Source organism: Ferrimonas senticii DSM 18821 (assembly GCF_000422665.1).
Lineage (GTDB): Bacteria > Pseudomonadota > Gammaproteobacteria > Enterobacterales > Shewanellaceae > Ferrimonas > Ferrimonas senticii.
The window spans coordinates 459,052-516,722 of sequence record NZ_AUGM01000001.1 but is presented as its reverse complement, the minus strand read 5'-3'; the positions used below and the strand labels follow the sequence as shown (position 1 = coordinate 516,722).

Sequence of the window (57,671 nt, the reverse complement as noted above, 5' to 3'; positions counted from 1 at the left end):
AATCGGGCATTGTTGTTGGCGGCGTTAGCATCCGGTACCACGGTGTTGTCTAACCTGCTTAACTCCGATGACGTCAATCATATGCTTAAGGCGCTGACGCAATTGGGCGTCAATTGGCGTTGGCTAAATCAAGACGATGGTGAGATTGAGATTGAAGGTAAGGGTGGGGTGCTGGCCGGTCAGGTACAGCCGCTAGAGCTGTATCTGGGCAATGCCGGTACCGCGATGCGGCCACTGGCGGCGGCGTTGGCGGTTGGTCAGGGCAGCTATCGCTTAACTGGCGAACCGCGCATGGCCGAGCGACCGATTGGTCATTTGGTTGAAGCGCTGCAAGCGTTAGGGGCGAAGATCAATTACCTGCAAACTGAAGGCTATCCGCCGCTGGAGATCCATGCGGGTAATCTCAATGGCGGCGACGTTGAGATCGACGGCTCGATCTCATCGCAGTTCTTAACGGCGCTGCTGATGATGGCGCCGTTGGTGGGTAACGCCGTGACGATTTCAGTCAAAGGTGAATTGGTTTCTAAGCCCTATATCGATATCACCATCGCTTTAATGGCGCGCTTTGGCGTGCCGGTGGTTAATCACAACTACCAACGCTTAGAAGTAGCGCCGGGGCAGAGTTACCGTTCGCCAGGCTCTTTGCTGGTGGAAGGGGATGCCTCTTCGGCATCCTACTTCTTAGCTGCGGCGGCGATCAGCGGTGGCCCGGTAACAGTGTATGGTGTCGGTTCAGAGAGCTTGCAAGGCGACAAGTACTTTGCCGATGTGCTGGCGAAGATGGGCTGTCAGATAGAGTGGTTTGGCGATCATATTCGTGCCACTGGCAGTAGCCTTAACGGCGTTGATCTGGATCTAAACCATATTCCTGATGCGGCGATGACCATTGCGACCACGGCGCTGTTTGCCAAAGGCACTACCACCATTCGCAACATCTACAACTGGCGGGTAAAAGAGACCGATCGCTTGCATGCGATGGCTACTGAACTGCGTAAAGTTGGGGCGGTGGTGGAAGAGGGCGAGGATTTTATCTCGATAACCCCTGCGGGGTTGAATCATGCTGAGATCGATACCTATAACGATCACCGGATGGCGATGTGCTTTTCGATGTTGGCGGTCGGGGGCCAACGGGTGACCATTAATGATCCCGATTGTACCGCCAAAACCTTCCCGGATTACTTTGCTCAATTAGAGGCATTGTCGAGTTGATTAGCACTTAGCTGACCAGTACTGAAAGACGCGGGCATTGTCCGCGTTTTTGTGTATAATGCGCCACGATTTTTTCAAGGCAGTGCCTTTTCGGCGCTGTCCAACACCATGATATTGGAGGATAACTATGCCTCAGCAGGCACCGGTTATTACCATCGATGGCCCTAGTGGCGCAGGCAAAGGCACCATCTGTCAGATTTTGGCAGATCGGTTGGGTTGGCATCTGCTTGACTCTGGTGCCACCTTCCGCGTTTTGGCGGTAGCGGCTTTGCACCACAACGTTGATCTGGACAACGAAGAGGCGCTGGCCGCCTTGGCGGGTCATTTGGATGTGCAATTCAATCCCACCGATGATGGTGTTCGAGTGATCCTTGAAGGGGAAGACGTTACCCCAGAGATCCGCAGTCAACAGACCGCGGATGCAGCGTCTAAAGTGGCGGTTTACCCACGGGTTCGAGAAGCATTGCTGCGTCGCCAGCGGGCCTTTCGCCAAGCGCCCGGCCTAGTTGCCGACGGCCGCGATATGGGCACCGTGGTATTCACTGATGCAGAAGCAAAAATTTTCTTAACTGCCAGTGCTCAAGAACGCGCCAATCGCCGCTACGCTCAGTTGAAGGCCAAAGGCTATGATGTTAGCATTGACCGCCTTTTGCTGGAGATCCAAGAGCGCGACGAGCGTGACGCTAACCGAACGGTGGCGCCACTGAAGCCCGCCGAGGACGCTCTAGAAATTGACACTACGTCACTCAGCATCGACCAAGTGGTTGAAAACGTTCTGAATTACGTAGCTACCAAAGTGAATTTGGGCTAATCCGAATTCAAATTTAACCGTCTGCTGCAAGGAAGGAGCGGGCAAAGGACACAACCCCACGTTCAGGATGACCGTGGATGACCTAAACATAAGTTGTTATTTACATGACTGAATCATTTGCTCAACTGTTTGAAGAATCCCTTCAGCAGCTAGAAACCCGCCCAGGCGCTATCGTTCAAGGTACCGTAATTGCAATCGAGAACGGCATCGTTCTGGTTGACGCTGGCCTGAAGTCTGAGTCTGCAATCCCAGCTGAACAGTTCAAGAACGCTAAAGGCGAACTGGAAATCGAAGTTGGCGCAATCGTTGACGTAGCTCTGGACGCGATCGAAGATGGCTTCGGTGAGACTCAACTGTCTCGCGAGAAAGCTAAGCGTCACGAAGCTTGGGTACGTCTGGAGAAGGCTTACGAAGAGCAAGAGACCGTTATCGGCGTTATCAACGGCAAAGTTAAAGGTGGCTTTACCGTTGAGCTGGAAGGCATCCGTGCGTTCCTGCCAGGCTCTCTGGTTGACGTTCGTCCAGTACGCGATACCGCGCACCTGGAAGGCAAAGACCTGGAGTTCAAAGTAATCAAGCTGGACCAGAAGCGTAACAACGTTGTTGTTTCTCGTCGCGCAGTTATCGAGTCCGAGAACTCCGTAGAGCGTGAGCAGCTGCTGGAAAACCTGGCTGAAGGTCAAGAAGTTAAGGGTATCGTTAAGAACCTGACCGACTACGGCGCGTTCGTAGATCTGGGCGGTGTTGACGGCCTGCTGCACATCACCGACATGGCTTGGAAGCGCGTTAAGCACCCATCCGAGATCGTGAACGTAGGTGACGAGATCAACGTTAAGGTTCTGAAGTTCGACCGTGAGCGTACTCGCGTATCTCTGGGTCTGAAGCAACTGGGCGAAGATCCATGGGTATCCATCGCTAAGCGTTACCCAGAAGGCGCTCGCCTGACCGGTCGCGTTACCAACCTGACTGACTACGGCTGCTTCGTTGAAATCGAAGAAGGCGTTGAAGGTCTGGTACACGTTTCTGAAATGGATTGGACCAACAAGAACATCCACCCATCTAAGGTTGTTAACCTGGGTGACAATGTTGAAGTTATGGTTCTGGACATCGACGAAGAGCGTCGTCGCATCTCCCTGGGTCTGAAGCAGTGTAAAGCTAACCCATGGGAAGAGTTCTCTAAGAACTTCAACAAGGGCGACAAAGTTTCCGGTAAGATCAAGTCCATCACTGACTTCGGTATCTTCATCGGTCTGGACGGCGGCATCGACGGTCTGGTTCACCTGTCCGACATCTCTTGGGATGGTGGCGAAGAAGCAGTTCGTGACTTCAAGAAAGGCGACGAAATCAACGCAGTAGTACTGTCTGTTGATCCAGAGCGCGAGCGCATCTCTCTGGGCGTTAAGCAGATCGAAGAAGATCCGTTCAACAAGTACCTGTCTGACAACAAGAAAGGTGCTATCGTTACTGGTACCATCACTGCAGTTGACGCCAAAGGCGCAACCGTAGAGCTGGGCGAGAACGCTGAAGGTTACATCCGTGTAGCTGACATCTCTCGTGACCGTATCGAAGACGCGAGCACCGTTCTGTCCGTAGGTGAGCAGGTTGAAGCGAAGATTATGGGCGTTGACCGTAAGAACCGCACCATCTCCCTGTCTATCCGCGCGAAAGACGAAGCTGAAGAGAAAGAAGCTATCTCCGCTCTGAACCAGCAAGAAGAAGCTGCTGTTCCGAACGCAATGGCTGAAGCTTTCAAGGCTGCACGCAACAACTAATCGCCTGCAAATAGAGGGGCTTAATGTCCCTCTTAGGCGACTGTATATTGGCTAATCAGGAGAGCGAGGATGACAAAATCCGAACTTATTGAACGACTTGCCAGCAAGCAGTCGCACCTTTCCAGTAAAGAAGTGGAAGGTGCCATCAAAGAGATGATCGAAAAGATGGCAAGCTCGTTGGAACACGGAGATCGAATCGAAATTCGTGGCTTCGGCAGCTTCTCATTGCATTATCGTGCACCTCGAGTAGGGCGCAATCCGAAGACCGGACAGTCAGTGGAACTCACTGGCAAATACGTTCCGCACTTCAAACCTGGTAAGGAATTGCGCGAGCGTGTAAACAACGCTTGAAGTCGACAGTTTAAAAAGCCCCGCATTGCGGGGCTTTTTTGTATCTGACTTTTGCTAAAGGTCATTTTGTGCTAGCCCAGGCGCTCAAATGGCAGTGGCGTAAGCGCTTAATATGTCAGATAATCGAAGCACAATAGCTGAATACAAGGCCGTGTTTTGAAAGCTTTTTTGATTACCGCATTGGTGGCGGTGCTGTTCATCATCACGATGGCATTTGGGGCTCGCAACGATCAGTTGGTCGAGGTTAACTATTTTATCGCCCAAAGCGAATTTGCGCTGTCGTGGATTGTCGGCGCGGTGTTTTTGTCCGGCTTTATCATCAGTTGGCTATTGGCGCTGTTGGTGATCATCAAGCAAAAGTTCACCATTCGCACCCTAAAAAGCCGCCTTGCTAAACAGATGGCCGATACCACCAAGGCATAAGCGATTATGTTTTGTCGAAACCCTGCGTAATCGTAGGGTTTTTGTGTGTTAGTGTCGGGGAACTGTTATCACTGTGGATATGGCGTTGTAAAAATCGTGCCTCAACTCGCAGCTGAGGATATCAATTACCTCGACTTATGCTCTATGATGTTGCCGTCTCAACGGTTTTCCTACTGCTAAATCAGAACTGCTATGGCGCTCAGTTTATCCAGACATCTCATCCTTACGGTTATCGCCTTGTTGGCGGCTAGCCGTGGTTTGACGTCCGCCGCGCTAGGATGCCGACGTTAATGCTAGAGCTACTGTTTCTGCTATTACCAATCGCCGCAGCTTATGGCTGGTATATGGGTAAACGCAGTGCCCGCATCAATCTCCAGCGCAGCAGTGATAACCAGTCGAAAAACTATTTTGAAGGGCTGAATTTTCTGCTCTCAGATCAACCAGACAAAGCGGTTGATCGGTTTATTGAGCTGTTGCAGGTCGACAGTGACACCTTTGATACCCACCTGTCTCTTGGCAATCTGTTTCGCAAACGTGGTGAAGTGGATCGCTCCATTCGAGTCCATCAAAATCTGATAGCGCGGCCATCACTGTCGTTGGCGCAAAAAGATCTGGCGATGATGGCGTTGGCCAAAGACTACATGGCCGCCGGGTTGTTTGACCGTGCTGAAGAGATCCTACTGCAACTGGTCAAAGAGCCGGATCACACCGAAGAGGCCGAGCAACAGTTACTGTCGCTCTATCAAGCAACCAAAGAGTGGTCACAAGCGATCAAATTGGTTAAATCGCTAAAGCGCGCCAAGCGTAAGCAATTGGCGCCGCAAATGGCTCACTTTTATTGCCAGTTAGCGGATGAAAGCCAAACTGAACAGCAAAAGCGTGACTATTGGTTGCTAGCACTTAAGCAAGATCCCAGCTGTGGTCGCGCTTATTTAGAGCAGTTCCGCTTAGCCTGCCAACAACAACAGTATGAACATGCCCTTGGCCTGTTGCAGCAACTGGCAACCCAAGCGCCATTGTGGTTCATCGAGAGCCTACCGCAAGCCCAAGAACCCTTTGTGGCGCTCAACCGTGGCGATGAGTACCCCCAGTTACTGCAGCAGTTGATGGCTTCGCAGCAATCGGCAACCTTGACCCTCGCCTTGGCCAGCACCTTACCGCGGCAAGAAGCGGAAACGATGATCTTGTCGCAGTTGAAACGGCAACCGACCATGAGGGGCTTTCACCGACTAATGCAGTTGCACGCCGATGGTATGGTTGATGAGCAAAGCCGTGACAGCTTGATGCTGCTGGGGGATCTGGTTGAGAAACAGATCCGGATGCGACCGAAATACCGCTGCGTACAGTGCGGCTTCCCCGGTCACAGCCTGCATTGGCATTGCCCCTCCTGTAAGTCGTGGGGACAAATTCAACGAATTCAGGGACTAGATGGCGATTAACGCCGGCTACATCTGGACCCAAAGCACACCTAACAATCATAACAACGAAAGGAGAACAGTAATGACAACCGAGCCTAAAGTATTGGTCGCGTTAGATTTTGATGATCAAGCTAAGGTGATGGCACTGGTAGAGCGGTTAGATCCGGCCAAGTGTCGCCTGAAAGTAGGCAAGGAGTTGTTTACTCTGTTCGGCCCACAACTGGTTCGCGAATTGACCGCCAAAGGCTTTGAGATCTTCTTGGATCTGAAGTTTCACGATATCCCTAACACTGTGGCCAAAGCGGTTACCGCCGCGGCCGAACTAGGGGTTTGGATGGTCAACGTGCACTGCAGTGGCGGTAGCCACATGATGACCGCTGCGGCTGACGCGTTGAAGCCGTACGGTGATAAAGCGCCGCTGCTGATTGGCGTAACTATGCTGACCAGCATGACGGAGCAAGAACTGCCTGAGCTCGGCTTGCAGCGCAGTGCCCGTGAGCACGTGCTATCGCTGGCGAAACTGGCCAAAGCCAGTGGCTTGGACGGGGTCGTGTGCTCGGCGCAAGAGTCGGCGATGCTCAAAGCCGAACTGGGGGCGCAGTTCAAATTGGTAACCCCAGGCATTCGACCGGCTGGCAGCGATGCTGGCGATCAGCAGCGGATCATGACGCCGGAACAGGCGGTTGCTGCCGGCTCGGATTACTTGGTTATTGGTCGTCCAATTACCCAAAGTGAGGATCCGATTGCGGTGCTTGATGCCATTAACGCCAGCATCTGATCACATCGTTACGTGATTTGCGCCGGAGGGGGATCCCTCCGGCGCTGTTTTTTGTGACTTATGTCATTAATCCTTGCTTTCAGCGCCGCGAAACCTAAAATCAAACGAGCGTTTGAATGTCGTTAACAAGGGATCGAAATGAGCTACCAAGCCCCACTGCAAGATATGCAGTTTGTTCTGATGGACGTATTTAAAGCCGATCAGCAATGGCAACAGATGCCAGCGCTGGCCGATTTGATTGATGCCGACACGGCGATGGCGATCCTTGATGAGGGGGCCAAACTCAGCAGTGAACTGTTGGCTCCAATTAATCGTCAAGGCGACGAGCAGGGCGTCCAATTCAATGATGGTGTAGTGACCACCCCTGATGGCTTTAAAGAGGCCTACAACGTTTATGCCGAATCAGGCTGGGCTGGCTTTGGTGGCGATCCTGAATATGGCGGCATGGGCATGCCAAAATCCCTTGGGGTGCTGTTTGAAGAGATGTGCTACGGCGCTAACAATTCGTTTTCATTGTATGGGGCGCTAAGTGCCGGTGCTGCATTGTGCATTCACAGTCACGGCAGTGAGCAACAAAAAGCGCTGTATCTGCCGAAACTCTACAGCGGCGAGTGGGCCGGTGCGATGGACATGACTGAGCCGCAATCGGGTTCCGATCTGGCTGGGGTGCGCACCAAAGCGGTTGATAATGGCGATGGCACCTTTGCCATCAGCGGTACCAAAATTTTTATTACCGGTGGCGATCAAGACTTAACCGAGAACGTGGTGCACCTGGTGTTGGCGAGATTGCCCGATGCGCCCGCGGGTTCTCGCGGTTTGTCACTGTTTATCGTGCCGAAAATGCAGGTCAATGACGATGGCAGCATTGGTGCTCGTAACGGCGTCAATGTCGGTGCGGTTGAGCACAAAATGGGCATTAAGGCTTCGGCCACCTGCGTAATGCATTTTGACAATGCCACCGGCTACCTGCTGGGCAAGGCCAATCGTGGCTTAGTGGCGATGTTCACTATGATGAATTACGAACGTCTGTCGATAAGCTTGCAGGGCATTGGTTGCGCTGAGATGGGTTATCAGATGGCCGCCAACTACGCCAAAGACCGCAATCAAGGCAAGGGCGACAGCCAAACCACAGGCGCGGCGCAAGATCCAATCGTGGTGCACGGTGACGTTCGCCGTATGCTGCTAACCATTGCCGCGATGACCGAGCCTAGCCGTGCTTTAGCGGTGATGACCGGGATGGAACTGGATAAAACCAAATTCGCCGAGGAGGGTCGCAAACAAGCCGAGCAGATGGTTAACCTGTTGGTACCACTGTGTAAGGCGTTTTTCACCGACATCGGCCTCGATAGTACCGTTCATGCCCAGCAAGTGTTTGGTGGTCATGGTTATGTTCGTGAAACCGGGGTAGAGCAGTTAGTTCGTGATGTCCGTATCGCTCAGATCTACGAGGGCACCAATGGTATCCAAGCGCTGGATCTGCTGCATCGTAAGGTGCTGCCACACGACGGTGCAGCGTTGAGAGCATTACACGCCGAAGTAAAACAGACCATCAGTGAATTGGCAGAATGCGACAAGGCTTGGGGTGAAACCGTCGACAGCGCCTTTAACCAGTTGTTGGACGCGGCACTTACTCTTAAAGGCAACAGCCACTTAGCTGATGCGGTATCAGCGGCGGCGGTGGATTACCTGCATGCGATGGGTTACGCCACCTACGGCTATCTGTGGCTGAAGATGGTTAATGCCTTGCCGGCGTCCAATCAGAGCGACGATTTTAAGCGTCGCAAGCGGGCCTTAGCGGCGTTCTACTTTGGCCGGTTGATGCCACGTTTTGATAGTCACTTGGCTAGCGCTATGGCGCCGGTTGATTTGACCATGGAACTGGCCAACGATCTGTTCTGATAGCCTGCTGCGAACTTGTGTTGTTACTGAAAGCTCAGCCCTCGCGGCTGAGCTTTGCAACATCTATCGGATGAATATTCGATGGCAACTGCGAATAACGGTCGGCGACTTGTTTCCAGTGCTGCTGTGGCAGATAGAACAGAAAGTAATTTTCTTTAAGAGTGTCGGTAACCATCCCCATCCCGTGGCGGGTTAGCTCAGCATGGATGTCGGCGATAAAATCTTGCCGAATGGCTTGGCGGCCAGACAGCATCTTGATGTCGCCCCGGGTCAAGTACACCCCTTTTTGTTGATCGCCGAAGCGGTCAATCATCCACACTGCAAACTCTTTGGCACTTTTCATCGACATAACGCCTCTCCCATCCAGCCTGAGAAAACTCCTTTGTCACCTGTTAGGTATAGACAACGGCCGTAGGGTTAGGCGAGCAAAAAGTGGGGATAAGTGGCCGATGGCGCACGAGAATTTATTGAGCTAACACCACTTCGCCAGCGGTTGTGGCGTGACTTTCGTCTAGCTCGAAACAGTCATTCAACACGCACTGGAACAGCGCTTGTTCAAACTCATGCACCTGCTGTTTAGCATTGCCATTGGTGGCATTAATGCCGGTCACAAACTGCACCACGATTTGCTGATTATCGCCTTCACCAACGAAACCGGCTAAGTTCGAGACCTGCTTGAATGTGCCGGTTTTGGCGGTCACTTGCCCTTCTAGGCCCCGCAGGCTGGCACGGTAACGTAAAGTGCCGCTTTTGCCGGCGATAGGCAACATCGCCATTAAGGGGGCGAGCTGCGGCTGCTGCCAGCGCTGTAACAGTTGCGCTAGCATCATTGGACTGATGAGGTTGTAGCGGGACAGTCCCGAACCGTCATAGATGTCGGCGGCGCTTAGCTCTAGTCCAAGCTGCTCTTTTACGATCGCCTTTACCGCCATGATGCCGCCTTCGAAGCTGCCAATACCGGCGCGCTGCTGGCCTAAGGTTCTTAGCAAACTGTCGCTGATCTGGTTGTCTGATTTGGCCAGCACGTGATTAAGCAACTCGGGCAGTGGTGCCGATTGATGGCGGGCGACCTCATGAGTCGGTAACTTTCGCACCTTTGATTGCTGCTTGACGGTAATGCCTACCTCAGCGAGTTGCTGCTTTAGTACCTCGGTAACGTAGCCCTTCGGGGCATCCAACGCCAATGCCAGCGACAATGGCCGGTCGGTGCAGCCACGCAGTTGATATTGCTTACCATCGATGTCCATCTCCAGCGGGCATAACGGCCCCATCGCCCCAAGCGTTACTTCGGAGCGAATATCCAGCGGCAGATGACTGGGTTTGTTGAGCACCACTTTATTGCCGGCCAAGGTCAGTCGGATGTGGGCGCAGTTACCATCAAGCATCACTTGGCTGATAGGTGCCGAGAAGCAGATCCCCAGATCATCCCAGGGCCAGCCAGGGGCGCGGTTATAGCCACGAAATAGCGAATCATCGAAGCGAATGTTGCCGTTGATGGTGTGCAGCCCTTGGTTTTTTAGCTCGCGCACTAACCGAAACAGATCGGGCCGCTTGAGGGTTGGATCGCCACTCATGCGGATCACCAAATCGCCATTGGCGACCCCGTCAGTGATCTCGCCGGTTTCAATGGTGGTGGTAAAACGAAACGATTCACCCAACTGAAGCCACGCCGCGGTTGCCGTCACCAGTTTTAAGGTGGAGGCGGGCAGTAGCAACTGATCGCCATTATGACTGGCGGTAACGGTGCCATCGGGTTGCATCAGCACAAAGCCCATTTGGCTACCGGCAGGCAATAGGGCTGCGAAATCGCGGTAATTCGCCAGCGTCGCGGCGCTAAAGGACAACGATAGGGCGGCGACTAAGCTGCGACTAAAAGCGAGTTTGAAACGGTTCATCCATAACCCATACTTGTTGAACAATGTCGAGAATCACTATTAGAGAGCCGCGCCATGAACCATGACTTACGTTCTGCCCTAATCGCAACCGCCGCTATTATGACATCAATCTTCTTTTTGGCATCCTTAGCGCTGGTTTATTCTTAGCCGGCTCTGCCGCGGTAACTGTCCGAATTATCGCTTTATTTGCCTAAGCGGCGGGTTTTGATGCGAGCCTAGTGGCGTTGCCGTCATTTGGTGCTTGCTCTGCCGATTTTGGTCTGTTTTACTAGCCAGCCATACTCAATCCCGATGACCGTGGCGGCGCATCAGCATTTTGTTGAAAATAGCCAGCCAGACGCAGTCATAGCGCGGAAAACAGAAGGTTTTCATTGGCCAAGCCTAGGTTGCTTGGCCGCTAAAATACTATGCAAGTGGCTAGTCAATCCTTTGAACTTTGGTTAGCGCGCCTTAAGGGCGTGGCCGTTCGTCATGAACAGATCGAAGTTATCACCACCACCGAGGCGTACCGCCAACGTCTGATCGCGCTGATCCGCGGCGCCCAGACGCGCATCTACATCGCCGCACTTTATCTGCAAGATGATGACGCCGGCCGCTCCATCTTGACTGAGTTGTATCAGGCGAAACAACGCAATAGCCAGTTGGACATTCAAGTGTTGGTGGACTTCCACCGAGCTCAGCGTGGCTTGATAGGCAAAGGGCCACAGGTTGGCAACGACCAGTTTTATCGCAACTGGGCCAGCCAATACCCGCTCAGCCCAATCGGCATCTATGGGGTACCGGTCAAAAGCCGAGAGTTCTCCGGGGTGTTACACCTCAAAGGGTTCGTGATTGACGACACCGTGGTTTATAGCGGTGCGAGCATCAACGATGTCTACTTGGGTTGGCATCAACGTTACCGTTACGACCGTTATCATCTGCTGCACGATGCAACTTTGGCCGATGCAATGGTGCGCTTTATGGCGCAAGATCTGATTGGTCATGAGGCGGTGGTGTCGTTGCTGGAAACGCCGGTGCCAACGGCGAAGTCGTTGCGGCGCAGCATTCGTGATTTCAAGCAGTGTCTAAGCCGTGCTGAATACCAGCTAGCGCCGCACAGCGGTGACGGTGATATTAGCGTTTACCCGTTGGTTGGGCTTGGGCGCTACAACAACCGTCTTAATCAAACCATCGTGCGACTGCTTAGCAGCGCCCAGCAGCGGGTGTTTATCTGCACGCCATATTTCAATTTACCGGCGCCACTGACCAGTGCCATCGGTAAGTTGCTTAAACGTGGGGTGGAGATCACCATCGTGGTCGGCGATAAGACCGCCAACGATTTTTACAGTCCGCCGGATCAGCCGTTCTCTGCGGTGTCGGCGTTGCCGTACCTGTATGAACAAAACCTTAAGCGGTTTGCTCGTCGCCACCAGAAGCATATTGATGGCGGCCGTTTGCATCTGCAGTTGTGGCGTTGTGGCGACCACAGCTATCACCTCAAAGGTATACAGGTTGATGACAGCTGCTACCTGTTAACCGGTAACAACTTAAATCCACGGGCGTGGGCGTTGGATCTGGAAAATGGGCTGTTGCTGCAAGATCGTTCCGGACAGTTGGCGGAGCGCTTTAGTGAAGAGCGGCAATGCATTTTGCGCGATACCAGTCGGGTAACTCACTTTGATGCGATCCAAGACAGTAAAGAGTACCCTGAAAAGGTCGCTAAGCTATTAAAGCGTCTGCGCCGCGTAAAAGCCGATCTGTTGTTAAAACGGATGTTGTAAGCCTCGTCATATCCAAAAGGCAGCACTCGCTGCCTTTTTTGCTTTTTGAGAGTCGTCATGCACGCTTCGCAATTACAGCAGCTCACAGAGCTGCTAACTTGTCACCGCAGTTTGTGGTGGCACTCCTGCTATCAAAATCTCAACCCGGATTGGCTGCAGACGCACCAACAATTGGGTGGCTGGCTGTTGGCACTGACCGATGAGCAAGTGAAAACCTTTGAAGACGACCATGATCAACTGATCAATGCTGCCAGCGCGTGGTTGCCAGAACTATCTGCATTGCAATCGCTGTGGCAACAGCCTGTGACCGAGGCGCCATTGCCAAAGGCCATTAATCCGCGCCAATTTGCCCATGTGCCTGGGCGAAAACTGGAACAGATCAGCCAGTTTGTGGCGGCGTTACCGGCGAGCAACGGCAGGTTGCTTGAATGGTGTTCCGGCAAAGGGCACTTAGGGCGGATGTTTGCGCTGCAACATGATGCCACCATTACATCAGTGGAGTACGATCAGCAACTTTGCGATGACGGTGCACAACTGGCACAGCGCAGCGGTGTTAATCAGCAAATGCTGTGTGTCGACGCGCTTTCCGAGGCCGCCAGCGGCACCGTCATTGGTCAACAACGGGCGGTGGCCTTGCACGCTTGTGGCGATCTGCATCTGCGCTTGTTGGCACTGACCCGTGCGGCGGGCACCGAACAGGTGGCGATCAGCCCTTGTTGTTATCACTTAACCCAAATGCCGCGCTATCGGCCATTGTCGGGCGCAGGGCAAGCGCTGGATTTTGAAAAGTCGCACCTACGCTTAGCAGTAGCGCAAACCAGCACCGCGCCACTGCGGGTGCAGCGCTTACGCGCCCAAGAGCTTAGCTATCGCTATGGTTTACAAGCGTTACTGGCGGATCTGCTGCAAGCCCAGCCGTTGCCGTCATTCTCTAAAAAAGTGTTGAGTGGCGAATTCAGTGACTTTTGCCACTGGGCCGCTGGCGAGTTGGCGCTGTCGCTGCCCGCTAACGCCGATTTTGCCGGTTACCTTGCCCAAGGCAAGCAGCAGTGGCATCGCTATCGGCGCTTGGAACTGGCTCGACAACTGTTTCGGCCGGCGATCGAGATGGCACTGGTGCTGGATCGAGCCTGCTATATGGAAGAGGGCGGCTACAGCGTTAGCCTTAGTCGTTTCTGCCATGCTCGGCTAACTCCTCGGAATATCCTACTTTTTGCAGTGAGACACTGATCACATCTTTCCCTTATTGGCGTAAGGTTATTTGGCGTAGCGGATAACGCGAAATAACCATTGGTCAGCGCATTAAGCGCTTTCGCAGTCGATAGGGGACCTGGCGTGGTTACACTGGAAAAGCTTCGATTTACTCGCAAAGACGGCGACAGTGAACGGTTGATCCTTGATAGCATCGATCACCAATTTGCGGCCGGTGCACAGGTGGCGCTGACCGGTGACTCTGGCGCTGGTAAAACCACCTTGTTGAGGCTGATCGGTGCCTTGGAGCCGCTGCAACAGGGTGAAATTCAGGTTGCCGGCAAGCCGCTGTCACAACTCAATCCTGCCGAGCGCGCCCGCCAACGCCGCAGCCAAGGGATGGTGTTCCAGGACTGTCGGCTACTTTCAACCCTATCCGCCCGTGACAATATCTTGCTCTCCTACCAACTGGCGGGCGGCCAAGGGCAACCGCCGTTGCTGCCACAACTGCTGGAACAGCTTAATATCGGTCACGTGATCGATCGTTTGCCGCAAAGCCTATCCGGTGGCGAGCAGCAACGGGTTGCCATCGCCCGCGCACTTATCCACCGGCCGGCGTTAGTACTGGCCGACGAACCAACTGGTAACCTTGATAGCGATGCGGCGGATAATGTTTGCCAACTGCTGCAGCAGCTGTGCCACCAACAAAATGCCACCTTGATAATGGTTACCCACAGCTTGCGCTTGGCTAAGCGCTTTGAAAGCCAATGGCAGTTACGCAATGGCAGCCTCAATGCGGTGGCCGGTGCATGACTATCTCACAATGGCTAATGCTTTCGTTGGGCGAGTGGCGCCGCCACTGGCAGTTGTATCTGTGGCTGCTGCTGGGGTTGGTGTTGGCGGCAGCGCTGTTTAATGGTGTCGAGAATCTAAATCGGGCGGCCAACAGCAGTTTTCAAACGGCGGAACAAACCAGCAAGCAAGCGCCAGGCTTTCGGATCTATTCGCTGTCGCCTGGCCACCAAATCAGCCGTGACTTTTGGCTTCAGCTGCGCCGCCATGGGATCGCTGCCGAGCCGGTATTGATCGGTCAAATTCAACTGGATGATAACCAGTGGTTACCACTACGGGGGCAGTCACTGCCAAATATTACTGGCGGCGATCACTGGCAGACCCTTGCAAGTCAAAGCACCATCAATCGATTGGCCGTTGACGAGCGTGGCCAAGTTCGCAGTCGTAGTGGTCAGACGTTACCACCGTTGACCGCTATCGATGGTGTTGGGGGGTGGCTAATGATGGACATCGCTCCCGCGGCGGCGCTGCTCGGCAGTGGTGAGATGGTGACATTACTTGAGATCGCGACACTGTCGGCGTCACAGCAGCAGTGGTTACAGCGTAATTTACCGGCCGATCTGCAGCTGCGGCAGCAACAAGCCGAAGAGTCACGGCCGCTGTTGGCAGCGTTTAGTCTTAATCTACGTGCCCTGGGGCTGCTGAGCTTTTTGGTCGGTGGTTTATTGGTGCTGCACGCCGTTTCCAGTTTGCTGGATCATCGCCAGCCGCGATTGGCGATTTTAAGCGAACTTGGCGTCACCCGAGCGCAACTGCTGTGCTGGTCGTTCAGCGAACTGGTGCTGTTAAGTCTGCTGTGCGGCATTTTGGGGGCGGTGCTGGGACTCCATTTGGCGAACTGGCTGGCACCCGGGGTCGAGCTGACGTTAACCATGCTGTATCAATCCGATAGCGTGTTAACCCTTAATTGGGATTGGTCGCAGGCAGGGCGGTCAATTTTAATGATCGGTCTGACGTTGGCATTGCTGGTGGTATTGCAACTAACCCCGGCCAAGCGCCAGCGTCAATGTGGCCAACTGTTGCTGCTGCCGCTGGCGATGATGGTGCTGTGGCTAACCAGTCGAGCGCAAACCCAAGGGCAATCGCTGCTGTTATCGGCATTGACGGTGCTGCTGGCGATCATCGTTCTGCCCAATTTACTGGCGTGGTTACTGCAGCTGCTCAGTCGCATGTTGCCGCTTATTGGCCAACGCGAACGGGTATTAAGCCGCTGGACCATTGCCGATCTGATGGCCCATCGGCAGGGCCTAAACACCGCGCTGATTGCCATCACCTTGGCATTGGCGACGGCGGTGGCTACCCGAATTTTGACCGGATCGTTCGCGGTGGCGCTGGATGGCCATCTGCAACAGCGGTTGTTTGCTGTGGCCTATATCCACGGCAGCGGCGCGCAATTACTCAATTGGCAGCGGCAACTGGCCAACATCGATAGCATTACCGACATCAAAAGCTTAAGTCAGCGCAGCGGCCAATATCTAGGTCAGCCGCTGCAGATAAAAGTGATTGAATCCCGCCAGCAGCCCAGTGATACCTTTCACTTTAAAGCGGTCGAGCCAAAGTGGTGGCAGGCGGCGGCTAACGGCCAGTGTTTGATCAACGAGCCGATGGCGTTACAGCAAGGGCTTAGCCTTGGGCAGTCGATCCGCTTTAACAGTGGCAACAGTGAAATCGGTTGCCGCATAGCGGGGATCTACTACGACTACGGTAATCCGCGCTGGGAAATTTCCCTTGAGCGTGGGTTTGGTGTGGCGCAAATGGGCGAGATGCCGCTACTGGGGCTGGGCATCCAAACCACGAGCATGCAATTTAACCCACAAATTGAACAGCATCTGTTGGCGCTGGGGATCCCTCACGGCGCGATCAACTGGCAGCAACAGGTGTTGGACACCGCGCGCTCGCTATTTAGCCGCACCTTTGCCATCACCGACGCGCTGGCCTGGCTGACCCTTGGGGTTGCGATGTTAGCGTGGATCGCCAGCTTGATGGCGCAGTGGCGCCGCTGGGGCGACAGCAACCAACTGCTGGCCACCTTGGGCATCGAACCGCGCACATTAAAGCTGTTGCGACTGGCGCAGTTGGGATTATTGCTGATTATTACTTTGGCCTTTGCGGCGGCGCTGGGGATGCTACTTGGTTGGCAGCTGCTGGCGCGTATTAATCCTTTATCCTTTGGTTGGAGCATGCCGATTGAGTTCTCAGCTGGCCAGTGGTGGCTGTGGATCGTGGTGGTGCTGGTTAGCACCTTAGCGCTGGCGATGTTGCCACAGAGGCAACAGCAACTGCCGGCAAGAGGAGAGTGGCAATGAACCAGCGGATAACCGATGCTGCAGTGTTGGCCATAATTGTGGCGCTAATGGGCTGCCAACCTGCGGAAGATCTCTCGCAAACGGCCAGTATTGGTAAAACCGTTGAGCCGGGGCAAGTGCTGAACTTCCCCAAAGACCACGGTGCTCACCCGGAATACGGCTTGGAGTGGTGGTATCTGACTGCCAATCTGTGGGATCAGAATGCCGATCATCATGGCTTGCAATACACCTTGTTTCGTTTTCGTGGGCCACAGCAGCAACAGGGCAGCTGGTGGGATGGCCAGTGGTATATGGCGCATCTAATGTGGGAGCATAACGGCCAGCATCAAGCGTGGGAGCGCTTTGGTCGCAAAGGCCAAGCGGGGATCAACGCTGTGCCCTTTGCTGCGTGGTTGGATAACTGGCAGTTGGCGAGCGTTGGTAGCGAGTATCTGCCGCTCAATTTAACCGCCAGTCAAGACCAACTGGCCATTGATATCCAATTTGCTGATTCGCCCAAAGTGCTGCACGGCCAAGCCGGATTTAGCGACAAAAGCGGCGATGGCTCGCTGGCATCGTACTACTACAGTTATCCGCGTTTGCAGGCATCAGGGACATTGCGGGCTGATGGCGTTGAGTACCAGCTTAGCGGCAGCGGCTGGCTCGATAGGGAATGGTCATCGGCGCTGCTGGATCAACGCTTTAATGGTTGGGATTGGCTGTCGATTAACCTTGATGACGGCAGCAATGTGATGGTGTTTTGTCTGCGTGGCAGTGGCGATCAGGCCAACAACTGTGAAGGCAGTTTTATTGATGGTACCGGTAGCAGTGAAGCACTGCATCAGTTTGCGCTAACGCCAACAGAATTTGTCGAACTTGACGATGGCCGCTACCCGATTCAATGGCAGCTCAAGATCCCTGACAAAGCAATTGATATCACAGTTAAAAGTCGCAACAGCGATCAGCGCAATCAGTTAACCACCAACTACTGGGAGGGGCCAACAGTGGTCAGTGGTAGCCACGATGGTTATGGCTTTATAGAGATGACAGGGCGGGGCGCAGAAAAAGGATAACCACTGACCGCAGTGGGTGGTAAAGTTAGCTCGCATTTGTTCACTGAACTCTACAACCATGTTTGAAAAGATAAAATTAGCCCCTGCCGATCCAATCCTTGGTCTTAATGAAGCGTTTAAAGCGGAAACTCGCGATAACAAAATCAACTTAGGCGTTGGTGTCTACAAAGACGATTTGGGGGCAACCCCAATCCTTAAGTGCGTTAAAAAAGCCGAAGCGCTGATGCTTGAGCAGCAACAGACCAAAGGCTACCTTGGCATCGATGGCCACGGCGCTTATCGTGAAGCGGTACAAACCTTGCTGTTTGGTAGTGACCATCCGGTACTGGCGCAAGGCCGTAGCCGCTGTATCCAAGCGCCGGGCGGTACTGGTGCGCTGCGGATCGCCGGCGAGTTTATCAAAGACAACTTGGGCGATAAAAAAGTTTGGATCTCCAACCCAAGCTGGGCCAACCACCATCAGATTTTTGCTGCTGCCGGCCTGACCACCGCTGAGTACCGTTACTACGACGCCGCAAACCGCAGCATCGATTTTGCTGGCATGCTGGCGGATCTCGATAAGCTGTCTAGTGATGATGTGGTGGTGCTGCACGGTTGCTGTCACAACCCAACCGGCATCGATCCGACCTTAGAGCAGTGGCAACAACTGGCTGCCAGTGCCAAGGCGCGCGGTTGGCTGCCACTGTTCGATTTCGCTTACCAAGGTTTCGCCACCGATGTTGATGCCGACGCCGCTGGTCTGCGCCACTTTGCTGCCGAAGTGCCAGAACTGCTGATCGCCAACTCGTTCTCGAAGAACTTTGGTTTGTACAACGAGCGCATCGGCGCCATGACCATCGTTGCCGCCAGCAGTGACGCCGCCGAATGCGCTCTGTCGCAAGCCAAACGGGCCGCTCGCGCTAATTACTCCAACCCACCAGCGCACGGCGCTGAGGTGGTTGCCACTATTTTGGCGGATGCCGAGCTTAAAGCGCTGTGGTTGCAAGAACTGGCACAGATGCGTGATCGCATCAAACTGATGCGCACCGCTTTGGTTGATGGCCTGGCCAGCGCCGGTATCGATTTCGATTTTGGTTTTATCCAGCAGCAAAACGGCATGTTCAGCTTCTCTGGCCTAAACCCAGAACAAGTGGCCAAATTGCGTGAACAGCATGGCATCTACATTGTTGGCTCTGGCCGCATTAACGTGGCTGGGATCACCAGTGACAACTTGCCGCACCTGATCGCTGCCATTAAGGCGGTTTGGTAAGGTCGTTTCATCCAGCAAAGGAGCCAAATTGGCTCCTTTTTTGTTGGCGCAAGTTAGCCACAGCAACCACACTGTCAGTGAGGTCGTGACAGGGAAAGCAACCATGACATTACTGATGGATCAACACAAATTGCAGCAGATGGCCGAAGATGCCGGTGAAGAGATGTTGCCAATGCTGGTCGCCATTTTCGTTGAGGAACTGGCGCAAAGCGAAAGCGAACTGCGCCAGTGCCATGACGGTCAGGTGGCGGCGATTGCTCACAAAGTCAAAGGTTCGGCATCGACCTTTGGGGCGGAATCGTTACGGTTGGTTTGCAAAGAGTTGGAATACGTTGCCAAGGGGGATTTGAGCGGCGATGTCAGCCAATTGAAATCCCGCTGTTTAACGACGATGGCGGCGACCCTCGCTGAGTACCAACAATTTACTGCTGAACAAATGCACTAATTTAGTGAAAAACTTTGATTTAATTCAAAGTTCAAACTACTTGCGACTAATAGTGATTGCCGCGCCAGTACGGCTTTGGTTTAATGCCGCCATCGCAACAGCGAGTAATACATTTGGCGCGTTGGCAGAGTGGCTATGCAGCGGATTGCAAATCCGTGGACCTCGGTTCGACTCCGGGACGCGCCTCCATATTTTGACAGAAAGGCTCAAACTTCGGTTTGGGCCTTTTTGTTATTTGATGCGCGTCAAGAAACTGTGCAAAAGTCAATGAATCGACACCGTGCGCCAGATAAATGACGAGGTGTTTGAAGAAAATCCCCATACAATAACAGTTGCAACATTTGGTGGTGTTCCGCTGGTGACTGAATCGTCAGCACCTGAGGTAGCGCTAGAAACAGAACACGTTGGATGCCAAAAACTATGGAACTGTTACGTTTGGAAAAGTTGGCTCAGACCGCAAAGCACTTTGATCTTGAGCTTAACATTAATCAGCTGTGGGCTTTTATCATGGTGTGTCGCAACGAGGGGATCTCCTCTAGCGAATTGATGCAACAAACCGGCTTGACCAAAGCCACTGCCAGTCGCGCTCTGCGTTTGCTGGCTGATAAAGTTGATCCGCATCGCGACGGTTACCACATGATTGAACTGCGCCATGATCCCAAAGATTATCGCGTTCGTCGCGCTTACCTGACCACTAAGGGTCTAGAGGTGCGCAGTGCTCTTGAACAAGCTATGCAATAACAACGATAACGATACAAAAGCAAAAAGAACCAATAAATAAGGGGAGCCAAATGGCTCCCCTTATGTTGTTGTGCTTAGGGTTGATTACATGCCCGCGCGCAGCTTGTCCCAGTAATCTGAGTAGATCTGGACTGCATCGCCGATATCGGATTGGAACTCACCGGCCTCAATCACTTCCGCTGGTGGGAAGATGATTGGGTTTTGTGAGAACGCCGGATCCATCAGTTCGCGGGCGGTTTTGTTCGGAGTAGGGTAACCGGTCATTTCACTAACCTTGGCCGCTACTTCTGGGCGCAGCAGGAAGTCGATCATCTTGTGTGCCGCTTCCACGTTTTCCGCACCGGCAGGGATGGAGATGTTATCCATCCAGAAGATCGCGCCCTCTTTCGGGTAGATCATGGTGATCGCTGGATCTTCTTTTTGCGCTTCAAAGGTCGAACCGTTCCAGATCATCCCCAACGAGGTGTCACCAGCAACGTAAGGCGCGCCAGGGTTGTCGGAGTTGAAGGTCAAGGCGTTTGGCATCAGCTTGCGCAGCAGTTGGTAAGCTTCTTCAATCTGCTTTGGATCGGTGCTGTTGGTCGAGTAACCCAGAATGCGTAGCGCCATATGGAACACTTCACGCTGGTCGTTCATCAGCATCAATTGGCCTTGCCACTTTGGATCCCACAGATCTTGCCAGCCGGTGATGGTGCTTGGATCGATCTCATCGGTGTGGATACCAATACCGGTGGCGCCCCAGATGTATGGGATAGAGTAAGTGTTGTTAGGATCGTACTCTTTGTTCAGCATCGCCGTCTCCAAGTGTTTGAAGTTGCTTAGCTTAGATTTGTCGATTGGTTGCAGCAGACCCACATCGGCCATTTTCTTAACGTAGTAGGTGGAAGGCACAACCAAGTCGTAACCTTTACCTTGTAACTGATCCAGCTTGGCGTACATCATCTCGTTAGAGTCGTAGGTGGTGTAAATCACCTTGATGCCAGTTTCCTGTTCAAATTCTTGCAGCAGGCCGTCTGGAATGTATTCAGACCAGTTATAGAAATACAGCACGTCATCTTTGGCGGCAGCGCCAGTGGCGGAGATCGCCAAAACAGCAGATAACAGTGTCTTTTTCACTAGGTTCATTATTTTTACCCTTTATGTGGATCGTACAGTGCTTAACGGGTTTCAACGCCACTCAAACCAACCATTGCTATCCTATTACTGGTTTAAACCGCTTCACTCGGCGTTGTTCAATTTGCTGTTAGAGCCGAGCTAGCAGCGGCATTGAACGTCTTGATTGAAGCGGTTTCTCCGGCGTACTAGAAAAACACTTGGATGATTTAAGCGGCTTTAGGCGCTGTGTTTTTGTTTTAAAAGAAATTGCGAAATCGCAACCAATACCAGCGACAACAACAACATCATTGCCGCCAATGCGTTAACAGACGGGTTAACACCGATTTTAACCATCGAGAATACCTTAAGTGGCAGGATCTCGAAGCTTGGTCCGGTCACAAACGAGCTGATGATCACATCATCCAGTGACAGGGTGAAACTTAATAACCAACCGGCGGCCACCGCAGGAAAGGCCATCGGCACAATCACTTTGCGGAAAATTCGCCATTGGCTGGCGCCCAAGTCTCGTGCCGCTTCAATCAAGAACGGATCAAAGCCGGATAAGCGACTGTAGACGCTTACTACCACAAACGGCAGACAGAAAGTGATGTGGGCAATCAGCAACGACCAGAAGCCAAGGCTCACACCGGCGGCGATAAACAGCGCCAGCAACGATACCGCCATCACGATATCTGGCGATGCCATTACCACAAACAGCATGCCGTTGATGGCGTTTTTGCCACGAAAGCGGTAACGATGCAGCGCAACCGCCGCTAGGGTGCCAATAAGGGTAGCCAAGGTAGCGGCGACCACCGCAATCAGCAGCGAGTTAAAGGCCGCGTCCATCATGCTGCTGTTGTTAAACAGCGACTCGTACCACTTTACGGTGAACTCGCCCCAGCGGATGCCACTTTTGGTGCTATTAAATGAGTTAGCCACCAAGACGATGATGGGCAGATACAGATAGACAAACAACAGCGACAAAAAGCCCCATTTACCGATGCGTCCAATCATGATTTGGCTCCTTCGGTGGCCTTCATTGCACGGTAGTAGGCCAGCAGTAGTAGCGCCATTAGGCCGATCAAGCTAACGCTTAGGGCGGCACCGAATGGCCAGTTGCGAGCAACCAGGATCTGATCGCGGATAATGTTACCGATCAGCAAATTGCCGGCGCCACCGAGCAAGTCGGCGATGTAGAACATGCCAAGCGCCGGCAGGAACACCAATACACAGCCAGAGATCACCCCAGGCAGAGTCAATGGCCAAACCACGCGGCGGAAGGTGTACAACTTGGTGCTACCCAGATCACGGGCGGCTTCCAGATAGCTTTTTGGCAGTTTCTCGATGACCCCAAACAGCGGCAGGATCATAAATGGCAGCAGGATATACACCAGCGCCAAAATCACTGCGGCCTCGGTGTACATCAAGCGGATAGGCGCATCGATAATGCCAAGCTCCATCAGGCCCTTATTCAAGATCCCACGGTTGCCTAAAATCACCTTCATCGCGTAGGTGCGGATCAACGAGTTGGTCCAAAACGGCACGATGATCAAAAACAGCAGCAAGCCTTGAACGGGTTTCGAGCAGGTGTTGATCAGCCAAGCAGCAGGGTAGCCGACCAGCAGACAGATTAGAGTAGTGACCACCGCCAAGTAGAGCGAATGCAACAGTACCTTCGCGTACAGCGGATCAGCCAATTTGGCGTAGCTATCTAAAGAGAACTCCGGACGGATCAGCTCTTTGACGTCACTGGTTAAAAACGATGCCGCCAGCACCATTAAGTTCGGGAATAGCACGAACAACACCAACCAAGTGGTCAGCAGCCCGAGGCTTAACCACTTAAACTTATCGCGCACCTTCATAAGGCAGCACCACCTCCCAACTAGGAACCCAAGTGATGGCGACCTGTTGACCCAAGCTGTGGTCAAAATCAGGATCGTCTTCGTCAAAAAATTCGGAAATCTGCAGTTGTTTGCCCGACTCCAGGGCGATCAGAGAATCCAAGGTCATGCCTTTGTAGTTGCGTTCCAGCACCTTGCCGCGCAGACCGGCCTCGGCGTCGCCGTTTTCCACTTCCACTAGGCGCATATCTTCTGGGCGCAGCAACACATGACAGTTATCACCGCTGCTGAGCGTCAGTTGCGAGTGCACGGTAAAGCGTTGTCCTTCGATGTTGACGCGGTAGCGATCGGCTTCGATGTGCTCGATAACCTCAGCATCGAAGATGTTAGATTCGCCGATAAAGCGGGCCACAAATAGGTTGGCTGGGCTTTCGTAAATCTCTCGTGGCGAGCCTTGTTGCTGAATTACGCCGCTGTCCATCACCACGATGCGATCAGACATCGACAGCGCTTCCTCTTGGTCGTGAGTTACGAACACGAAGGTGATGCCAAGTTGGCGTTGCAGACGTTTCAGTTCGATCTGCATCTGTTTGCGCAGCTTATAATCGAGCGCGCTTAAGCTTTCGTCGAGCAGCAGTAGCTTGGGTTTGTTAACCACCGCTCGGGCGATCGCCACCCGCTGTTGCTGGCCACCGGATAACTCGGATGGCTTGCGCTGGGCGTAACCGGCCAGCTGCACGATGTTCAGTACTTCGTTAACGCGCTCGGTCAACTCGGCTTCGGCTACGTTTTGGGTGCGCAGGCCGAAGGCGATGTTCTCAAACACCGACATGTGCGGGAATAGGGCGTAGCTTTGAAATACGGTATTGACGTGCCGCTGCTCAGCCGGAGTGTTGGTGATCTCTTTGCCAGCCAGCAGAATTGAACCGCCATCTAGGGTTTCCAGTCCGGCTAAGATCCGCAGCACAGTGGTCTTGCCACAGCCCGAAGGACCCAACAAGGTGACAAATTCGCCATCGTAGATGGTTAGGTCGAAGTTATTCAGGATGGTTTTGTCCCGATAGGACTTCTGGGCTGCCTTCAGATGCAGCAAGGGGGATGGGGCTTGTTTGCTCATCAACGGTATCATGCGGCCTGGGCCGCCTCGGCTAAGGGGTAAAACGGGAGCACGGATATTACGCCCAATGGCTTCTGTGCTAAAGCTATTTTTGGCCAGTGGGGCGGTTTTGTTGCTCCGGTTATGATAACGGCTAACGCTTGTTGCCGTCGTGATATCAATAGGTTGTTGGCTTTACAAATTTAGCTTGATTTGCCTTGTTTTTGTACCGTTGTGTAAGCAAATGTCGCCGCTTGGGGTTGCTGATCTCTTGGCCGTTTTGTCGATCGGCTAACCCCGTTATACTTAGCCATCGCTTTAATCTGTGCTTTGTCTTTGATGTTTAACCAGCAATTACTCTTTTCTACTATCAAGCGTGCCTTTGTGATGGCGCGCAGTCACATCCAACCGTTGTTCGGCGCCAGTCTGTTGGTGCTGTTGTTTTTGATGACGGTAACGGTATTAAGCTTTGATCTGATGACCAGTTATCTGGAACTGGATACCAGTAGCGAGGCGGCCGTTGAACAAGCGTTGGTGCAGATCATGCAACCGCTGCAACTGGCGCTGCTGATCATCGCTGCGCCGTTTGAGGCGGGACTGGTGTATCTGGCGTGGCGTAAGGTGCGTGGCCTGGATGCGCCAGTGAAACAGGTGTTTAGCCCGTGGGCGATGGCAACGCCGCTGATTGCGATTGCGCTGATCTCATCGGTACTGGCGCAGTTAGGGTTAACGCTGTTCATTGTGCCGGGTTTGTATCTGCTGGCGGTACTTAGCTTAGCCAATCTGTACTATCTGTTTCGCCGCGGCTCGCCAATTAAGGCGATGTGGGAATGTGCCAAGGTGTGTCATCGCCAAGTGGTAACCATTGGTCTGTACCACTTGATTATGGCGGCAATTCTGGCAATCTCCGCAATCCCGCTGGGGTTGGGGCTGATCTTTACCGTACCGATGTTCTTCTACGGTAAGGCGTTGCTGTATATCGAACTGTTTCCACAGGAGCAGCAATCCGATGATTCAACGCCGCCACAGCAACCAACCAACAGTAGCTCTTCCAGTCATTTCGAGGCCTAATATTTAATGAAGTCAGGACGCATTAAACGGATTACTTTCGGGTTATCCGCAGTCGCTGTCGGCGTAATGATCATTGCCAGTCAAAATCCGGCACCGCAGCCAACGGCAGAGCAGTTGCCGGTGCAAAAAAATGCGCCAGAGAAACAAGCGCAAGCGGTGGCCAAAGTAAGCCAGCCGACAACGGCCACTGAGCCTAGTGCCGCGCGGTTACCGGACTTTGCCGCAATCACTGACGTGGCCGAGAAAAAGACGGCGTTCTTTAATTATCTGCGCCCTAAAGTGGAACAGCAAAACGCGCTGATCGCTGATGATCGCGCTTTTGTTGAGGCGCTGGCGCAAAAGATCGCAGCCGCATCACCGCTGTCAGAAGCGGACAGCGAGCGCGTCACCGCCTTGGCGGCACGCTATCGGCTCGATTTGCGCCAGTTGGACAGCTCGGCGCTGGCGATGCTGCTGGCTCGGGTCGATACCTTGCCAATCGAAATGGTACTGGTTCAAGCCGCCAACGAATCGGCGTGGGGAACCAGCCGATTTGCCAAGATGGGCAACAACCTGTTTGGTCAGTGGTGTTTTAGTAAAGGCTGTGGCTTAGTGCCTAACTCGCGCACTGCTGGGCTGCAACACGAAGTAGCCAAGTTCGACAGCATCGATGCATCGGTACGCTCTTACTTGCTGAATATCAACACCAATGCCGCCTATCAGCAGTTGCGTGATGTGCGCGCGCAGTTGCGAGCCGCGCAGCAACCGGTAACCGCAGATAAGTTGATCCCAACCCTGTTGGCTTACTCCGAACGCAAAGAAGCGTACGTTGAAGAGTTGCTGGCGATGCTGCGTCATAACCAGCGCTGGTTAAAATCGTAACCGCCCGATAGATAGCAAAACGCCCGCAATCACTGCGGGCGTTTTTTTGGTTAAGCGTCAGCGTTATGGCTGGAACACTTGCACGACGTCGATGGCGTTGGCTTCGCGTTTACGATCCAAGTTGATGTTGCCTGAGTTTTCGATATCAAGGAAATCGAACGCTGGCAGATCGGCATCGGCTACTTGGCCTTCAAACTTAGCGTTGGGATCACGCTTCAGGTTTACAAAGTCAAACTGCTCGCGGTCAACCATTTGCGATGGTGCGGTGTTTTGCATCGCGGTAAAGATGGTTTCAATTCGACCCGGGAACTGTTTATCCCACTGGATCAGCATCTCTTTAACCTGTTTACGCTTCAGGTTTTCTTGGCTGCCACAGAGGTTACACGGAATGATCGGGAACTGGCGCAGATCGGCGTATTCAGCAATGTCTTTTTCACGGCTGTAGGCCATTGGGCGGATCACCATGTTGGCGCCATCATCGGACAGCAGCTTCGGCGGCATCGCTTTCATCTTACCGCCAAAGAACATGTTCAAGAACATGGTCTCGATGATGTCATCGCGGTGGTGACCCAGCGCGATCTTGGTCGCGCCAATTTTCTGGGCAAAGCCATACAGGGTGCCACGACGCAGACGTGAACACAGCGAGCAAGTGGTTTTGCCCTCTGGGATCTTGTCTTTAACGATGGAGTAGGTGTCTTTTTCCAGAATGTGGTAAGTCACCCCTTGGCTCGCCAAGTAGTTTGGCAGAATGTCTTCTGGGAAACCCGGTTGCTTCTGATCCAAGTTAACCGCCACCAGCTTAAATTGTACCGGTGCGGCGCGCTGTAGATTCTGCAGGATATCCAGCATGGTGTAGCTGTCTTTGCCGCCAGAGAGACACACCATCACCACATCACCGTCTTCGATCATGTTGTAATCTTCAATGGCGCTACCCATTTCACGACGTAGACGTTTTTGCAGTTTGTTTAGGCGGGTTTTCTGTTTTTGGCTGAGCTCTTCCACCAGGGTTCCTCGAGATACAACGAATAGGGCGGGCATTGTACCGAAACTTGCAGGCGGGTAAAGCCCCAACCGCAGTCGGGGCGTGACTAAATTAGGCGTTAATCGAGGGTAACTGGGCTAACGAAATCTTCCGGCTTAACTGCCATCAGATCGCAGTTGAGCGAATCAATGATGTGCTCGGCGGTGTTGCCGATCAGCGCTGCCGATAGCCCGGTACGACCGATGGTGCCGATCACCACCATTTCCGCATTCAAGTCTTCAGCAACATCGGGGATCACATCCTCTGGCATCCCCTCGGCCACGTGGCAGTTCTGCTCGGCGAGTTGATGCCGTGCTGCTAGCTCGTGGATCCGAGTTTGGTGGTGGGTTTTTAGGGTGTTGTTGTAGGCGGTGGCGTCAAAGTCTGGCAACTCGACGGCGATGTTCACTGGCGTGCCTGGGTAACCATTAACCAGATGGATTTCGGCATTATTGACCGAAGCAACGGTTTTAGCTGAGCGCACCAACTCGTCATTAAGGGTTAGGTGGGCATCGTCTTCGCTGCCAACATTAACCGCCACTAAGATCTTCGCCGGCGTTGGCCACTGCTGCTCTTTAACTAACATCACCGGCACTGGCGCTTTGCGCATCAATGACCAATCGGTCGGGGTGAAGATCACCGACTTGAGTTTATCGTGCAGTTTGCTGGCTTTAACAATCAAGTCAACCTGATGACCAAGAGCGTACTTGATGATGCTTTCAAAGGGACGGTTGTGCCAAGCCAATTCGATGTTGATTGCATAACCATCTTGGCGCAGTGGCTGCGCTAGCGATTCGAGCCAAAGTTGCCGCTGTTTCACTACGCCTGAACGCAAGGTTTCGCGATCTTCGGAGGAGAGCATCGAGGTCATCTCGTAAGAGAAGTCATAGATGCTCATAAAGAGAGTGATTTGTGCCTCTTTGGCTTGGCACAGTTGCGTAACGCGAGTTAAGGCAGGTTGTGTCTCACGACTTGGATCAATGACGACGAGAATGTGGTTATAGGCGCTCATGCCAGCCTCCAGTGAAAGTCCATTCACCTTAATCGTGGCATGAGTGAGCCAAACTATGTTGATTCAGATCAGTTTTATCGCAACCTTTTACTGTGAAACAGCGACTAATGACCGGTTGTGCTAGCTAAGCCCGCAACCCGAGTGAGGGTGTCGATTTCGCGGATATTGATGTACTTGCCTTTGACATCAATCCAACCGGCTTTTTGGAAGCGGCCAAGCAGACGAGAGATAGTTTCTACCGTCAATCCAAGGTAGTTGCCGATGTCACCTCGGGTCATGGTTAGGCGGTATTCACGGCTGGAGAAGCCACGGTTACCAAAACGACGGGCGAGGTTGGTCAGAAAGGCGGCCAAGCGCTGTTCGGCGTTCTTTTTCGACAGCAGCAGGATCATCTCTTGATCGGAAACGATTTCGTTACTCATCAATCGCATCACTTGCTGGCGTAGTGCCGGCGATTGGGCGGACAACGAATCTAAGGTGTCGTAGGGGATCTCGCACACCATGGCGGTTTCCAGCGCTTGGGCAAAGCTTTGATGGCTTTGTTTATGGATGCCGTCAAAACCAACGATGTCACCGGCCAAATGGAAAGCGGTGATCTGCTCTTCGCCGGATTCGGTAATGGTATAGGACTTTATCGAGCCGGAGCGAATCGCAAACAACGACTTTAGCGGTTGGCCTGATTGGAATAACAGGTCGCCTTTTTGAATCGGCCGTTTGCGTTCAATGATGGCATCGAGGCGGTCAAGCTCGGTCAAACTTAGGGAGAACGGGATGCATAGCGATTTCATGCTACAGCTGTGGCAGTGGATCTCGTTGCCTAGCACCATTTTACGATCCAGTGGGGTTTTGTTGCTGTCTCTGCAGCCAGATTGCTCAAACGTCATCCTTATACGCCTACTACTTCAAAGCAATTGATGTAACGCAATATATGCCATTTGTATGGCATAAGCAATTAACACTATAGCACTAATTTTTTTAACGTTTTTGTGCTGAATTAGGGTCGCAAGCGAGTCGGTTGCAGCGCCCATGGCAAAAAGCGCAGGCAATGTGCCAAGACCAAAACCGAACATGATTAAGGCGCCATCTAGCGGGTTGCCGCTAGCCAAAGCCCAGGTCAGAGTGGAATACACTAACCCACAGGGCAACCAGCCCCAGATCATCCCAGCCGCAACCGCTTTGGCAGGACGGTCGACAGTGCCAAGCTTGGTCCGAATTGGCGTTAACAAACGCCACCAAGGGCGCCCCAACTTTTCGATAACAACTAAGCCGTAGAACCACTGACCAAGGTACAAACCCATTAACATCAGCATAACGGCGGCGGCCAACTGCAGCAGGCTGATGAGGCTATCCAGTTGGCTAATGGTGGTCAGCGCGGCACTGGAGGCACCGACCAGCAACCCAGCTAATACGTAACTGCTGATGCGGCCCAAATTGTAACTTAAGGTAAACCTAAGCCGTCCTTGCAGGGTTAAGCGTTGGCTGGCGGGCAGGCCTTGGCTGAATGCGCCAACAATGCCGCCGCACATCCCAAAGCAGTGACCGCCGCCAAGCAAACCGACCAACATCGCTGCGAAGAACGAATAGTCACTCATTGCTGTGGTTCGATTGCTGAGAAGATTGCGGCTTAGTGCGATCTTCATCAAACAGAATGGATGAGCCGGCGCGGTCCAGATCCTCATACTGTTTACTGCGCACTGCCCAGAAGAACACCGCCACCGCAATGGCGACAAACAGCATCGCGATTGGGATAAGCAGGTAGATGATCTCCATGATTGGCTCCTAAGTTTTGTCTTTTAACAACCGTAAGCTGTTGCCTAACACCGCTAACGAGCTCAGTGACATACCCGCCGCGGCCAAATAGGGTGGCACCAAACCGCACACCGCCAGTGGCACCACTGCAGCGTTGTAGCACAGCGACAGAGTTAGGTTTTGGCGGATGATCCGATGAGTTTGTTTGGCAATAGTAATTCCGGTTAACACCGGTGCTAAGCGTGACCCCAACAAAATGAGATCGGCGCTGCACTGCGCCAGATCCGTACCTTGTCCCATCGCCACCGACAGATCAGCACCAGCCAGCACAGGCGCGTCATTGACGCCATCACCAAACATCGCCACCCGTTGGCCGCGCTGCTGTAACTGCTGCATCTGCGCCAGTTTTTGCTCTGGTGACAAGCCAAAGTGGGCGTCTTCGAGGCCTAGCTCTTGTGCCAGCATTACGGCTTGAGGGTTGGGATCGCCGGAAAGCATGGCGCAGTGGTAGTGCGGGCTCAGTTGACCGATGGTGTGTTTGGCATCAACCCGCAGTTTGTCCGCTAATACGAATCGCGCTAACAGTTGCTGATCATCAGCCAGATAGATGCCATCTTCGCTGCTGGCGCCACAAAACTGGCCCGTGCCGATACGATAGCGTTTACCATCGATGCTGCCGCTGATCCCTTGGCCGAGGTGATTTTGGTTATCGCTGGCACGCCATTGCGGCTGCGCATAAGGCCGAAACGCCTGGGCGTAAGGATGACTGGAGTGGGCTTCCAGTGCGGCGGCAATCGACAATACGGTGTGGTTGTCGAGCGTCGCCAGCGGTTCGACCGTCGTCAAGGTAAATTGCCCTTCGGTCAAGGTACCGGTTTTATCAAACAGCAAGCTGGTAAGTTTTGGCAGGGTTTCCAGCACCCGCGCGCTGCGCACCAACAAGCCATGCTCGGTCATCTTGGCGGTGCCACAGGTTAATGCCGCCGGCGTCGCCAAGGCTAATGCACAAGGGCAGGTGGCAACCAGCACCGATAAGGTTACCCAAAACGCCTGTTCAGGTTGGTAAAAGTGCCAAAACAGGTAGGTGGCTAAGGCGAGCAGCAGCAGCGCCGGCACAAAGTAGTTGGCAATTCGGTCAGCCAGTTTGGCGATCTCTGGTTTGCTGGCGGCAGCGGCCTCTTGCAAGCGCACGATGGTGTTGACCCGCATCGCAGCGCCGACAGCGGTAACTTTAAGTTGTAACGGTTGCTGCAAATTAATGGTACCGGCATATAAGGTATCGCCCACGTTTCGCGGTACCGGTTGCTGCTCGCCGGTCAGCATCGCTTCGTTAATGTCGCTTTGGCCGGCGATGATCACCCCATCGGCGGGAATGCGTTCGCCCGGTAAGACACGGATAACGTGGTCGCAACTGAGGCCGCTGGCGGCAATCTGCTGTTCGCCATCGGCGCTGATCAGCCGCGCCGTTAGTGGGATCAACTTTTGCCGGTTACTGGCGTGTTCGCTGGCTTTGCGCCGAGCACGCTGCTCTGCCAATCGACCCAGCAACAAAAAGAAGGTAAACATCGATACCGATTCAAAGTATACCTCGCCAACCCCAAGCCAAGTGGCTTTAACCGATGCGCCATAGGCTAGCAAGATGGCAATTGATACCGGTAAGTCCATATTGATACGGCCACCAAGCAGGGCACGGGTGGCGCTGAAATAAAACGGCTGCGCTGAATAGAGCACCACTGGGGTAGCAAACAGCAGACTGACCCAACGAATAAAGTCCCGATAGTGGCTTTCTAGGTCGTGAAAGTAACCGGTATACAGCGCCACCGCGAGCATCATCACTTGCATGGTGGCAAGCCCAGCTAGACCGACCCGCAGCAGCAGTTTTTGGCTTTGCTTGGCGTTTTCCTGCTCTTGGCTGTCTAACTGAAACGGCGCCGCGCGATAACCGATGCTGGCGATCTCTGTCAGCAGTTGTGACAGCTTATAGTCGTGCTCTGGCCAGCTAAGCAGGGCCCGTTGAGTGGTGGTGTTGACGTCAATTCGTACCCCAGCCAAACGGTGCAGGTGCTTTTCAATCAACCAGGCACAGGCGGCGCAAGAGATCCCATCGATCGACAACAATACTTCAAGTCGCGGCTTACCACCTTGTTGGCTGTTGGCGATGAATTCGTGCTGCACCTCTTGCAAGTCATAGGCGGCAAGACTGGCGATTTCGCTGGGTAAGTCCTGTTTGGCGCCAGGTTCTGTGCGGTAGCGGTAGTAGTCGCTAAGACCAGCGGCGAGGATTGCGTCGGCGACGGCAGCGCAGCCGGGACAACACATCGGCTGAGACACGCCATCGATAATAGTATGGAATTGGCTGCCGGCGGGAACTGGCTCGGCGCAGTGAAAACAACGTAATGACACAGCACGCTCTTACAATCAGTTAAACCAGTGACCACCATCGACGGGCAACATCAGCTTTTGTTGTAGGCGCCAACTGCCGTCGTAGTTGTCGATCTGCACGCGCCACTTACCGGTTAATGGCTGCTCGGTATGAAGCCGATAGATACCATCGCCTGAGGCGGTGACGGTTTGCTCAAAATCGTTGGCGGCGATGGTGGCGTGATGAAAGCGGATGGTCAGCGCGGTGCCAATACGGTCACCGCCGTGTTGCGATAGCAGTAGCTGCCTGCCTTGTTGTTCAAGCTTAAACACCAGCCCCAATTGGCTAGCGCGACGCTGGCGGCTTAAGTCTTGATTAATGCCTTTGCCCTCTTTGTAGTAATCCTCTGACACCATTGAAAAGGGTGAGGTACTGGCCAAATAGAAGGTGTAGGTCGACGCGCTCACTGCGCACAGTGGCAGCACAATCAAAAACCAAGGCCAAAACTGCTTATACCAAGGGGTAGGGTTCATCGATACTTCCTTCTATCGACACCGGCGGCTTCGAACACAATGGCCGGTGAGTGTTACAAATCCAAAGGGATAGGTGGGCCCCATGCCTTTGCACTTGCCGTTAATCGTCAGTTGGTTACTTAAGTGACTTACCTCCTTAGTTGAAAAAGCCCCGCCGAAGCGGGGCTTAGCGTTGTGATTACTGGCTTAAGCCGTAGACATAGCCACTGAGCACTTCGACTTTGTCTTCGCCGAGCATGGTTTCCCACGCCGGCATATTGCCCAGCTCGCCATTTCGACCTTTCATCAGAGTTTCCTTAATGTCGGCCACGCTGCCGCCGTAGATCCACTCGTTGTCGGTCAGATTAGGGAAGTTACCCATCCCTTTGGCGTCTTGACCGTGACAGACTGCGCAGTTAGCGGCAAACAAGCCTTTACCGGCCTCGGTTGCCGCGGCGTCTTGATGCATTTCAGTCATCGGCAATTTGGCCAATTCGGCAAAGTCCGGCTCGTTACTGCTGGCGGCGGCACCCGGTGCAGCAGGGCGGGCTTGCACTTGCTCGACGGTTTCAACCACCGGCGCGTCTTTGCCCAATGACAAGCTGTAAACGTAAGCGGTTAGCAGATGCACCTTGTCTTCACCCAGCACGGTATCCCACTTTGGCATTTGCCCAGCGCGGCCGTACAGAATCGATTCGGTGATGTCGCTACGACGATTACCATACAGCCAGGTCTTGTCATTCAGACGCGGGGCACCCAATGCTTGGTTGCCTTCGCCGTTCATACCGTGACAGGCGAAACAGCCTTTTTGATAAGCGGCTAGTCCTTCCGGCGCCAAGGCACGGTCGAACGGCATTCCAGAAAGACTGCGGACATATTCCACCAATGCTGGCACTTCAGCGTCATCGATAGGCAAACCACCTTTTGGCGGCATCATGCCGTTACGACCGTGCATTAACGATGCTTTGATGATCTCTGGGGTACCACCATAGAGCCAATCGGTATCGGCTAGATTGGGGAAACCTTTGGAGCCACGTGCATCTGAACCATGGCATAGGGCGCAGTTTTGCAAGAACAACCGCTGGCCAATCTCTAAGGCCTCGCTGTCGGTCGCCAGCTCGGTTACCGGACGCGTAGCAAAGGCACTGAAAATTGGCCCGAAGGCAGCGTCCGCTTGGGCCACTTCACGGTCATACTGAACCATTAGGGTAGTGCCTTCGGCCTTCGCTGCAGCAGCGGCCGCTTCCGATTCGGCGATACTGGTAATGGCTTGGTTGGATGAACTCCAATTTAGCACCCCTGCGAAGTTACCAAAGCCCGGGAACAGCACCAGATAGCCGACCGAGTAGATGATGGTGATAACAAACATCACCGACCACCACTTCGGCAGCGGGTTATTGATCTCCTCGATGCCATCAAAGGAGTGGCCCATCGACTCGCCTTCTTTGACCTCGGTGTTGTTCTTTAGGCAGTAACGCAGCAATAGGTAGCAGCCAAGTAGCACCACAGTGGTGCAGAACATCACTAAAATACTTAACCCTGTACTCATGGGTTTAACTCCTTGTCGGCACGGGCTTGAGTGGTGCTTTCATCGGCAAACACCAAGTCCGCCGCCTCATCAAACGCCGGTTTACTGCGTTTGGAATAGGCCCAAGCGATGATGCCGATCATCGCGATAAATAACACCAAGGTGTAGTAAGCGTGGAAATCGCCAATAGTCATAATGCGCTCCTTACTTCAAACCGGTGCCTAGCACTTGCAGGTAGGCGATCAGTGCGTCCATCTCGGTTTTGCCTTGGATACTGGCAACGTCTTTAGCTAGCTCGTCATCGCTGCCATACGGCACACCGAAGTTATCGCGAAACAGCTGCATCTTCGCCAAGGTGTGGCTGCTATCCACTTGGTTCTCTTCTAACCAAGGGAAACCGGGCATATTCGACTCTGGCACCACGGCCCGAGGATCGATCAAGTGAATGCGGTGCCACTCATCAGAGTAACGGCCACCAACGCGCGCCAGATCAGGGCCGGTACGCTTAGAGCCCCACAGGAATGGATGCTCCCAGACGCTCTCACCGGCGACGCTGTAATGGCCATAACGCTCAGTTTCCGCTCTAAACGGACGGATCATCTGGCTATGGCAGCCAACGCAGCCTTCGCGAATGTAGATATCGCGACCTTCCATCTGCAACGCGGTGTAAGGCTCCAGACCATCAACCGGCTTGGTGGTTTGATCTTGGAAGATCAACGGCACAATTTGAGCGACGCCACCAAAAGAGATGGCAATCACAATCATGATCGCCAACCAACCGGCGTTTTTCTCGATGGTTTCGTGATTGAATTTCATCGTTTACTCCTTACGCCGCGGCTGGTTGTGGTTGGATTTCGCCTTGCTCGGCGGTCACGGTCTTAAACACGTTGTACGCCATTAGCAACATCCCGGTCAGGAAGAACACGCCACCGATAAAGCGGACGATATAGAACGGTTCGGTTGCTTTAAGGGCTTCGATAAACGAGTAGGTCAGAGTGCCGTCGGTGTTGACTGCACGCCACATCAAACCTTGGCTGATCCCGGCAAACCACATCGCTACGATGTACAGCACGGTACCGATGGTCGCTAACCAGAAGTGGGCGTTGATAAGCTTCACAGAGTACATCTGTGGCTGGTTAAACAGCACTGGGATCAAGTGATACACGGCACCGATGGAGATCATCGCTACCCAACCGAGCGCGCCAGAGTGCACGTGGCCAATGGTCCAGTCGGTGTAGTGCGACAGCGCGTTAACGGTCTTGATCGCCATCATCGGCCCTTCAAAGGTCGACATACCGTAGAACGACAGCGACACAATCAAGAACCGTAAAATGGGATCGGTACGCAGCTTATGCCACGCGCCAGAAAGGGTCATAATGCCGTTGATCATCCCGCCCCAAGACGGCGCAAACAACACCAATGACATCACCATCCCCAGCGACTGCGCCCAATCCGGCAGCGCGGTGTAATGCAGATGGTGTGGACCTGCCCAGATGTAGAGCGCGATCAGCGCCCAGAAGTGAACAATGGACAGACGGTAGCTGTAGACCGGACGACCCGCTTGCTTGGGCACAAAGTAGTACATCATCCCTAAGAAACCGGCGGTCAGCAGGAAGCCGACGGCGTTGTGGCCGTACCACCACTGCACCATGGCATCGACCGCACCGGCATAGACCGAGTAGGACTTCATCCCCGAGACAGGAATTGCCATCGAGTTCACGATATGCAGCACCGCAACGGTAATGATGAAGGCGCCAAAGAACCAGTTTGCTACATAGATATGGCTGGTTTTGCGCTTGATAACGGTGCCAAAGAACACCACCGCGTACATCACCCAAACCACGGCGATGGCGATATCAATCGGCCATTCCAGTTCGGCGTACTCTTTAGAGGTGGTGTACCCCAACGGCAAGGTGATCGCCGCGGCGACAATAATGGCTTGCCAACCCCAGAAGGTGAAGGCGGCCAATTTGTCAGAGAAGATCCGCGTTTGACAAGTTCGCTGCACCACATAGTAGGAGGTGGCGAACAACGCGCTGGTGCCAAAGGCAAAAATGACCGCATTGGTGTGTAGCGGTCGAAGACGGCTGTAAGTCAGCCAAGGGGTATTAAAGTTAAGCTCAGGCCAAATCAACTGGGCGGCGAGTAACACGCCAACGCCCATGCCGACAATGCCCCAGATAACGGTCATGATGGCAAACTGTCGTACAACGGTGTAGTTGTACTCGGTCTGCGGCAAGGTCTGGTTCATAGTTATGCTTCCACTGCAACTGCTGCGTTTTCGATACAGCTTGATGACGCCATGATGACATCGACACTGCACGATGTCCTACGCACAGTGATACCGATCAAGGCAACGCCATGTTACTTGAGCTATGTCAAAAAACCCAGTCGATGCGTGAGTTAGCTATTGATCTGTGTCAAATTTATCTACCATTGACCAACATTTGTTCACATCTTGTTATCGTTTCATTTGCAACCGCTGGTGGTAGCGATAATCTGGCGATGTGAAAAATCTAAGCTGCGGAAATTAATAGTGATTTTATCAGAGCTTAAGGTTCAAAACGGTTGTGATTGCCAGTGTGAAACTGGCGGACTTGTGACGCAAAAGTTAAAGATGCTGGCGGCGCTGGTAATGCTTACTGGTTGTCAACCGGTGGCGACCAACAGCGAGGTCATGCCACATCTTGGGGCGGCGGTTATGTGTGATTTTCAGCAGCATGAGTGCCAACAACAAGGCAATAGACTCACCCTGTTGCCGGCTACTGCACCCAGTGAAACACCACTTAGCTTGCAGTTGCAGTTAGCGCCGGGACAGACCATTGTTGCCGCGCAGATCACCGGCCGCGATATGTATATGGGGATGATCCCGGTTAAGTTTGATCAGCACGGCAGCGCGCAAACCATGGTTGGCAGTTGCGCGACTGATCATATGGTGTGGCGGCTGGCGGTGCGGCTGCAAGACCAAGGCGGAAAGCTGCAGACGCTGCATTTTGATTGGTTGGCGGATGCGCCCGTGGCTGAGTAATTATGCATTATTGCATCAAGCTAGCGCAGCAACAGATCCGGCGGATTGGTGCCGGTTTTAATGTTGATATCCAACTGCGGGAAGGCGATGTCGATCTGGTGCTCACGAAAGCGGGCATCGATATTACTGTTTAACTGATCCCGAGTTGACGCCAACGTGTCTGGCGTTTCAATGTAGCAGCGCAGTTCAAACATCAGGGCACTGTCGCCAAAACTGCTAAACAGTGCCAGAGGACTGGGTTCGCTCAATACGTCGCTGTGCTCATCGGCAATCTCAAGTAGTATCCGTTTAACCAATGGCACATCACTGCCATAGGCCACCCCAATGGGGATCACGATCCGGGTTATGCCGTCCGACAGCGACCAGTTGGTGAGTTGATCGGTGATAAGCGCTTTATTCGGCACCAGAATCTCCTTGCGATCCCAATCTTGAATGGTGGTCGCGCGAGTGTTGATGCGGGTGACCGTTCCGGTTAACTCATTGATAGTAATAATATCACCGACTCGAACCGGGCGTTCGACCAGCAAGATCAAGCCGCAGACCAAATTGGCAAAAATCTCTTGCAGTCCAAAGCCCAGACCAACCCCTAGGGCGGCAACCAACCACTGTAAATTGGACCAATGCAGCCCAAGCGCCGACAAGCCAACCCCAAGGGCCACCATCACCAGGGCATAGCGAAGTAGGGTGGTGATGGCATAGCTAACTCCTTTAGACATTGGCAGATGATGCAGTACCAGCAGTTCTAACACCCCAGGTAAGTTGGCCGCGGCAAAAAAGCAGATAGATACCAGTACCAGAGCATTTATGGCGGCACGCAGGGTAATTTTTTCGGTGATGGCACTGGCGCCTTCGCCGCTGCTGACCTCCCATACCACGATGTTATCCATCCATTGCAGCGCTAGTTCGGTATTGGCCAGTAGTGCTGAACCAAGCGCAAACAGGGCAATCAAGCTAATCAGGTTAAGCACCATTAATGACTGTTTACTCAGTTGTTCCACTTTAGCCATTGAGGTTAATTCTTGGTTAGCCGCCTCTTCGTCGCCTTGCTGTTCGGCCCGTTTTTGTAGTGCTAACTGATAGGCGCGATGGCTTTCTTCCACACGAAGCCAACGAAATCCAAGTTGTCGCAACAGCAGTACCAGCAACACCACTAACAACCCTGCGTGCAGGTAATAGATCAACGCCCACGCGGCATAGAAGTAGCCGGCGCAGATCAGCGCAATTGCCACCACTAAGATCAGTTCGATCGCCATCAACAATATTTTTGAGAGCAGGGTTGGTTTAGATTCGGAGATCAGCGCCAAAATGGCCGGAGTACTAAGTAGTCGCCAGTAAAACCCAAATAAGATGGCGGTAACGCCGATCAGCATCAGCCGCAATGCCGAACTTTCGGCATCCGCCGCCCACGCCTCGACGATTAAGATACCGATGGTGAAACAGTAAAACAGCGGCCGAAAGCGTTTGAGCAGTCGCCGTAATGACTGACAGCCGACCAGTGAAAATTCAAAGTGTCCGACAAACAACCCCTGTTGCCGGCTGGCTTGCAGTAGCCATTCCCATAGGTAGATCTGCACCATTGTCGCAATCAGCAAATGATATTGATCGAATGACGTAAAGTAGGGCGCATGGATGCTGGAGTAGATAAAGATTAGAAGCAGTGGCAACACCGGCAAGAACACCAATGCGGTGATCGCCACCGTAAGCGACAAGGTTCGCCCGTAGCGATCAGTTTTGGCATTGCCTAAGCTGCTGGCAAATTGTTGCTGCCAGTGTTTGAGTACGCGGCTGAAATGCCAGTAACTGATTAAACTTACGACAGTAACCAGCAGCCAGATAGCGAGCGCCAAATGGCGTCCAGCAAAGGTGTCTTTGATGAACTGCCAGCGGGCGCTTGATGAGGCATTGCCGAAAAATTCATGCCAGCGCTGTGGCAGTACTTGCCACAGTGGTGCTTGCCCTTGCAGCAACAACTGCTTTTCTCGCAAAAAATCTTTTTCAGCCGCGACCTCTTGGATCACTTGAGTTTGCAGCCCATTGAGTTCGGTCAAGATGGCGATGTATTGGTCATACTCGCTGAGCAACTGGTCGGTTAACTCCTGTTCAAAGTCAGCCAATTTATTCAGCGGCCTATTTTGCGGATCGGACGCAGAATAATGATTGCCTTGATGTTGGCTTAAGGTAAACCGCTGCAGATGGGCCTGCGCCAATTCGGTTTGATAGTCGCGATAGTTGTCGACCAGCGGCAGCCGTTTCAGTTGACCTCGAATCGCATCGGAAAACTCCGGGCTTTGCTGCAGCCAGGTGATCTGCTCTTTCAGCTGCGCCAAGGTGTGGCTGGTTTGTTGGCGGATCTGCTGCAGCCGCTGACGCTCTTGCTGTGCTTTGGCGGTTTCAATACCAAGTGATTCAAACTGCTTGGCAAGATCGGTGACGCTGGTGGTCAAGGCGGTTACTGAACTGTCGGTTTGTTGCAGTTGCTGAGTTTGCACATCAGCGACTAAGCGCGCGGCTCTGGCGATCATCTGTTGCCCAGACAACTGGTTAAGCTGTAACAGGCGCTCCGAGATCAGTTGGGTTTTAGTTTGATTTTGTTGCTGTTGCAGATCCAGTAACTGCAGATACAACTTAGACAGGTCTAACCGTGGTAATAGTGTTCGCTGTTGCAGTTGCAGTAATTGCAGGTGCGCTTGCTGTTCGCTAAATACGATCTGGCGATACCATTGTTGGCTAAGGTTGTCGCTCTGCTGCGGTTCCGTTTGCTGCAATTGCTTGAGGCTTTGCTCAATCTCGGCGATCTGTTGCGGTAAATTTTGCTGCAACCGCAGCAATTGTTGACGCTGTTCGTTTTGGTTGGCGATCTCAGCCGCCAACTGATTGCCAATTACTTTGGCATCATCGAGTAATTTATCCAATTCGGCGTCGGCCAGATCATTGTTAAGGGCAGGGGGCTTGGCTGCCACTAACTTATCAATCTGTTGCTGTCGCTGCTGTTTGATCTTGGCGGCTTGAGCGATCTGCTGCTGCAGCTCCGACTGTTGGCTTTGCCAACGTTGATAATCATTGAGCGCTTGTTGCGCCAACTCCAACTGTTTGATCGCCTCGCTGTTGGCTTGCGGATCACTTTGTAGATTTTGCAGTCGCTGCCGCAGATCGGTGGCTTCAGGCAAGGTTGCCGCCGATAGATTAGGTAATGACAACGTCAGCACTATTACCAGCAAATTGAGCATTGTTTTCAGCGCCATCTAGGTCGGATCCTGCAGCCAAAGCCAGCTTTAAGTTTAGCGGCCACTCGCGGATTTAGTGACCTGAATCACGCTACAACTGTCTGATTTTTCAGTTAACTGGCACGTGTCGACAGTGAAACAACCGACTTACTGTGGCTAAGTATTTGATTCAATGGGTTGTATTTTGATTAAAATATCCACAGCGATAATGCTGGCAGCAGGTTAGCAAGATGCTGAATTAACGGTGCATTGAAGTTATTTCGGATAAGTTTTTCTTAATCGAAGTTGGCATAATTTCTCGTTTGAAGCAGAGCCCAGAAAGCACGAAGATAGCGCCAACGAAACAACTTGTTTGTATCAAATTTCAGGAGTCAGTCATGACCGCTCAATTGAACCAACTGCGTGTACTTATGAACCGTGCTGCGATGGCACTGCCTTTCATGCAAACCAAGAAAGGTGGTCAGGTTCAGTTATCGGCGTTACCTGATCACGTTCTTCGTGACATCGGCTATCACTGTGAAGGTCGGTGTCCACGTGGAGAACACGTTCGTTAAGGTCCAAATAACGAATTGTGTCTGTCAGCACAAAGAAGCGAGCCCTTGGTGGCTCGCTTTTTTGTGCCCACAATCTGCTGGAACATTACCCGAGCGTGCAATAAAGCAGCACGCATTGCTGCATTAACCAACAGCGTGGCGTGGAAAAGGCTATTTAGGTATCGAATTTACCATTAGCTGTATGTATATACAGTTATTGATTGCAGTATTACCTAAGGAAAAGAAGTCAGATCAGCATAGAAAAGAGAGCATTCTGAAGCACATTGCTCGAAATCATCTATCAAATTCCTTATTTAACATAATATACATTGTGCGCAGTTGTATGTAATGAAGGATAATCGAGGGATCAGCGCAACTTGCTGCCATTTAGGCAAATGCCGATAAATAGGATTATCGGCATTGATGGCTGTTTTTCTCTGTATCGACCACGTCTGATCTCAGCTTCTGATCTCAACTACGGTTTTGCATATGCGCATTGTCAGGATCTTTTGTGCATCGGTTTTTTATGACTGATCCTGTTCGAGGCTTTGCAGCTGTTGCAGCAACTGTTGATGATCCGCCTGGGTTAACTGCTGATCCAGTAAGCCTTCGCTGTTGTCTAACGCGTACAGATCAAAATGTTGCGCATCGGTTTGGCGAATACCAAATCCGAGCTTGGCCGCCCGTTCGGCAAGTAAATTAAAGCACAGCGTCATGTCAGTAAATTCCAGTACCTACAGAGCCTTTAAGTTTAGCGACTGTTGCTGTGCCATGTTTGTTAGAACCATCATTGGACACATGTGATGACTGCCAATATCTCGCTTTACTAAACCTTGGAGTTTGTTGCCGGCACCATGGACTTCTTATCTCATGTGATCATTCTGGCTTCTTGTATCACATGTAGCATACTGATTTGCTTTTAAATTTACGCATCTATGGCTACAATCTTCGGCGATTTTTACCGTGTTACATGTGATATGCGCCCACTTGATCCCGACTTTATTGCCTTTTTAGTTAGCCGCACCGATCTGTTTTTAGCTCGATATATGAACTTTGCTGAGGTCGAATCGTGGCGCCACCAGGTGCAGAACCTGTTATTGCCGGACTGGCAACAACGTTTTTTGCAGTCTGATCCAACCCTAAGTCTGGAGCTGCATCGCTACATTTGTGACCAGTTTGGGGCCGAACAATTGCCGCTATTAAGGCGGCGTTACAACAGTTTTTTGCATCGAAATCGGGCTAAAACCAAAGCGATTGACCTTGATGCTGACGCCTTTGCTGCGCTGCAATTCATCAAAAAACGCTACCGTTTGGCCAGCAATTCCGAAGCAATCTGCTGGATGGTACGGGAATTGACTGCCCCAAATACCGCTTTAGAAGAGACCACAGGCTGACCCTGAGCATCCCCATTTGGGCACATCAGTGCCCTATCTATGATCTGCGTCGATCTTTTTAGATCAACTAATTGTCGTTAGTTGATCTAATGAATAAGGCTCAGTATCATCCGTCAACTTATTGTTTATATTAATAATTTATCCAAGTTCTGTGGATTTAGTTCAACTTCAGCGGGATCCCAACACCGCACTGATGCCGCACTTTACTGCGCGCATTGATCAGCAAGATCTCGACCGTTTAGCCGAAATTCATCGCGCTCGAGTTGCCCCCAAGACGTGGTTAGCGCGGCAATCGGATCTGCGTCAGTGGCTGGTGTGGTGTCAGGCTCATGGGGTAAATAGTAAGGCGCCGACCGCCGCCGATATCTGTTTGTGGCTCAGTCATATGGCCACCGACAACGCTCTAAACCGCTTAAAGTACAACAGTCAAACCGACGAGTCAGAACTGTATCGCGGCAGTGCTTTGGCGGTCCGGAGCATTCGCCGGCGCTATACCTCAGCCAAGTGGTTCTTTGATCAAATCGTGCCGCACAACAACCCTGCCCGCGATCCGATCGTTGCCCAACAATTGGCGGGTATTGCTCGGCTGCTGCCATCAAAACCGAAACGGGCTGCCGGATTACAAGCCCAATGGCTAACCCCATTATTGCAGGATTTTACCGAGCAGAGTTTCGTAGAACTGCGGGATAAATTGGTGATAGCCTTAGGTTTTGCCGGAGCGATGCGAGTCAGCGATTTGGCTAGTATTCAAATTGAACACATCCAACTGTACCCACAAGGTGCAGTAATTGGTTTTGAACAGCGAAAACGCCGCAACGAATACAGCCAGTTGCAGATTGTTGCCGGCCGTACTCCGGAAACTTGCCCGTTGCGATTGTTGGAACGTTATCTTGCCCAAGTCGGTGCCCATTTCGGCCCCCTACTTCGCCGCGCTAATCGTAATGGCTCGCCTTTGGCGAAGCCGATGCACCCGACATCTATCGCCCGGATCATTCAAAAACGTTGCGGCCATTTAAGTGCTGAGATCCGCGGCCACTCCTTACGCCGCGGCTTTATCGATTCGGCGCTGTCCCGCGGCGCGCCAATCAGTGAGGTGATGAAAGTTTCCGGCCATAAAGATCCTAAGACCTTGATGTTGTACTTGGATGAGTGCGGTCTATTCAGCAATCACCCCGGTGCCGGTTTGTATTAACACCAACTAAAGCGCTAATCCGCCAACCAATTGAGTGGTTTGGCCTTAGCGCTTTGATGGCGTTCAACCCGCGAAGTGTGTAGATATTTACTGGTGGTGTCGATGCTGTCGTGGCCGGCATCGGCTTGCACATGGGATAGCGGCCGTTGGTGAATATTGATGTCGTGGGAGATCCCCGAATGGCGCAAGCTGTGGGCACTGAGTTCCCGCATCTCGCGGGCGTCTTGGTCAAAGCCATCGACCATCGCCAAGTCGGCGCCACCGGCAATGATTTGATCGACCAATTCACGAATTTGCCGAACACCTAAGTTGGCATTGCGAATGCCGCTGTCACGTCCACGACCAGCGGCGCGATGACGAATAAACAGCGGCGTTTGCTCTTGCGGCGTTGGCAATTCACTAAGGCCAAGTTGGGTGCGGTAACGTTTAAGTGCGCTCAACATCTGATCCGACAGTGCTACCGTGCGACTCTTACCGCCTTTACTTATCGGCACAAAGAAGCCCCATACTCCGGTTTTTTGGTCACGGCGAAATTGTCCCATGGTTGGGCTATAACCTGGCCGCGCCGCCACTTCCGATACCCGCAGATAACAGCTGTAAAGCAGTTGCACCAAAAATAAGCTGCGCCCCTGCTGCTGTGGATCATGCTCAAGTTGCTGCTCGGCATACTGCATCACATATGACCACTGCAGATCGCTAAACGCTTTTAACTGCTCATTGTCTTCATGTTTGACCGCAGCACTGACGCCGAAGCGGCCAGTGCGAAGCAGCGTTGCTGCCGGATTGCGCTCGGTGTACTCCATCTCGATAAGGTAACTAAAGAACGCCGACAACAGTGCCAACTTGGTTTTGATAGCGGCGGGCGATAACAGGTATGGCCGTGGCAAGCCATTATCTGCCAGTTTGCCAAGAAACGGCCGCCAGTTAGGGTTGGGTAACCGCTCCTCTTTGCCACTGAATTGCGCTACGTTGCGATAGCCGATCCACTCGCTCGGTGGCGCCTGGCAAAACTCAAGATAACGACCAAGCCACTTGCGATCGACATCAGCGACACTGACGTGCGCCACCTGCCAGCACCAGATCAAAAAGGTGGTGAGTTCGCTGCGGTGGCTTTTGTAATTGTTGGCGTTGTGCTTTTGTTCAACCAGCCAGTCGATGGCGTGTTCATACAGCAAACCAGCATCGGCGCTTACCTGCAGGGTGTAACCTGCAAGGGTTTGGTTGATGGCATCATTAATCTGTTCGAAGCGTTCGACAGTGTCGAACAATGGGTGGGCAAAACTCATGTTTTTTCCTTAACTGTACATGCATACAGTATAGCGATAAAACGTCACTTCACCACCGCCAAGCCGTTGAAATTGCGGTAGCTGTGATAGAATGAGGGTTTTCCCTGCGGAGCTGTCTACTTTGCAATCGCTGCGTTTATCGCCTTCGGCTTTACAGCCACATTTTGCCATCGGCATCCCAACTGCTATCGAACAATCCCCTTGGCTGCTGGGCCAACAGCGTTGTATCGATGCGTGGTCGTTGTTTACCCGTTGTCGCGGCCAACAACTGTTTCTCTCTACCATTGGTGGTTTTGACAGTGAAGCGTTGATCCGCGCTTTGGAAGCACAGCAACCGTTGGTTAAACAGGCTGGGCACTTGGTGGCGATTGAGCAAGATGGCGCGCAGCAACTGGCAAAATTCAGCGCTGATGAATTTGCCGCTCGAAAAGACGATGGTAGCGTTACCGAATTGCAGCGACTGGAGCGGATCAAGTTCATCGATCAGCCGCTATCCCGTAAAACCTTGATCGGCACCTTGGACAAGCAAGGCCACTACTTCCCTGGCCTGTTGGCCAGCTGTGAGGTATTGGTATTACCGGCGGATGGCTTAATCGATAAGCCAAGCCGCTGGCACATTATCAAAGAAGCACTAAAGCGCGGCTATATCGCGTTTAGTGGCAGCGCCGTGCGCGTGCCGGTCACCTGCAAAGTGGTGATCATGGGTGATGTGCTTAGCTACGATGCCCTGCATGGTTATGATCCGGAATTTGCTGATCACCTGAGCCTACTGGCTGAGATCCAGCCGGAATGGTTCGTAGATGAAGATCAAGATGAGATGCTGTGGGCCCAGGCGGCCAACAACGTTGCCTTGGCTTACACCGGCCAAGCGTTAACCGATTGTGGGGTTGACCGACTGGCATTGTTCGCCTCACGTTTATGCGAGCATCAGCATCGGCTGACGTTGTGTTGGCATGAGCTTGGGCAACTGCTGGCGCAAGCCGATAATAGCCAAGCGCTCACCGCCGTGGCCATTGACGCGGCACTGCAAGCTAAACAGCGGCGCCATAACAGTGTCGAGATCTACGCTCAACGTAACGTCGAAGAAGCGATGGTACGAGTTGAGACCAGCGGCAAAGAGATTGGCCAGATTAACGGCTTAACCGTTGTCGATTACCTTGGCCACAGCTTTGGCGAACCAGCGCGGATCACCGTTTCGGTCCACTACGGTGATGGCGAAGTGGCTGACATCGAGCGCAAATCAGAACTCGGCGGCAACATTCACGCCAAAGGGATGATGATCCTATCTGCCTGTTTATACCGTATTTTTGGTCAAGACGAGCCGCTGCACTTAAGTGCCAACATTGTCTTTGAACAATCTTATCAAACCATTGATGGTGACAGTGCCTCACTCGCAGAATACTGCTGTTTGATCTCTACTATTGCTGATGTCGAAGTAAAACAATCGCTGGCACTGACCGGCGCAATTGACCAGTTCGGTAATGTGCAAGCGATTGGCGGCATTAATGAAAAGATCGAGGGCTTCTTCCATCTATGTCGTTACCGCGGCTTGACGGGAGAGCAAGGGGTGATTGTTCCTACGGCGAACTTGTGTCAGCTGAACTTGGACCAAGATGTGGTTGATGCCGTCGCGGCGGGCAAATTCCATCTTTATCATGTCGATAAAGTCGAAGACGCTTTAGCGCTGTTGACCGATGAAGAGGTTGGCCAAGCGGATGAGGATAATCGCTTTGCTGACAACACCCTGTACGGCAAAGTTCAACAACGACTCGATCTGATGGCCGGCGGTCCAGAACTGCCACCAAGTTGGTTAGCGCGTCTGAGAGATCGCTTGTTCGGTAACAGCTGATCGGAGTTGTTCAGTGTACAGTTGTTCGCTAATCTGAAGGTCCTTCAAAATTAGAGAGCTACAACACCATGGCACTAGCCGAAGCAATCGCAACAAACTGCGCATCATTTACCAAGGAAGAGTTGATCGACAGTGGTCTCGGCCAGTTATTCAGCAACAACTCCCCGCGCCTGCCAAAAGACAACATGCTGATGCTGGATCGGATCATCCACATCAGCAGTGAAGGCGGTCGCTATGGCAAAGGTGAACTGGTAGCCGAACTCGACATCAATCCGGATCTGTGGTTCTTCGATTGCCACTTTGAAGGCGACCCAGTCATGCCGGGCTGTCTTGGTTTGGATGCGATGTGGCAGTTGGTGGGATTCTTCTTGGCATGGCAAGGTGCCGAAGGCAAAGGCCGCGCTCTGGGCGTTGGTGAGGTTAAATTTACCGGTCAGGTATTACCAACCGCTAAGAAGGTGACTTATCGGTTGGATCTAAAGCGGGTGATCAACCGCAAGTTGGTGATGGGCATGGCCGACGCCACCTTGGAAGTTGATGGCCGCACAATCTACAGCGCTACCGATCTCAAAGTCGGCGTGTTCCAAGATACCTCAGCGTTTTAGTGGCATTGTCGCCCTATCTTGCAAAACAGCAGGCCGCGTAGTTACGCGGCCTGTTTTTATGGCAATCGCCAGCTAGTGCATATAATCAGCCCAGCAGTGCTTCGATGTCGTCTTTGATATTTTCAGGCTTGGTGGTTGGCGCGTAGCGTTTGACCACATGGCCGTTGCTGTCGATCAGGAACTTGGTGAAGTTCCATTTGATGTTATCCCCTAAGATCCCGCCCTTTTGCTTTTTCAGCCACTGATACAGTGGCAGTGCATTGGCACCATTGACCTCAATCTTTTTAAACAGTGGGAAGCTGATGTTGAACTGCAGATCGCAAAAGTTCTTCACCTCCTCATCACTGCCCTGCTCCTGCGATCCAAACTGATTGCAAGGAAAAGCCAGTACGCTGAAACCTCGTTCGCCGTACTGCTGTTGCAGTTTTTCTAGCCCTTCGTACTGCGGCGTAAAACCACACGCACTGGCGGTATTCACCACTAACAACACCTTACCCTGCCAGCTGTCGAGTTTAGTGTTGGCGCCATTATTTAGCGCCGCTTCAAATTGGTAGATGGTATCGGACATCCCTATTCCCTTTGTTGTGTCAAAATCGACAGGTTAGTAATCTGTCTCTGGTACGCCGATAGTAACAACATTGTTCGCCTTGTCTTTGATTAAGACCCCTATCGGTACGTTAGGCAAAATCGATTTGGCCGTATCAGTCCCTGCCAGATACAAACAAGCCCTCAACGTTGAGGGCTTGTGGTGGAGTGTCTCGTTATTTGTTGAACAGTCCGGTTATCTTGCCGTCTATGGCTTCTCGCCAGCCACCGAGCCATTGGCTTTTAACGTCGACGGATTGATAGGGGCACAGCTCTTTCGAGCGCCCGGTCAAGCCAGCTTGGTAACCGCGAGCATAGGCTCGCTCCATTTTATCCCGTTTCTGTCGCTTCATTGGCATTCCACCTTTCTTGCTTCAGTTGTGTTGAGTAAACATACAACGGGGCCTCACGGCCGACACCTCATAGTTGCTCGATCTTGGTTCAAGATCAACCACCCTGCCCGGGGTTATCAGCAACAATTTGTTAAGGCTATGAGATAACAAGATTACTTTTTAATGAAAAAGAGCGCCGTGGCGCTCTTTGGGGTGATGCAAGCGTGCTATCAACCAAAGCGACGGCGCAACCACACCATTGGTGCCAGTAACAGCGCCCACCAACCGAAGCTGGCGCCTTGGCGTTCATGCTTACCGAAATCTTGCCCGTAAGCGACCGTGCTTGGATCACAAGCGCTGGTGCCATCGATAACCGGTTTTAGCAATACCGCACGGCTCAGTACCTGAGTTTGCCCATCAGTTTCTACTCGCTGAGTAACGGTAGCGGCGATATTACCGTCATCGTCAATATGACTGGCGTTGGTGATGATGATGTTCGCCAGTTTGCGGCCATCTTCAAGAGGTTCGTCACTCAGATCGAGTGACTCACAGGTTAAGAGGTGGTTAAGGTTAGTTGGAGCTTGGTCGGTATTGCTGTCATCAAGATCCAGATCGTAAATAAAGCCATGTTTCGCGTTAGCAAAGGACGCAACGCTTTGCACCTCTTGATAACCAACGACGATGTCGTTGTTATTGATGCTGCTGACCCGCACTGGCAGCGATGATGACAGTGTTGGCACGGTAAATTGTTGTTGGTTTTCAGCAGTGTTGATAAAACCAAACTCGAGATCGCCATCAAACAAAGCGAGATTGCCAATGGCGATGCCCTTATCATTAATCGCCACCAGATCCGAAGCGCGGTAGCGTTCGTCATCAGCAAAGGTAGGGCCAACAAAAGTGACATCCGAGTTAGTAAGTTGTCGTTCGCTGTTGACCACACTGGTTATATTCCAATAGGTCGCCCACGGGCCGCCGGCAATCACCGCTTGCTCGTCGCCGCTGCCGGTTACCCGGGTGCTCTGGCCAACGACGTGTTGGCTGGCGCTATTGATAGCAAAGGCTTGCGAGCTGGCGCTAATACCGTCAGCCGGGTCAAAACCGAGTGGCAACAGGGTTGGCTCGATACCCGTATCACTGTTGGGAGCGACAACGCTGCCAATACTCCAAAAGCTGGCTTGGGTTTGATACGCCACTTGGCCGTTATTCTGGCTAGCCTGGACACAGACCGCACGGGCTTTGGCTTTATTGGCATCGTCGTTAATGGCAATGGTGGTATCAACGCAGTTATTAAGGGCGGTTTTGGCACTATCGGTTAACTCAACCGTGCTGCTGCCTACCGCCAGATCACCATCAATACCGGATACCGACGATAACCCACCAACGGTCAAAGCGACGGTCTCATTACTTTCGGTTGTCGAATCATCGCCATCTGGCTCCAATGGCGCATTATAAGTGATGCTATCTGCGCTTGGATTTAAGAAGGTAAGAGCGTCCGGCGTTTTGATGAACGCTCGAAGCTCGTAATCACGGTAAAAACGCTTTGACGACTCGTCACTGTCGGTCGCTGTTGTCTCGACAGTTTGCATCGGCGCAGTGACGTTACCAAACAGATTCGTCCCTTGTGTGCCATTCAGAAAAGCACTGATCCGAGGGGTTAGCGGGTCAACGGTTTCAGGATCAACGTTTGGCTCAGCTGCTGGTTCAATTTGACCATTGATTGAGATGAACGCTTCGTCTTGAAAAATAAAACTGCTGCCAAGGAAGGGAATAGATGTACTTGGCGTCGCGGTTGCAGACTGTGACTCGCCAAATAAAGCAGCGCCGTCGGTGCTAACACCGACGGCGCTGTCGGTATTATCGAGCGTTAGCGGCCCCTCGACTATCTCATAGGCCGTTGGTATGCCCACGGCGCTAACTGAAAAAGAGAGTGCGGCGGTGATCGCAGCGGCTAACGGTGCTACTCGATAATACTTATGGCTCATAAATCCCCTTGAAAGCCTTATTCTTGGAGTGCTTCGAGTTCCTCCCAGCGCTCCAAGTCTTGCTCAAGTTGTAGTTCTTTCTCAGCCAGCTGCTTCATGGTGTCGTTGACTTGTTGTTGGTCACCGCTGAAGAAGCTTGGTTCTGAGATTATTTGTTGTAAGGCGTCAATCTCCGCTTCCAAAGCTTCTAGCTTGGCCGGCAGAGCTTCCAGCTCTCGTTGTAACTTGTATGATAACTTTTTGGCTTTGTTAACAACAGGTTTTGTTGGTTGCGCTGGTGTCGGCGCAGGCGCCGCGACAACAGCGACGGTCGCAGGTTGTGCCGCCTCACGGTAGAACTGGGCGCCCAGATTGACCGCGTCTTGGTAACCACCGATATATTCTTGCCACTGGCCATCGCCGTAGAACCACCAGGTGCTGGTAACGGTGTTGTCGATAAACTCACGATCGTGCGATACCACCAACAAGGTGCCGTCGAATTCAGCCAGTTTCGCTTCCAGCAGTTCCAGCGTTTCGACATCCAGATCGTTGGTTGGTTCATCCATCACCAACAAGTTAGCTGGCTTTAAGAACAACTTGGCTAGCAGCAGGCGGTTTTTCTCACCACCAGAAAGCGATGATACCGGGCTGCGAGCGCGAGCCGGGGCGAACAAGAAGTCTTGCAGGTAGCTAAGAACGTGACGGTCTTTGCCGTTTACTAGCACCGATGATTTGCCATCAGCGACGTTATCTTGAACGGTTTTGCTTGGATCCAGCGCCAAACGGTGCTGATCAAAGTACGCCACTTCCAGCTTGGTGCCCTGCTTTACCGTGCCCTCTTGCGGCTGGATCTTATCCAATAGGATCTTAATCAGGGTCGATTTACCGCAACCGTTCGGGCCGATTAGCGCGATCCGCTCGCCACGCATTACCGCAGTGGTAAAGTCTTTGGCAATCAGTTGGTTCGGGTAACCGAAACTCATGTTTTCGACATCGAACACCAACTTGCCGGACTTGGCCGCTTGGTTGACGCTCATGTTGGCGTTGCCAAGGCGGGTGATCCGTTCAGAGCGTTCTACACGCAATGCTTTTAGGGCACGAACTCGGCCCTCGTTGCGGGTACGACGGGCTTTGATCCCCTGGCGGATCCAGGTTTCCTCTTTGGCCAGTTTCTTATCAAACTCAGCCGCTTGCAGTTCTTCGACCCGCAGCGCTTCCTCTTTTCCTTCAAGGTAGGTGGCGTAGTTGCCTGGGAAACTTAAGATCTGGCCCCGATCCAGATCGACAATCCGCGTAGCCATATTGCGAATAAAGCCACGGTCGTGACTGATAAACACAATTGAACCGGCAAAGCCTTTAAGCAAGGTTTCAAGCCATTCGATGGCATCGATGTCCAAGTGGTTGGTTGGCTCATCCAGCAGCAATACATCCGGTGCTTGTACCAGCGCACGGGCCAAGGCGGCACGACGCTGCCAGCCACCGGACAGTTCGGCGATCGGCGTGGTTGGGTTGAGTTCAAGGTGCGACAGAGTTTGCTCGATGCGAGTTTCAAACTGCCAGCCGTTGTGGTGATCCATCCCCTCTTGGGCACGGGCCATGCGGTTTAGGTTGGCTTCGGATGGATCTTGCTCGACCAATTTGCTGGCTTGTTCGAAGGCAGCAATGATCTCGCCCACTTCTGCCAAACCTTGGGCGACATAATCAAAGATGGTGCCGCTTTCGGCTCGCGGTGGATCCTGCGGCAGATAGGCGATCTTTAATTCGCTGTTGATGTTAATGGTGCCATCGTCCAGCAATTGTAAGCCGGCCAACACTTTTAACAGGCTGGATTTACCGGCGCCGTTGCGGCCCACCAAACAGACGCGCTCGTTTGGCTCTAGCACAAAATCGGCATGGTCCAGCAGCGGGATATGACCAAACGCCAGCTGGGCATTGTTGAGGCGGATCAAGCTCATGCTTGCGCTCCCAAAAATCGTTGTAATTGTTGTAAGTCGAACGGCCAACCAAGTTCTTGGCCGTTATCAAGGGCAACCACCGGAATGCGTACGCCGTAGCGATCCACTAATTGTGGATCGCTAACGATATCAACCAGATTGAAAGGTTGTTTGGCGCTGTGCAGCAACGCTGCCGCCTGTTCGCACAGGTGGCAGCCGTCGGTGTGATACAGCACCACGGCGTTAGCCATGGCGCACAATCCAGGCGTTGTGAATGTGCTTGTTGCGGGCAAAATCCGGTGAACGGGTCTTGTCGCTGATGTTCTCTGCGGTCAAGCCCAGCTCGGCCATGCCATCCATGTCCATCTTGAAGTTACGCTTGTTGTTGGAGAACAGGATCTGGCCATTTGGACGCAGCAAACGCTTCAGCTGCCCCATCAACCACAGATGATCACGCTCGACATCAAAGGTTTTCTCCATTCGCTTGGAGTTAGAGAAGGTCGGCGGATCGATAAAGATAAAGTCGAACTGCTCGTTGGCCTGTTCTAACCAAGCCAAGACGTCGGCGTGCTGGAAGCGGTATTGACGACCGCGCAGACGGTTCTCTTTAAAGTTGGCTTCAGCCCAGCGCAGATAGGTCTTGGACATATCGACGGTGGTGGTCGATTTAGCGCCACCGATAGCGGCGTGCACTGACGCGCTGCCGGTGTAAGCAAATAGGTTAAGGAAATCTTTGCCGTTACAGTTTTGCTGGATGTATTGACGCGCCAGACGATGATCGATGAACAGACCGGTATCGAGGTAATCGGCCAAGTTAACGATAAAGCGCGCACCATACTCTTCAACGATCAGTTCATTTCCCTGCTCGCCCATACGTTGGTACTGCTCTTTACCTTTTTGCTGCTGGCGGGTTTTCAGTACGATCTTAGCCGGATCAATCTCCAGCACCGACGGCACATTCAGCAGCACATCGATCAGACGCGACTGGGCTTTTTTCGGGTCAACCGATTTTGGCGGCGCGTACTCTTGTACCACCACCCAATCTTGATAACGGTCGATGGCAACGTTGTACTCTGGCAGATCAGCATCGTAGACGCGGTAGCATTCTACCTGATCGCGCTTCAGCCACTTCGCCAACGCCTTTTGGTTTTTACGCAAACGGTTAGCAAAATCTTCGCCAAAGGCACGGCCCTGACCGCCTTCGCCAACGGCGTAGTTGCATAACAGCACTTCCAAGGCGCCGTTAAACAGCTTGTATTGTTTGTCGGCTTTTAGGCGTAGCGCTGCCAATAGCATTGGCTCGGAACACAGAATGCTCAATTGCCAGTTTTGCCAGTGCGCTTTGAACTGTTGACCCAAAGAAGCGTACAGATGCAGCAGCTCTGGCAATTGCCCCAGACGCTCGCCGTACGGCGGGTTGGTGACCACAAAGCCGGCTTGCGCTGGTGGCAATGGCATCTCGGTGGCATCACCGCCCTCAAATTGGATCAGGTGCGCGACTTGAGCGTTAGCGGCGTTGTCTTTAGCAACGGTCAATACTCGGCGGAAACGATCACGGCCGATAAAACGGGTTTTGCATTCGGATTGACCACGATTGGCACGAACTTTGGCTTCGGCGTGGATTTCGCGCCACAACATGCCTTGGTGACCAGCCCAACCTTCAAAGCCCCAGCGCTGACGATTCAGCAGCGGTGCGGTATCGGTTGCCATTAACGCCGCTTCAATCAAGATGGTGCCGGAACCGCAGAATGGATCGATCAGCGGTTTATCCATCGCTTGGGTCCAGCCAGAGCGAACCAGAATCGCGGCGGCCAAGTTCTCACGCATCGGCGCACGGCCAGTGTCGGTACGGTAACCGCGCTGGTGCATCGGTGCCCCAGAGAAGTTGATCCCCACCAGCAGTTTGTCGGCGCGCAGCGCACAGTCGATCTTCACTTCTGGGTTGTCTTTACTCACTGAAGGACGAACGCCACTGTGCTCGACAAACGCGTCAACGATGGCGTCTTTTACCTTTAATGCACCAAAGGCGCTGTTGCGGATATCGCGGTTGCCGCCATGGAAGTCGACCATAAAGTCAGCGTGGTTACTGAACACCGCTGGCCAGTAAAGTTTTTTGACGTTCTGATACATCTGCTCGGCGGACTTGGCGCCCACTTCGGCGATCACCAACACGATACGGGAAGCCAGTCGGCTCCATAGACAGATGCGGTAGGCGGTTTCTAGCTCTGCCTCAAAATGCACTACGGCTTGACCTTCGCGCACTTCAGTGGCGCCAAGGGCGTTTAATTCATCTACCAGGAGGTATTCCAGCCCTTTGGGCACGGCGGCGTAAAAACGCTTCATGGGGACTCGCACGTCTAACTACAAAACCCACATTATACTGGTTTTGTGATTGCTGTACCCGAGTTGAGAAAAGAAACTTGTCTGGCAGGAACGGCTTTAGCGGCTGGCCGTTTAGTTAATAGCCAAACGCAGCAACGCGCTTAAAAAACAGGCAGGAGATTAGGCTGCAACCACAACTGCGGAATTATTAACCAGAGTCGGCATTAAGCGGTCGTTCATTACTTTAATCAGCGCAAACTGCTCGATCGATTTTTGCTCATTTAATTGGCAAAGATCATCGATTAACATTAATAAGCTGGCCTGTTCAGTCGCTTCGATGACTAAAAATTGGCCCCGTTGATGCTGATTTTGTAAAGAGACTAAGCGACCATTTCTGGGATAAACGATGGTGTTACTGGTTTCAAAAAACCAGCTTTTCGGCATCATCGGTAACGTCATAAAACGTGCGGCGATAACGTTAAAGACTAACTGCAACAATTGCCCTTGGCTTAACTGCAACTGTTGCGGCAGTTGTTCTTGCAATTGGTAGAACTGCTCGGTGTGCTCAGCAGTGAAGGCTTGCTGGTAGAAGGCATCTGGGATCAGCTGTTTTTCGGTGTAGGCAGACATGAACACATACTCTCCAAGTGAGAGAGCAAGTCGCTGTTCTTTTTCATCAAAGAACCAGTACCAGCTGTGATCAGGTGACAAACACATTGTGATTTAAATTCCAGATTTGTTGGCAAATTATAATAGTGCAAAGATTAAACAACGCGCAATCACTATTTTAAACAAAATAGCAACCTTTCCCAAAAGAAAAAGATCTCAACCGATCGGTTGAGATCTTTTTGATCGCTTTCGCGTTTAATTTTGTTATTTGCGCTTAATAAAGGCTTCGGTGATCGCTTTAATTAACTGCGGGCCTTCATAGATAAAACCGGTGTAAATTTGAACCATCTTGGCTCCAGCATCCAGTTTTTCCATGGCAGTCGCAGCCGACTCGATGCCACCAACGCCGAGAATTGGCATTTGATCGCCTAGGTGCTGATGCAGCTTACGGATGATCTCGGTTGAACGTGCGGTCAACGGTGCGCCAGACAAACCACCGGCTTGCTGATGCTCTGGCAAGTGCTCCACCCCTTCACGGCTTAGGGTGGTGTTGGTGGCGATTACGCCGTCCAGTTTATTGCGCAGCAGCGAACCACAGACTTCGGCTAACTCTTCGTCAGTCAGATCCGGAGCGATCTTGAGCGCCACTGGTACGTACTTACCGTGTTTTTCAGCCAGTTGTTGCTGGCGGTTTTTCAATGAGGACAACAGATCATCCAGCATTTCACCGTATTGCAGCTGACGCAGGCCCGGAGTATTCGGTGAGGAGATGTTCACCGCGATGTAGCCCGCCACCTCGTACACCTTATCCATACAGATCAGGTAATCGTCTTTACCCTGCTCCAATGGCGTGTCTTTGTTTTTGCCAATGTTAACGCCGATTACGCAATCACCCGGATTGCTGGCTTTGATGTTGGCCACCAGGTTATCAACGCCTTTGTTGTTAAAACCCATGCGGTTAATGATGCCGCGAACTGGCTTTAGGCGGAACGCACGAGGCTTATCGTTGCCCGGTTGTGGACGCGGAGTAACCGTGCCCACCTCAAGGTGGCCAAAGCCCATGGCAGCGAACCCATCGATCGCTTCACCATCTTTATCCATACCCGCGGCTAGGCCTACTGGGTTTGGAAAAGTGATCCCCATAAATTCCACTGGGGCGTAAGGTACGTTTTGGCTGTAGAAGCAAGCCAGCGGCGTGTTACCAGTAACTCGGATCCCGGTCATCGCCAGGTTGTGGGCGGTTTCGGCTTGAGTTTGGAACAGAAACTTTTGGGCAATGCGGTAAAACACAGTGGGCTTTCTCCTAGTTATAAAAAAGCCTCGGTTCCCCGAGGCCTTTTCTTTTTATTATTGCTTTACGAGGCGGCGCTATTATGCCGCTTCGATTGGATTGTCACAACGAACAATAAGCAGCGCTAGCTCACGTAATGCGACAGAAAACTTTGCAAACTCATGGGTTTTCGATGTTCTGAATTCAGTCATCATCTGTAACCAGCGAGTTAGCGAAGTTTGGTTGTCATCAACCCACTGCTCGATGATCGCCTCGGCACTGCATATGCCGTGGCAATTACGCAGCACAACCAGAGTCAACTGTCGCTGCAACAGATCCAGTTCTTCCCTAAATCCGGCCCGAGCTAACGCCTGCCAGTGGTTGGCTACCTGCTGCTCATTAATCTGTTGCAGGAACCAGTGCATATCAATGCGAGCGCCCAATTTGTAGTAAGTTTGTGATACCAGCGTCACCGGTTTTTGGTCTTGTTCGGCAATTTCGGCTAAATCCAACGCCGAGAACAAAGTACTGGAGCGTTCGACCAATTGTGCTAGCTCGGTCGGCACCTGTTGTGCCGTCAGCAAATCCACTTGCGCCGTTAACGCTTGCGCTTCACTTGGGCACAGCAACTGATCAAATTCCGTTTGCAACTGGGTTACCACCGGCCGGAAGAAAGCGACATTGCTGTTGATGTCAGTTTGGTTGCTGCGATGACGTAGGAACCAACGGCTGGCCCGACGCACTGTGCGTTGCAGTTTGTGGATCATTTGATGTTGCAGCTCGCTGCTGACCACACCATCCACCGCAGCGATCTGATCTTTCAGGTTATCGAAATCAAAAATCTGTGCCGCCGTGGTGTAAGCAATGGCGATTTCACTGATTTCGGCGCTGGTTTCATCCTGCATTCGCTGCACAAAGTTAAAGCCCATGTTATTGATGATTTCATTGGCTAACGAGGTAGCGATAATTTGCGCCCGTAGCGGGTGCTGTTGCATCGCCTTACTAAAGCGCTGTTGCAAGCGTTCAGGAAAGTAGCGCAGTAGACGATCGGCAATAACTGGGTTGTCAGTGATTGCTGGGATCACCAGTTGCTCTTTCAACACCATCTTGGCGTAAGCCACCAACACCGATAATTCCGGGCGGGTTAAGCCCTTACCAGCGGCTAAGCGTTCCGCTAACTGTTCATCATTAGGTAGAAATTCCAGTTCGCGATCTAACCGGCCCAGCTTTTCCAGATATTGAATAAA

Annotated in this window: 51 protein-coding genes, 1 tRNA gene and 2 pseudogenes (2 of these 54 only partly in view); 24 read left to right on the top strand and 30 right to left on the bottom strand. The window is 52.6% G+C overall.

The genetic code is table 11. The features are described 5' to 3' along the window. From aroA to G506_RS0102350, 8 genes are all read left to right on the top strand, one after another. Positions 1–1,209, top strand: the 3' portion of a protein-coding gene (aroA, locus tag G506_RS0102385) for a 3-phosphoshikimate 1-carboxyvinyltransferase (RefSeq protein WP_028115482.1). It extends 75 nt beyond the left edge of the window; only the last 1,209 of its 1,284 coding nucleotides appear in the window; its start codon lies off the left edge, out of view; its stop codon occupies positions 1,207–1,209. A 127-nt stretch (positions 1,210–1,336) separates the two neighbouring features. After that, positions 1,337–2,020, top strand: coding sequence for a (d)CMP kinase (gene cmk / locus G506_RS0102380; protein ID WP_028115481.1), 684 nt, complete (start codon positions 1,337–1,339; stop codon positions 2,018–2,020). Between the two features lie 104 nt (positions 2,021–2,124). Then, positions 2,125–3,792, top strand: a complete 1,668-nt coding sequence (gene rpsA, locus G506_RS0102375; RefSeq protein ID WP_028115480.1) for a 30S ribosomal protein S1 — start codon at positions 2,125–2,127, stop codon at positions 3,790–3,792. Positions 3,793–3,861: 69 nt separating this feature from the next. Further along, positions 3,862–4,143, top strand: a complete 282-nt coding sequence (gene ihfB, locus G506_RS0102370; RefSeq protein ID WP_028115479.1) for an integration host factor subunit beta — start codon at positions 3,862–3,864, stop codon at positions 4,141–4,143. A gap of 156 nt (positions 4,144–4,299) precedes the next feature. Then, positions 4,300–4,566: a LapA family protein gene (locus G506_RS0102365; protein WP_028115478.1), complete on the top strand. Its 267-nt coding sequence runs from the start codon at positions 4,300–4,302 to the stop codon at positions 4,564–4,566. A 290-nt stretch (positions 4,567–4,856) separates the two neighbouring features. After that, positions 4,857–6,005, top strand: a complete 1,149-nt coding sequence (lapB, locus tag G506_RS0102360; RefSeq protein ID WP_028115477.1) for a lipopolysaccharide assembly protein LapB — start codon at positions 4,857–4,859, stop codon at positions 6,003–6,005. A 61-nt stretch (positions 6,006–6,066) separates the two neighbouring features. Further along, positions 6,067–6,762: an orotidine-5'-phosphate decarboxylase gene (pyrF, locus tag G506_RS0102355; RefSeq protein ID WP_028115476.1), complete on the top strand. Its 696-nt coding sequence runs from the start codon at positions 6,067–6,069 to the stop codon at positions 6,760–6,762. Between the two features lie 138 nt (positions 6,763–6,900). Then, a complete protein-coding gene (locus G506_RS0102350; protein ID WP_028115475.1) occupies positions 6,901–8,661 on the top strand; it encodes an acyl-CoA dehydrogenase C-terminal domain-containing protein in 1,761 nt (586 codons plus the stop codon). A gap of 34 nt (positions 8,662–8,695) precedes the next feature. On the opposite strand, the gene G506_RS0102345 is transcribed toward G506_RS0102350, so the two are convergent. Then, positions 8,696–9,010 (bottom strand): hypothetical protein, encoded by a 315-nt coding sequence (locus G506_RS0102345; RefSeq protein WP_028115474.1) that lies wholly within the window; start codon positions 9,008–9,010, stop codon positions 8,696–8,698. A 115-nt stretch (positions 9,011–9,125) separates the two neighbouring features. Then, positions 9,126–10,556, bottom strand: coding sequence for a D-alanyl-D-alanine carboxypeptidase/D-alanyl-D-alanine endopeptidase (dacB, locus tag G506_RS18510; protein WP_051201832.1), 1,431 nt, complete (start codon positions 10,554–10,556; stop codon positions 9,126–9,128). Positions 10,557–10,963: 407 nt separating this feature from the next. On the opposite strand from dacB, the gene pssA reads away from it, so the two are divergent. From pssA to G506_RS0102295, 9 genes are all read left to right on the top strand, one after another. Then, a complete protein-coding gene (gene pssA / locus G506_RS0102335) occupies positions 10,964–12,316 on the top strand; it encodes a CDP-diacylglycerol--serine O-phosphatidyltransferase (RefSeq protein ID WP_028115473.1) in 1,353 nt (450 codons plus the stop codon). A gap of 57 nt (positions 12,317–12,373) precedes the next feature. Next, complete coding sequence (locus G506_RS0102330) at positions 12,374–13,546, top strand: methyltransferase (protein ID WP_051201831.1); 1,173 nt, start codon at positions 12,374–12,376, stop codon at positions 13,544–13,546. A gap of 105 nt (positions 13,547–13,651) precedes the next feature. Next, a complete protein-coding gene (locus tag G506_RS0102325) occupies positions 13,652–14,320 on the top strand; it encodes an ABC transporter ATP-binding protein (protein WP_028115471.1) in 669 nt (222 codons plus the stop codon). Continuing rightward, positions 14,317–16,665, top strand: coding sequence for an FtsX-like permease family protein (locus G506_RS0102320; protein WP_169628061.1), 2,349 nt, complete (start codon positions 14,317–14,319; stop codon positions 16,663–16,665). The genes G506_RS0102325 and G506_RS0102320 overlap by 4 nt, the downstream gene beginning before the upstream one ends. After that, positions 16,662–17,717 carry a lipocalin-like domain-containing protein gene (locus G506_RS0102315; RefSeq protein WP_028115469.1) on the top strand — a complete coding sequence of 352 codons (1,056 nt, stop codon included), beginning with the start codon at positions 16,662–16,664 and terminating at the stop codon, positions 17,715–17,717. The genes G506_RS0102320 and G506_RS0102315 overlap by 4 nt, the downstream gene beginning before the upstream one ends. A gap of 58 nt (positions 17,718–17,775) precedes the next feature. Next, positions 17,776–18,966 (top strand): amino acid aminotransferase, encoded by a 1,191-nt coding sequence (locus G506_RS0102310; RefSeq protein ID WP_028115468.1) that lies wholly within the window; start codon positions 17,776–17,778, stop codon positions 18,964–18,966. A 103-nt stretch (positions 18,967–19,069) separates the two neighbouring features. Further along, a complete protein-coding gene (locus G506_RS20275; RefSeq protein WP_084631082.1) occupies positions 19,070–19,411 on the top strand; it encodes an Hpt domain-containing protein in 342 nt (113 codons plus the stop codon). Positions 19,412–19,526: 115 nt separating this feature from the next. Next, positions 19,527–19,600: transfer RNA gene (locus G506_RS0102300), tRNA-Cys, on the top strand. Positions 19,601–19,831: 231 nt separating this feature from the next. Next, the gene (locus G506_RS0102295; RefSeq protein WP_028115467.1) at positions 19,832–20,152 is read left to right on the top strand and encodes a MarR family winged helix-turn-helix transcriptional regulator; all 321 of its coding nucleotides are present in this window, start codon (positions 19,832–19,834) and stop codon (positions 20,150–20,152) included. 84 nt (positions 20,153–20,236) lie between these two features. On the opposite strand, the gene G506_RS0102290 is transcribed toward G506_RS0102295, so the two are convergent. The 4 genes from G506_RS0102290 to potA all read right to left on the bottom strand — a co-directional run bounded on the left by G506_RS0102290 (position 20,237) and on the right by potA (position 24,205). Further along, positions 20,237–21,277, bottom strand: a complete 1,041-nt coding sequence (locus G506_RS0102290; RefSeq protein ID WP_051201828.1) for an extracellular solute-binding protein — start codon at positions 21,275–21,277, stop codon at positions 20,237–20,239. Between the two features lie 207 nt (positions 21,278–21,484). Then, positions 21,485–22,261: a spermidine/putrescine ABC transporter permease PotC gene (gene potC / locus G506_RS0102285; protein WP_205619453.1), complete on the bottom strand. Its 777-nt coding sequence runs from the start codon at positions 22,259–22,261 to the stop codon at positions 21,485–21,487. After that, a complete protein-coding gene (gene potB, locus G506_RS0102280; protein ID WP_028115464.1) occupies positions 22,258–23,109 on the bottom strand; it encodes a spermidine/putrescine ABC transporter permease PotB in 852 nt (283 codons plus the stop codon). Before potB ends, potC begins: the two co-directional genes overlap by 4 nt. After that, on the bottom strand, positions 23,093–24,205 hold the full coding sequence (gene potA, locus G506_RS0102275) for a spermidine/putrescine ABC transporter ATP-binding protein PotA (RefSeq protein WP_035386968.1): 1,113 nt from the start codon (positions 24,203–24,205) through the stop codon (positions 23,093–23,095). Before potA ends, potB begins: the two co-directional genes overlap by 17 nt. A gap of 366 nt (positions 24,206–24,571) precedes the next feature. On the opposite strand from potA, the gene G506_RS0102270 reads away from it, so the two are divergent. Next, the gene (locus tag G506_RS0102270; protein ID WP_156904761.1) at positions 24,572–25,255 is read left to right on the top strand and encodes a hypothetical protein; all 684 of its coding nucleotides are present in this window, start codon (positions 24,572–24,574) and stop codon (positions 25,253–25,255) included. 6 nt (positions 25,256–25,261) lie between these two features. After that, the gene (locus tag G506_RS0102265; protein ID WP_028115461.1) at positions 25,262–26,116 is read left to right on the top strand and encodes a glucosaminidase domain-containing protein; all 855 of its coding nucleotides are present in this window, start codon (positions 25,262–25,264) and stop codon (positions 26,114–26,116) included. Positions 26,117–26,179: 63 nt separating this feature from the next. Here the strand turns inward: G506_RS0102265 and ttcA are convergent, their stop codons facing one another. From ttcA to ccoN, 12 genes and pseudogenes are all read right to left on the bottom strand, one after another. Next, positions 26,180–27,154 carry a tRNA 2-thiocytidine(32) synthetase TtcA gene (gene ttcA, locus G506_RS0102260; protein ID WP_035386893.1) on the bottom strand — a complete coding sequence of 325 codons (975 nt, stop codon included), beginning with the start codon at positions 27,152–27,154 and terminating at the stop codon, positions 26,180–26,182. Between the two features lie 62 nt (positions 27,155–27,216). Then, entirely contained in the window at positions 27,217–28,149 is a 933-nt protein-coding gene (gene uspE, locus G506_RS0102255) for a universal stress protein UspE (RefSeq protein ID WP_028115459.1), read from the bottom strand. 104 nt (positions 28,150–28,253) lie between these two features. Next, complete coding sequence (locus G506_RS0102250; RefSeq protein ID WP_035386892.1) at positions 28,254–29,033, bottom strand: FNR family transcription factor; 780 nt, start codon at positions 29,031–29,033, stop codon at positions 28,254–28,256. A gap of 18 nt (positions 29,034–29,051) precedes the next feature. Next, positions 29,052–29,741: a sulfite exporter TauE/SafE family protein gene (locus tag G506_RS0102245; protein WP_028115457.1), complete on the bottom strand. Its 690-nt coding sequence runs from the start codon at positions 29,739–29,741 to the stop codon at positions 29,052–29,054. Further along, positions 29,734–29,919, bottom strand: a complete 186-nt coding sequence (gene ccoS / locus G506_RS0102240) for a cbb3-type cytochrome oxidase assembly protein CcoS (protein ID WP_028115456.1) — start codon at positions 29,917–29,919, stop codon at positions 29,734–29,736. The genes G506_RS0102245 and ccoS overlap by 8 nt, the downstream gene beginning before the upstream one ends. Positions 29,920–29,928: 9 nt before the next feature. Beyond that, entirely contained in the window at positions 29,929–32,301 is a 2,373-nt protein-coding gene (locus G506_RS0102235) for a heavy metal translocating P-type ATPase (protein WP_028115455.1), read from the bottom strand. A 15-nt stretch (positions 32,302–32,316) separates the two neighbouring features. Then, positions 32,317–32,793 (bottom strand): FixH family protein, encoded by a 477-nt coding sequence (locus G506_RS0102230; protein WP_028115454.1) that lies wholly within the window; start codon positions 32,791–32,793, stop codon positions 32,317–32,319. A gap of 178 nt (positions 32,794–32,971) precedes the next feature. Further along, a pseudogene (locus G506_RS21120) lies at positions 32,972–33,211 on the bottom strand (c-type cytochrome); the annotation flags it as partial. A 156-nt stretch (positions 33,212–33,367) separates the two neighbouring features. Then, a pseudogene (gene ccoP / locus G506_RS18500) lies at positions 33,368–34,321 on the bottom strand (cytochrome-c oxidase, cbb3-type subunit III); the annotation flags it as partial. Continuing rightward, positions 34,318–34,494, bottom strand: coding sequence for a cbb3-type cytochrome oxidase subunit 3 (locus G506_RS20595; RefSeq protein WP_084631080.1), 177 nt, complete (start codon positions 34,492–34,494; stop codon positions 34,318–34,320). The pseudogene ccoP and the gene G506_RS20595, both read right to left, overlap by 4 nt. Positions 34,495–34,504: 10 nt before the next feature. Beyond that, the gene (gene ccoO / locus G506_RS0102215) at positions 34,505–35,116 is read right to left on the bottom strand and encodes a cytochrome-c oxidase, cbb3-type subunit II (protein ID WP_028115453.1); all 612 of its coding nucleotides are present in this window, start codon (positions 35,114–35,116) and stop codon (positions 34,505–34,507) included. 10 nt (positions 35,117–35,126) lie between these two features. Further along, positions 35,127–36,551: a cytochrome-c oxidase, cbb3-type subunit I gene (gene ccoN, locus G506_RS0102210; RefSeq protein WP_028115452.1), complete on the bottom strand. Its 1,425-nt coding sequence runs from the start codon at positions 36,549–36,551 to the stop codon at positions 35,127–35,129. Between the two features lie 348 nt (positions 36,552–36,899). Here ccoN and G506_RS18495 point away from each other — a divergent pair, with 348 nt between their 5' ends. Continuing rightward, positions 36,900–37,328 carry a hypothetical protein gene (locus G506_RS18495; RefSeq protein WP_156904760.1) on the top strand — a complete coding sequence of 143 codons (429 nt, stop codon included), beginning with the start codon at positions 36,900–36,902 and terminating at the stop codon, positions 37,326–37,328. Positions 37,329–37,348: 20 nt separating this feature from the next. Here the strand turns inward: G506_RS18495 and G506_RS0102195 are convergent, their stop codons facing one another. Both G506_RS0102195 and G506_RS0102185 read right to left on the bottom strand, forming a co-directional pair. Further along, positions 37,349–40,570 (bottom strand): mechanosensitive ion channel domain-containing protein, encoded by a 3,222-nt coding sequence (locus G506_RS0102195; protein WP_028115451.1) that lies wholly within the window; start codon positions 40,568–40,570, stop codon positions 37,349–37,351. Positions 40,571–41,609: 1,039 nt separating this feature from the next. Then, entirely contained in the window at positions 41,610–41,801 is a 192-nt protein-coding gene (locus tag G506_RS0102185) for a hypothetical protein (protein WP_028115450.1), read from the bottom strand. Positions 41,802–42,062: 261 nt separating this feature from the next. Between G506_RS0102185 and G506_RS0102180 the strand changes: the two genes are divergently transcribed. Together G506_RS0102180 and G506_RS0102175 are read left to right on the top strand one after the other, a co-directional pair. Beyond that, the gene (locus G506_RS0102180) at positions 42,063–42,479 is read left to right on the top strand and encodes a hypothetical protein (protein WP_028115449.1); all 417 of its coding nucleotides are present in this window, start codon (positions 42,063–42,065) and stop codon (positions 42,477–42,479) included. Positions 42,480–42,630: 151 nt separating this feature from the next. After that, complete coding sequence (locus G506_RS0102175; RefSeq protein ID WP_028115448.1) at positions 42,631–43,671, top strand: tyrosine-type recombinase/integrase; 1,041 nt, start codon at positions 42,631–42,633, stop codon at positions 43,669–43,671. 14 nt (positions 43,672–43,685) lie between these two features. On the opposite strand, the gene G506_RS0102170 is transcribed toward G506_RS0102175, so the two are convergent. Continuing rightward, positions 43,686–44,957, bottom strand: coding sequence for a tyrosine-type recombinase/integrase (locus G506_RS0102170; protein WP_028115447.1), 1,272 nt, complete (start codon positions 44,955–44,957; stop codon positions 43,686–43,688). A 91-nt stretch (positions 44,958–45,048) separates the two neighbouring features. Between G506_RS0102170 and G506_RS0102165 the strand changes: the two genes are divergently transcribed. Together G506_RS0102165 and fabA are read left to right on the top strand one after the other, a co-directional pair. Further along, the gene (locus G506_RS0102165; RefSeq protein ID WP_084631078.1) at positions 45,049–46,806 is read left to right on the top strand and encodes a S16 family serine protease; all 1,758 of its coding nucleotides are present in this window, start codon (positions 45,049–45,051) and stop codon (positions 46,804–46,806) included. Positions 46,807–46,874: 68 nt separating this feature from the next. After that, positions 46,875–47,411: a 3-hydroxyacyl-[acyl-carrier-protein] dehydratase FabA gene (gene fabA / locus G506_RS0102160; RefSeq protein ID WP_051201826.1), complete on the top strand. Its 537-nt coding sequence runs from the start codon at positions 46,875–46,877 to the stop codon at positions 47,409–47,411. Between the two features lie 85 nt (positions 47,412–47,496). Here the strand turns inward: fabA and G506_RS0102155 are convergent, their stop codons facing one another. From G506_RS0102155 to G506_RS0102115, 9 genes are all read right to left on the bottom strand, one after another. Beyond that, a complete protein-coding gene (locus G506_RS0102155) occupies positions 47,497–47,979 on the bottom strand; it encodes a glutathione peroxidase (protein ID WP_028115444.1) in 483 nt (160 codons plus the stop codon). A gap of 193 nt (positions 47,980–48,172) precedes the next feature. Continuing rightward, entirely contained in the window at positions 48,173–48,349 is a 177-nt protein-coding gene (gene rmf / locus G506_RS0102150) for a ribosome modulation factor (protein ID WP_028115443.1), read from the bottom strand. A gap of 209 nt (positions 48,350–48,558) precedes the next feature. Continuing rightward, entirely contained in the window at positions 48,559–50,310 is a 1,752-nt protein-coding gene (locus G506_RS0102145; protein ID WP_028115442.1) for a DUF3466 family protein, read from the bottom strand. Between the two features lie 17 nt (positions 50,311–50,327). Then, positions 50,328–52,244 carry an ATP-binding cassette ATPase Uup gene (gene uup / locus G506_RS0102140; protein ID WP_028115441.1) on the bottom strand — a complete coding sequence of 639 codons (1,917 nt, stop codon included), beginning with the start codon at positions 52,242–52,244 and terminating at the stop codon, positions 50,328–50,330. Further along, positions 52,241–52,474: a glutaredoxin family protein gene (locus G506_RS0102135; RefSeq protein ID WP_028115440.1), complete on the bottom strand. Its 234-nt coding sequence runs from the start codon at positions 52,472–52,474 to the stop codon at positions 52,241–52,243. Before G506_RS0102135 ends, uup begins: the two co-directional genes overlap by 4 nt. Further along, a complete protein-coding gene (gene rlmKL / locus G506_RS0102130) occupies positions 52,467–54,566 on the bottom strand; it encodes a bifunctional 23S rRNA (guanine(2069)-N(7))-methyltransferase RlmK/23S rRNA (guanine(2445)-N(2))-methyltransferase RlmL (protein ID WP_028115439.1) in 2,100 nt (699 codons plus the stop codon). Before rlmKL ends, G506_RS0102135 begins: the two co-directional genes overlap by 8 nt. Before the next feature lie 159 nt (positions 54,567–54,725). Further along, positions 54,726–55,262, bottom strand: coding sequence for a cell division protein ZapC domain-containing protein (locus tag G506_RS0102125; protein WP_028115438.1), 537 nt, complete (start codon positions 55,260–55,262; stop codon positions 54,726–54,728). 156 nt (positions 55,263–55,418) lie between these two features. Further along, entirely contained in the window at positions 55,419–56,444 is a 1,026-nt protein-coding gene (gene pyrD / locus G506_RS0102120; RefSeq protein WP_028115437.1) for a quinone-dependent dihydroorotate dehydrogenase, read from the bottom strand. A gap of 81 nt (positions 56,445–56,525) precedes the next feature. After that, positions 56,526–57,671, bottom strand: partial view of an NAD-glutamate dehydrogenase gene (locus G506_RS0102115; protein WP_028115436.1) — the 3' portion only. The gene runs 3,696 nt beyond the window's last position; the window shows 1,146 of its 4,842 coding nt (coding positions 3,697–4,842); its start codon lies beyond the right edge, outside the window — the gene reads right to left on this strand; it ends in the stop codon at positions 56,526–56,528.

What these genes read in the sequence shown, in the direction of transcription:
- cmk (WP_028115481.1), top strand. Translation starts at nt 1,337, where the DNA reads ATGCCTCAGCAGGCACCGGTTATTACCATCGATGGCCCTAGTGGCGCA.
- rpsA (WP_028115480.1), top strand. Translation starts at nt 2,125, where the DNA reads ATGACTGAATCATTTGCTCAACTGTTTGAAGAATCCCTTCAGCAGCTA.
- ihfB (WP_028115479.1), top strand. Translation starts at nt 3,862, where the DNA reads ATGACAAAATCCGAACTTATTGAACGACTTGCCAGCAAGCAGTCGCAC.
- lapB (WP_028115477.1), top strand. Translation starts at nt 4,857, where the DNA reads ATGCTAGAGCTACTGTTTCTGCTATTACCAATCGCCGCAGCTTATGGC.
- pyrF (WP_028115476.1), top strand. Translation starts at nt 6,067, where the DNA reads ATGACAACCGAGCCTAAAGTATTGGTCGCGTTAGATTTTGATGATCAA.
- G506_RS0102350 (WP_028115475.1), top strand. Translation starts at nt 6,901, where the DNA reads ATGAGCTACCAAGCCCCACTGCAAGATATGCAGTTTGTTCTGATGGAC.
- G506_RS0102345 (WP_028115474.1), bottom strand. Translation starts at nt 9,010, where the DNA reads ATGTCGATGAAAAGTGCCAAAGAGTTTGCAGTGTGGATGATTGACCGC.
- dacB (WP_051201832.1), bottom strand. Translation starts at nt 10,556, where the DNA reads ATGAACCGTTTCAAACTCGCTTTTAGTCGCAGCTTAGTCGCCGCCCTA.
- pssA (WP_028115473.1), top strand. Translation starts at nt 10,964, where the DNA reads ATGCAAGTGGCTAGTCAATCCTTTGAACTTTGGTTAGCGCGCCTTAAG.
- G506_RS0102330 (WP_051201831.1), top strand. Translation starts at nt 12,374, where the DNA reads ATGCACGCTTCGCAATTACAGCAGCTCACAGAGCTGCTAACTTGTCAC.
- G506_RS0102320 (WP_169628061.1), top strand. Translation starts at nt 14,317, where the DNA reads ATGACTATCTCACAATGGCTAATGCTTTCGTTGGGCGAGTGGCGCCGC.
- G506_RS0102315 (WP_028115469.1), top strand. Translation starts at nt 16,662, where the DNA reads ATGAACCAGCGGATAACCGATGCTGCAGTGTTGGCCATAATTGTGGCG.
- G506_RS0102310 (WP_028115468.1), top strand. Translation starts at nt 17,776, where the DNA reads ATGTTTGAAAAGATAAAATTAGCCCCTGCCGATCCAATCCTTGGTCTT.
- G506_RS20275 (WP_084631082.1), top strand. Translation starts at nt 19,070, where the DNA reads ATGACATTACTGATGGATCAACACAAATTGCAGCAGATGGCCGAAGAT.
- G506_RS0102295 (WP_028115467.1), top strand. Translation starts at nt 19,832, where the DNA reads ATGGAACTGTTACGTTTGGAAAAGTTGGCTCAGACCGCAAAGCACTTT.
- G506_RS0102290 (WP_051201828.1), bottom strand. Translation starts at nt 21,277, where the DNA reads ATGAACCTAGTGAAAAAGACACTGTTATCTGCTGTTTTGGCGATCTCC.
- potC (WP_205619453.1), bottom strand. Translation starts at nt 22,261, where the DNA reads ATGATTGGACGCATCGGTAAATGGGGCTTTTTGTCGCTGTTGTTTGTC.
- potB (WP_028115464.1), bottom strand. Translation starts at nt 23,109, where the DNA reads ATGAAGGTGCGCGATAAGTTTAAGTGGTTAAGCCTCGGGCTGCTGACC.
- potA (WP_035386968.1), bottom strand. Translation starts at nt 24,205, where the DNA reads ATGAGCAAACAAGCCCCATCCCCCTTGCTGCATCTGAAGGCAGCCCAG.
- G506_RS0102270 (WP_156904761.1), top strand. Translation starts at nt 24,572, where the DNA reads ATGGCGCGCAGTCACATCCAACCGTTGTTCGGCGCCAGTCTGTTGGTG.
- G506_RS0102265 (WP_028115461.1), top strand. Translation starts at nt 25,262, where the DNA reads ATGAAGTCAGGACGCATTAAACGGATTACTTTCGGGTTATCCGCAGTC.
- ttcA (WP_035386893.1), bottom strand. Translation starts at nt 27,154, where the DNA reads ATGCCCGCCCTATTCGTTGTATCTCGAGGAACCCTGGTGGAAGAGCTC.
- uspE (WP_028115459.1), bottom strand. Translation starts at nt 28,149, where the DNA reads ATGAGCGCCTATAACCACATTCTCGTCGTCATTGATCCAAGTCGTGAG.
- G506_RS0102250 (WP_035386892.1), bottom strand. Translation starts at nt 29,033, where the DNA reads ATGACGTTTGAGCAATCTGGCTGCAGAGACAGCAACAAAACCCCACTG.
- G506_RS0102245 (WP_028115457.1), bottom strand. Translation starts at nt 29,741, where the DNA reads ATGAGTGACTATTCGTTCTTCGCAGCGATGTTGGTCGGTTTGCTTGGC.
- ccoS (WP_028115456.1), bottom strand. Translation starts at nt 29,919, where the DNA reads ATGGAGATCATCTACCTGCTTATCCCAATCGCGATGCTGTTTGTCGCC.
- G506_RS0102230 (WP_028115454.1), bottom strand. Translation starts at nt 32,793, where the DNA reads ATGAACCCTACCCCTTGGTATAAGCAGTTTTGGCCTTGGTTTTTGATT.
- G506_RS20595 (WP_084631080.1), bottom strand. Translation starts at nt 34,494, where the DNA reads ATGACTATTGGCGATTTCCACGCTTACTACACCTTGGTGTTATTTATC.
- ccoO (WP_028115453.1), bottom strand. Translation starts at nt 35,116, where the DNA reads ATGAAATTCAATCACGAAACCATCGAGAAAAACGCCGGTTGGTTGGCG.
- ccoN (WP_028115452.1), bottom strand. Translation starts at nt 36,551, where the DNA reads ATGAACCAGACCTTGCCGCAGACCGAGTACAACTACACCGTTGTACGA.
- G506_RS0102195 (WP_028115451.1), bottom strand. Translation starts at nt 40,570, where the DNA reads ATGGCGCTGAAAACAATGCTCAATTTGCTGGTAATAGTGCTGACGTTG.
- G506_RS0102185 (WP_028115450.1), bottom strand. Translation starts at nt 41,801, where the DNA reads ATGACGCTGTGCTTTAATTTACTTGCCGAACGGGCGGCCAAGCTCGGA.
- G506_RS0102180 (WP_028115449.1), top strand. Translation starts at nt 42,063, where the DNA reads ATGCGCCCACTTGATCCCGACTTTATTGCCTTTTTAGTTAGCCGCACC.
- G506_RS0102170 (WP_028115447.1), bottom strand. Translation starts at nt 44,957, where the DNA reads ATGAGTTTTGCCCACCCATTGTTCGACACTGTCGAACGCTTCGAACAG.
- G506_RS0102165 (WP_084631078.1), top strand. Translation starts at nt 45,049, where the DNA reads ATGAGGGTTTTCCCTGCGGAGCTGTCTACTTTGCAATCGCTGCGTTTA.
- fabA (WP_051201826.1), top strand. Translation starts at nt 46,875, where the DNA reads ATGGCACTAGCCGAAGCAATCGCAACAAACTGCGCATCATTTACCAAG.
- G506_RS0102155 (WP_028115444.1), bottom strand. Translation starts at nt 47,979, where the DNA reads ATGTCCGATACCATCTACCAATTTGAAGCGGCGCTAAATAATGGCGCC.
- rmf (WP_028115443.1), bottom strand. Translation starts at nt 48,349, where the DNA reads ATGAAGCGACAGAAACGGGATAAAATGGAGCGAGCCTATGCTCGCGGT.
- G506_RS0102145 (WP_028115442.1), bottom strand. Translation starts at nt 50,310, where the DNA reads ATGAGCCATAAGTATTATCGAGTAGCACCGTTAGCCGCTGCGATCACC.
- uup (WP_028115441.1), bottom strand. Translation starts at nt 52,244, where the DNA reads ATGAGCTTGATCCGCCTCAACAATGCCCAGCTGGCGTTTGGTCATATC.
- G506_RS0102135 (WP_028115440.1), bottom strand. Translation starts at nt 52,474, where the DNA reads ATGGCTAACGCCGTGGTGCTGTATCACACCGACGGCTGCCACCTGTGC.
- rlmKL (WP_028115439.1), bottom strand. Translation starts at nt 54,566, where the DNA reads ATGAAGCGTTTTTACGCCGCCGTGCCCAAAGGGCTGGAATACCTCCTG.
- G506_RS0102125 (WP_028115438.1), bottom strand. Translation starts at nt 55,262, where the DNA reads ATGTGTTTGTCACCTGATCACAGCTGGTACTGGTTCTTTGATGAAAAA.